Genomic DNA, 57,671 nt, shown 5'->3' with positions numbered 1-57,671 from the left:
TGATTTTTCTTTCACTCAAAGTTACGATAAGCATCGATATCTTAGGTGGGAGCATCTCACCTTTTTAAAAATCAGCCCTAAAAAAAATAAAGGATACAAATGGTTTTTAAAGAATATTTTTATTTTACGAGAATTATTAACCTTATTTATTGGGAATCCAATTTTTGAAAGAATAATATATCTATTCATTGAAACAAAAAATTCTTCAGGAGAGATAAAAAAAGAACCAATCCAGCTATTTTTTACAGAATATCATGACACTACATCGAAAAAAGTAAACACTAACAATATTATATTTAATTTACCCTCGATATATGACAATTTAGCTACTATATTGAACAAGTGGTATACTCTCTATGACTCATTCGAATCTGTTTTAAATTTACTCTTTGGGAATATTTTTAATAAAAATATATATCTTGAATATAGTTTTTTAACATTAATGCAAGCTCTCGAAGCTTATCATCGAAGTTTAGGAAATGGTCATTATATCGATCAAGATGATTATGATACATCTTGTGAATCCATTAAAAATGCAATCCCAACTGATCTTCCTGATGATTTAAAACAGAGTCTTAAAAGTCGATTAAAATACGGAAATGAGTACTCACTGCGAAAACGAATTAAGAATTTATTTGAAAGTTTAAATCAAGAGACAAAAGATAAAATCCTTCCAAAGGCTAATATAATTAGAGATAAAATGGTGGATACTCGAAACTTTTTTACACATTATGATTCCGCTATGAAAAATAAAATAATCAGTGGGACTGATTTGGTTTATACAAATCAGTTATTAATGATACTACTTTCTTTGTTTTTGTTTAAAGAAATAGGATTATCAGAGGAGGTCATTCTTACCAATCTATCAAATAGCGATAGGTTTGGTCACATTATTCCAAATTTAAAAAAGATGGAATTTATCAATGAATAAAGTGGAAAAAAATTGATAAAGACACATGAAATTATTACACCACCATACAGATGGCTGTATCAAGAATAACTAATTGAAATTAAAAGAAATAATTGGTGGAGGCGGCGGGAGTTGAACCTGTGTTCCACCACGATAGTCAAGGGTCTTCAGTGGTCTGACCCACCAGCGACCCACACAGCAGTCTTTATTTTTGTTAAAGCACCCTCCCCTATTCTATGATAGTCTGATCTTCAATTCCAAAATATAATAGGATCTTGAATCTTGGAGAAAAGATTCTAATACAATATCTTGTATCATGAAAAATTATTAGCAAGAAAGCTTTACACGTTATAGTGCTTAGCCCGTGATTTCGGTTGAACCCCCAACAATGGATCATCCAGTCCTGCCCATTTCAAAAATCTTGACAGTCAACGTTTATACCATAAAGCATGCTATGATAATAAGAAATTGCAAACTATGCAAGATTCGTTACAGTCCCCACCCATGGGTGAATGCCGATCAACATTAATATTTTTACCAGCCGGATTTTTCTAAAAAAAATCAGTTGATAAAAAATCGATATCATAAAGTTTTACATATCGAATATTTTTTTAACTTAATCTCGCTGCCTAGTAAAAAATTGTGTGATTAAAGGATAGGCTTTTCATACGACCTTAAAACAATTGTACATATTCCCACCGTGTTAATATTATTAAAATTCAATAAAATTTATTCATGTGATTTTTTAAAAACTTGTCCTCCTGCTCTCTCCAGTTTTGTCCCTTAAATTTCCTGTCATAAAACCCGCCCAGTCTTTCTAACAATTTTTCCCATGGATTTTTTTTATTATCCAGAGATTCAAATACATCGGCAATAAGAACGTCAATATCAATCATTTTTTCTTTGGGTGCAAAATAGACTGCTCCGGAATTGATTGATTTCTCAAGACTCTCTTCTGTTAATGCATTCGCCGTGAGCATAAATGCAGGAATTCCCTGGTTATTTGCGATCTTAAGTAACTCAAATCCATTTACTCCCATAATATCCAGAACCGTCATGTCATAATGCTGGTTTTCCAGCATATGTTTACCTTCATCATAAGATGATGCCGTGTCTATTTTACATGAACTCAATAGTTCAATTAATGAATCGATCACATCGGGTTCATCATCAACGATGAGAATTTTTTTCCCCTCAAGTAACTTTCTGGTGTCCATCTCATCTCTCCTTCAAACTATGAAATTGTCTTTTGCAGTTGCCCTTTTTTGTCCCTCTTGACCCGTGTCGTTTCACGAGTAAGAGCCGTTCCTGAAGTGTTTTTGACTTTATTTTTTTCCATACGGTCTTTCCCCATAAACATCAATTTATTAAATTCGGTAAAAAGGTCACAGTTTCAGGGAAGGCGATCATTACCGCCGTACCGACAATTAAAGCCAGGAGGAATGGAAAAGACCCCTTGAAGATAGTTACGAGGGGGACATCTTTGGCGATCCCTTTTGTAATATAGACAGCGGTACCTACAGGAGGTGTGATAATGCCCATATGGGTAACCAATACAATAATGATACCAAACCAGATAGGATCATATCCTAAATTGACGACAATGGGATAAAAAATAGGGATGGTGAGCATGATCAAAGCCATCGAATCGATAAAGCATCCGCCCAGAAGATAGATAAAACAAATCAGGCCGATGATAATCCAGGGCGGCAAGTCGAGCGTGCCGACTGCAGTGGCCAGTTCAAGGGGAATTCTTGTCAACGCAAGAAAATGACCAAAAATAGTGGCGCCGGCAATAAGCATGATGACCATACAAGATATTTTAAGCGTGCCGTATATTGCATTTTTAAAATCCTCCCAGGAGAGCTTACGTCTGATCATGACAATCATAAGGATGGCAAAGGCCCCGACTGCACCTGATTTTGTCGGTGTAAACAAACCGGTGATCAGCCCCCCCATGACAAACAGAAATACGGCAAGGGTTTCCCAGAGTTTCCCCAATGAAAGAATCATCTCTTTGACAGTAAACTTTTCACCTTTGGGCCCCTGCTCTGGTTTGAATATACAATAAATTCTGATGGCCACCATAAATAAAAAGGTCATAAAGATGGCAGGAAGAACACCTGCAATAAACAACGCTCCAATGGACTGTTCCGTCAAAATACCGTATATGATAAGTACCACACTGGGTGGCATCAATGCCCCAAGACCACCTCCGGAAGCTATGCAACCCGTAGAAAGTTCGGAGCCGTATTTATACCGTTCCATCTCCGGGAGACCAATGGTTCCCATAGTAGCAGTTGTGGCCGTAGCAGATCCGCAAACCGCACCAAATGCTGCACACGCCATTACGGTGGCCATGGCAAGCCCCCCTCGGACTCTTCCTACAAGCTTGTAAGCTACATCATACAGCGAACTGCTTAAACCCGAGTAAAAAGCGATATATCCCATGAATACGAATAAGGGTATCAGGGTCAAACCATAAGATGAGAAAACACTGAAAATATCAGTTGAAAGAAGTCGCATTCCAACCTGCAGGTTGGTCAGGTAAGAATACCCGATAAAACCAACTATGGCCATAACATAAGCCACCGCCATACGGGAAAAAAGCATGGCAATCAGAAAAAAAATACCGATGATGCCAACGATAGTGTATTCACTCATTTGGGATCGTTCCTTTTAATAGAGTTAGCAGCTCAATAAATATAACCAGCGCCAGGGTTCCGCATGCAAAAGATACGCCGTATATGAGATAAAAAGTGGGAAACTGAAGGGTTGCGGAGACTTGCCCGGCCTCACCGACTTCGTCTGCATATAGCCAGCATTGCCAGGTAACAAGACAGAAAAAGGCAAACGAGAAAAAAGCGACTGCGCAATCATTTATTCTCTTGATTCGCGGCGGCAACATCATGTGGAGAAGATCCACTCCCACATGCCCTTTTTCTATCTCTGTGGAAGGCAGGGCAAATGCCAGCAGTAGAAATGCACCCATGCCGGTTAATTCTTCAGATCCGAGAAGGGGATGTCCAAAAAAGCTGCCCACTACATCTGCACACGTTAAAAGCATCATACCGATCAGACATATACCGCCCGCGTTCTTGAGAATATCAGACAGCCATTTTGCAATTTTCATATTTTATCTCCAGAGAACAGATTCAATATTTTTGTTGATTTTTTTTAAGCATATTTTTGATTTATATTTACAGCCGCAGAGTCATAAAGTGACATGACAATTCAATCCTGGGAAAAAAAGTGCTGTGTCAGTAAAATGTACAGTCACCTTAAAACTCTGCGCCGAAATTATATTATGATGGTTTAAAATACATGGGGTTAAAAGCCTTAAGCACTCCTGTTATTTTTTTTCCATGTAATTGCTTTCAAACTTTCCTTTTTCATTGTCTGCCAACCGTTTTTCTACATATTTAAGGACTTCTTCTCCAGGCAGGCCTTTTTCATTATTTAGATCGATATAATCCTGTAGCACGGGTTCGCATGCTTTCTTCCATCTTTTTGCTTCTTTGGGGTCGATACCAATCATGGAATTTCCCGCTTGAAGCAGAAAATTGATCCCTTCAAAGGCACCGGCTTCCCAAGTCTTTCCATGTTTAAAAATCCATTCTCCATTGATTCCTTCAATTATTTTTTGATCCTTTTCAGGCAATGCATTCCATTTGTCTTTGTTCATAACTACGAAAAATCCTAAAGAATACGCTGTAGGGTAACAGGCGATGACATAATCCGTAACTTCCGCCATCTTCCATCCCTTATTTGATTCCAGGGGATACAATCCAGCCTGAACAACCCCTTTTTGGAGAGATTGATACAATTCATTCATGGGAAAAGCAGTTGGAGTTCCGCCTAACGCCTGAACCATACTGGCCGTTGGACCGTGGGAACGGATCTTAAGCCCTTTTAAATCTTCCATTTTATGGACGGGTTTGTCTTTGGTGTGTATGAATCCGGGCCCATGGGCATGAAGATAAAGTACCTTTACTTCATCTAATTCTTTTGGTGCAAACTTTTCATATACTTCATTAATAATTGCCGTTGCGATCTGACCATTTGGGTACCCCAGAGGTAGATTGATGAAGTCCATCATAGGAAACCGGCCCCGGGTATACTGTAGGACCGAACATCCCAGATCCGACAGGCCTGATTTTACACCCTGATAATTCTGTGCGGCCTTGGTCAGGGTTTGTCCGGAATAATGTGTAATCTTTACCCGCCCGTTTGTCCTTTTACCAACCTCTTTGCACCATGCTGCTTCAAGTTTACTCTGTGCGTGGGTAGGAGGCATAAATCCACTATAGGTCAGATTAATCGTATCTCCTGAAAAGGCAACAGTGGGCAATATAAAACTACATATCACCAGTCCTATGAAAACTATTATTAAACTCGATTTAATTCCTGACATCCTGCAAAGACATTTTTTTTTCATTTTCTACTCCTTTTATGGTTGAATAAAAATTCAGGATAACGGCATGTGTCCATTATCCACCCCAAGCGCTGAACATACTCATAAATTATATTTTCAGGTTTCACGTATCAATCTTTTGGCCTTTCCTTCAAATCGTGGCAGCCCGCCTGCTTTAACGACTTCAACAGTCGGTGTAAACGTAACCCTGTACTTGAAATCCTCGATGAACTTCTCGACCGAATCTTGCATATCTTTCTGGGACACTTGAGCCGATAACGGTTCCACACGGATTTTTATGCGTTTTTTGCTATCCTTTTTGGGGACAATAATCTGGTACTCATTTGAGAAATTGTCCACTTCTCGAAGGAGATTCTCTATGGCAGAAGGGAATACATTCACACCACCAAATTGAAACATATCGTCGGATCTTCCCAGGATGCCGCCGTCCAGTCTTAAAAAACTTCGACCACATTCACAGAGTTCCCGGTTAAACTTCACCAGGTCCTTTATGCGGTAACGGATAAGGGGCATGGTTTCAGTGCACAGATTGCTGAGAACCAGTTCCCCCACTTCGCCATCTTTCACAGGTTCAAGGGTATCCAGATCCAGACATTCCGCATAAAACATATTTTCATTAACGTGGGTTCCCTTTTGGGCAGCACATTCAAAACCAAAATTGGTGATCTCACTGGAGCCTATATCGTCGTAGCATTTGGCGCCATAGGTATCTTCGATGGCTTTTTTAGTGGACGCTATATTGGCTCCCGGTTCTCCGGCAGCCACGACGACTGCCACCTGGGAGTCGGCCAAAGAAATCCCCATGTTTTTTGCGACTTCACCAAGGTGCAGAAGATAGGTGGGAGTGCCACAGATCACAGTGGCGTCCCACTCGAAAATATTTTTCACCCGGTCCTTTGATGACTGGGCACCGCCCGGAACAATCATTACGCCAGCTTGTTCAAGTGCGGCCTGGAATCCCCACCAGGCAATATAGAGCCCATAGCCAAAAGGCACATAGAGAATGTCTGACCTTTTGATACCGTAGGCATTCATGAAATACATGAATTGTTCATAATAATGTTTTGTCCAGTCCTTTTTGTTCAGCATTACTTTAAGCGGTGTACCTGTTGTCCCTGTCGTTTGAAAGACCCTTACACCATCCTCCGGGGGGACACAGATCATTTCACCCCATGGCGGGTTTCTTTTTTGGCTTTCTAATAATTCTTCTTTAACCGTAAACGGAACCTTGGAGATATCTGACAGCGTTTTAATATCGGAAGGTTTTATTCCTGTCTGGTCATATTTTTTTTTGTACATGGGGCTTCGATCATAAACATAGGCCATGCGTTTCCTGAACCGTTCAAGTTGCAGCGATTCTCTTTCCCTGCGAGGCATCGTTTCCAGTTCTTTGTTCCAATACATTACCTGTTCCATGTTAGACTCCCTTCTATGATTTTTGCGGAAATATCTATTTTATTTTCTCCAAACCCTTTAAAATTTTTTCCGGTGTAAACGGTGTTGAAAAAAGTCTTACACCTACGGCGTTGTAAATGGCATTGGCAATTGCTGCAAGGATGGCTGATACATAGCCTTCACCAACCTCCTTGGTTCGGTAAGGTTTCCCGACCTGGTACCTTTCCGTAATCACGTCGATGTGTTCTGAGTCTGCAATGTTACAGATAGAGGGCATCCGGTAATCCAGCCAGCTCGGATTCAAGGTGCGACCTTTTTCCATCATTATTTCTTCCATGAATGCGTGACCTAGGGCCATGGATACCTGACCGTCAATTTGCCCTTCCACCTGAAGGGGGTTGATGGGAAATCCACAGTCATGAGCGGTCACGGCCTTCAGCAGACGGACGTTCCCGGTTTCAGTATCCACCTCCACTTCGGCTGTCTGGGCGTCAAAGGCATAGTTTTCAGTCCATCTTCCCTTTGTTGTTGCAAGGCTCGGATGGAAAGGTTCGTCTCTCATAGTACGCCAATGCCCATTTCCAATGACAGAATCCCCTCTGTGTTTCTGAATGCTTAAGGCCACAAGTTCTTCATATGATAATGAACGTTCCGGCTGGCCGGATATATAGACGCGTTTGTTCTGGAATATCAAATTTTCAATGTCGGCATTGAGTTCTTCGGCAGCAATTGTCATGAGTTTTCGGCGGACATCGCCTGCCGCTTCACGGGCTGCATTACCTGTTACATAGGCATTCCCGCTGATCCACACCCCAATATCCACGGGTGTGGTTTCAGTATCGGCCGCAAACACTTGAACCTCTTCTATGGGAATTTTAAGTTCTTCTGCAACAATCTGGCACAGTATGGTTTCAGATCCCTGTCCGATATCCAGGGAACCCGTCAGCAGGGATACGCTTCCGTCGTCGTTCATTTTTACAATGACTGATGAACTATTGGGGTAAATCAATGATCCCCCAAAGTAGGCACTGACCCCAATGCCAATGCCTTTCCGGTACCGTCCTTGTTTTTCAGTTCGGCTGATCCCGAATTTTGCTGTAAAGTCCGTGTGTTTGGCAATATCCAGAACGCAATCCTTGAGACCGCAATTATGCACATTATCTCCATTGGGAAGCATTTCACCTGAAACCCGTGCATTTTTCAGACGAATGTCAATGGGGCTGATGCCCAGCTCAGCCGCAATCATGTCCAGTTGAGATTCCACTGCAAATCGCATCTGGGGTGCGCCATGCCCCCTTTGTGGAGATCGAATCGGATTGTTGGTATAAACCGAGTATCCTTTATATTTCATGTTGGGGATTCGATAGGGGGCCATTGCAAACCCCCACACCAGAAAGATGACTACCACGCCGCTACCGCGATAGCCCCCGGAATTATTGATAGTTTTGAACTCCTGCGCCACGATAGTACCGTCTTTTTTAACGCCGGTTTTTACCGTGACAATCATGGGTTGACCGTGACGATAAGCAGTGAATATTTCTTCACGGGTTGCAATGATTTCCACGGGTCTGGACGTTTTCATGGAGAGAAGTGCTGCACAGAATTCATGGGTGTATAGATCTATCTTCCCTCCAAAGGCACCCCCGACATAGGCTTTTTTCACCCTTACCGATGACTGTGGAAGTCCCAGGGTTTTGGCAAGCTTTGCCCGTTTGATGAACGGCCCCTGTGAAGATGTCCACACATTCAATTTTCCGTCTGCCTCAAAACTGGCTACAGTGGCGTGGGGCTCAAGGAATCCGTGGGTCCGAAGATGGCTTTCAAACCGGTCCTCCCTCACATAGTCAGCTTCTTGAAACCCTGCTTCCACATCACCCCAGCCCGAAGCAGTTTTACCTCCGATATTAACCAGGTCCTCCTTTACTTTGGGATGGGAGGGATGGATTTCCGGTGCCCCCGGTATCATGGCTTCTTCAGGATCAAAGACCGCAGGCAGGGATTCATATGTCACTTTTATAAGACTCAAAGCTTTATCTGCAGCATATACATCGGTAGCTGCCACTGCAGCAACTTCTTCACCAATAAATCGAACCTTGTCCATTGCCAGGGGATATTGATCCGCTGGATAACGAGGTGTTTCAACAAAGCCATGTTTAATGCCCAAAGTATCTTTACCAGTGATCACAGCTTTGACACCCGGTACCTCCAAGGCAAGACTGATGTCGATGTCCAGTATCCGTGCATGGGCATGAGGGCTTCTGAGTATCCTTCCAACCAGCTGTCCCTTTAGTTGTATATCAACTGTGTAGATCGCTTTGCCTGTGACCTTGTCCGGACCATCCTTTCTTAATATTCGTTTTCCGACATAATCCAACTCACTCATTTTCGTGCTCCTTTAGGTGTTGTCCCTATTCAGCTTTGCAGCATGATGCACAAACTCCATGATTTTATTGTATCCCGTACAACGGCATAGATGCCCCCCCAGGCTCTCCATGATATCTTCCTTGCTGGGATCAGGATTTCTTTTTAAAAGATCGGTAGAGGCCAGCACCATACCAGGTGTACAAAATCCGCATTGTACTGCCCCTTTTTCAAGAAAGGCTTCTTGGACCGGTGTCAAATCACCGTTAATAGATTGTCCCTCAATGGTTTCGATTTTTTTATTTTCGCATTCAACTGCCAGCATCAGGCAGGCTAATATCGGTTCTCCTTCCAGCAGTACGGTGCAGGAGCCGCATTCACCCGTACCGCATCCTTCTTTAGTCCCCGTTAACCCCAAATTATTGCGTAATACGTCCAACAATGTTTCCTGACACTCAACTGCCAGCTCATAAGTTTCCTCGTTAACTGTAAGTCCAATGATTTTTTTTCTTTGTGTTGTTGTCATACTTACCTCCCTCTGTTACTTTGATCAGCGAGTCCTTCTACAGCATCATTGAGGGCCTGCTTTGATTGAATTTTCAAGCACTCGGTTAGATATTTTTTTGAATACCCATGGTGGGGTATTATTTTTAAAGAACTAGCAGCTTTTTGTGAAACTTTATTTATGTTCTCTTTGGACAAGCTTTTTCCTGCCAGCCAGTCTTCTGCTTCCAGTGCCCTCTGAGGCCCCTCAGAAACTGCTCCCACTGCAATTCTCGCCTTTTTACAGGTCTTGAGGTCCTTTTCTGTTTCTAAAAAAACCCCGACATTCACAATTGCAAATTCAATGGTCTTTCTTACGGTGAATTTTGCAAATCCATTCCCGGACGGGCTTTGAGTTTTCGGTACAATAATCTTTGTGATAATTTGATCCGGTTTTAGCGATAAAGGTTTGAGGGAGTCGTTGGTATAAATTTCCTCGATTTTTATTTGTTGTTCACCATCTAAGCCTGCAACTATCACACTTGCATTGAGACAAAAAAGTGTCGGCGCAATATCCGACATAAAGGTGGCCCAGCACTTTTTCCCTTTAGGGGCGAAATAGCATTCTTTGCCTCCGCGCTTCAAACAAGGCTCTGTAAATTGAAACGTATGAGTTTGGTTCAGGTAAAGGCATCGAGTTTCCTGGCAAATGTTTCCACCAAGAGTTCCCATGTTTCTGATTTCACGAGTGGCAACTTTTTGAGCCGCCAGAGCTAATAAAGGAGCCTTTTCCAAAATTTCAGGTGAGAGCGTTATGGCGGTCAAAGATATATTTGCATCTATGATCAATTTGCGTTCTTCGTCAATTTGAGGAGGGAACGACGGCAAACCTTTCAGACTTATAAGGACCCCTGGAGAACAAAGTTTATATTTCATTCTTGGAAAAAGATCTGTACCACCTGACAAAAGCTTGGTCTGTTCACCGGAACCCAGAAGGCTCACTGCTTCTTCTATTGATCTGGGGCTTTCAAGGGTAAATTTTGGTAAATACATAATAATTCCTCTATTTACAGGATAGGTTATTCAGAAACTAACTGAAGGAAATGCAAAAGATATGCCAACAACCTGTCTATCATAACCCTCTAAAAAAACAGGTTTTTTTGAGGACGGCAGTGTGCCAAAATAGCGACAGGTGTCTCTTTTTCGGAAACACCACCGCCTCTTTTTAGGTTACTAATTTTTAAATGATTGGCTGCCGAGACCAGTTTGAGTTACAAGTCTTTGAAGAGAAGTGCGGCGCATGCCCATGGCTTTTGCTGCGTTTGTGATATTGCCTTTATGGAAAATAAGGCACTGGGTCAGATATTGTTTCGTAAAATTTTTCACAACTTCCCGCTTAATTTCCTGATAGCTTGCTTTTTTTTTAAAGAGATCAGAATAATTAAAACGAACCGGGTCTTTCTCAGTCCGGGCCGGGAACAGGCCTTCTATGGACAAGGTTTTATTTTCCGCCAGAACAATGGCCCGCTGCATGGCATTTTCCAGTTCCCTGATGTTGCCCGGCCAGTCATGGGAAACAATAATTTCCAGAACTTCATCTGGAAGAAAAAGCGGATTAAGATTGAGCTTTGCCGTATACCATTTCAGAAAATGCCTTGCCAGTAGAGAGATATCCTCTCGCCTTTCTCTTAAAGCCGGCAAGGACAATGTAATGACATTTAAGCGATAGAACAGATCTTCTCTGAACTCACCCTTTGAAACCATTTCTTCCAAATTGCGATTTGTAGCGACAATGATACGGGTATCAACCTTAGTGGCCTCTGTGGAACCTAATTTTACAAAAGCCTGATCCTGAACAGCCCTTAATAATTTTCCCTGCAAATTCAAAGGAACTTCACCAATTTCATCCAGAAACAATGTGCCTTTGTTGGCTTTTTTAAAATATCCGTCCCGGGCGGTATGTGCACCGGTATAAGCACCTTTAACGTGACCGAAAAGTTCACTTTCTAATATATTATCGGATAATGCTGCACAGTCGGCCACAACAAAGGGTTGTTTTTTCCGTTTACTCTTAGCATGAATAGCATTTGCAACAAACCCCTTTCCTGTTCCGCTTTCGCCCTGGATCAGGATATTAGAGTCTACAGGTGAAACTTTTTCAATGATCCTCATGACCTTATTCATGGCTGGAGAATTTCCAATGACCATTTGTTTTTCATTGGTCTTTGTCAGTTGACTCTTGAGTTCTATGACCTCTTGCTGCAAAGATTTTATTTCAACAATTTTATCGATTATGTTCAACAATTCATCTTTGTCAAAGGGTTTGGTAAGATAATCAAAAGCACCGTATTTCATTGCTTTTATGGCAGTTTCCACTGTGGCATAACCTGTCATGATTATGATTTCTATGGATTGCATTTGCGTCTTGATTTTTTTCAAAAGCTGTATGCCGTCCATACCGGGCATCCGGATATCCACGAGCAATAGATCGAAACCTGTTCTTTCATTTTGCAGCAGTTTCAAAGCGGTTGAACTGTTGTCGGCACCAACAACAGCATATCCCTGCCTGGATAAAAGCCGGATACAACGTTTGCGAATGGAATCTTCATCATCTACAATTAAAACTTTGAAATTTTCAGTCATGAATGTCCTCCGATTTATCACCCGATAAACTGGGAAGTAAAACGTGAAAAATAGCACCAGTTTTCCCTTTCACATCTTCGAAGATCAGCTTACCTCTCTGTTCTTCAACAATCCGCCTGCTAACCGCAAGTCCAAGTCCGGTTCCTTTGCCCCCCTCCTTGGTTGTAAAAAAAGAATCAAAAATCATGCCAATGTGATCACTGGAAATTCCAGGCCCGGTATCTGCAAAAGAGATTCGGATCCATGGATGTTGTTCTCCGATATCCAGTACTTCGGTAGTAATAATTATTTGTCCTCCCGCTGGCATGGCATCACAGGCGTTTTTAACGAGATTGATTATTACCTGTTGAAGGCTGTTTGAGTTTCCCCATACCAGAGGTAAATTTTCATAATAATTTTTGATGAAATTTATATTTTCAATTTCTGCCTGACGCTGGACAAAGATAAGGGAGGTTTCAATAAGTTTATTAAAGTTTAAGGGTTCACGTCCCTCCGGCTTGCGACGTGAAAAATCAAGTAATTTTCTTGTTATGCTTCGGCAGCGGCGGGCATCGCTTTCAATCCCTAAAAGTTCCTCTCTGGCCATTGTAAGATCCAGTTCTTCGTTTTCAATATCCTCTAAAAGCATTTGGACAGATATGACCAGTCCCCCAAGTGGGTTATTTATTTCATGCGCTACTTCACTGGCCAGAGTTCCTATTAAAGACATTTTTTCAGACTGAAACAACTCTTCTTTTAATTTCTGAATTTCAGAGATATCCGTTACTGCATTTACAATGCCCGACACCCGTCTTCCTTTTAGAGGTGAACTCCCGACAAAAAAAGGAATTTTTTTACCGGATTTGGAAATAAAGCTGGTTTCAAAAGTAGCTTTTACTTTGGAATCTGTCGGCGAATCGATTAAATTTTGAAATATTGGTCGGTCTTCAATTGTTACAATTTTTGTATAGTGTTTTCCTACCAAGTCATCGGGTTCATACCCTAAAACATTGGCCAATTGTTTATTTACAAACTCAATATTGCCTTCAAAGTTTATTATTTGAATCCCGTCGTTCAGGGATTCAATAAGATTCTCGTTAAACTCTTTCAAACGCGCCATTTTGTCATCAATCCGCTGTTTTTCCTTTTCTCTGGTCAGGTCCCTTGCCACACCGACCATGGCGACGGGCCTGTCCTGGTCATCCCTCAGGGGAACATTCCTCACATGGGCGGGAAAGTGTCTGCCGGATTTTGTCTTAAGGGTGATTTCATCGTTAAAAATTTTTCCTTCCCGAATGAGGTGGAGGACGTTCGGGTTTTTCCCCCCCAGTATGGCGATGTGCTGGTTGAGCACTTCCTGAGACTTAAATTCAAACATCTGTTCCGAGTATTTATTGAAATAGACCAGGTATCCGTCCAAATCCGTTATCACGATGGACTCTATGATGTTTTCCAGGACATTTTCGATAAATTCCTTGGTTGTCTTTTTCATGCCCAAAATGAGTTGGTTCCAGTTGAGATCGTCTCTTTCAGGAATTATTGATTTGTTGAAATTCTGATCGGAAAAGTTCATTGATATGTCTTTGTTCAAACGGTTATCGCTCGTCATGTTTAATCCTGTCTTTAAGAATCAGCCCTGAATTATAATAAATAATTATAAACTAATTAAAATTCAATTAAATGCCGTTAATTTTACTTTGTATAAAACAGATCGCAGTAAAATAGCAAGGGCATGTATAGTCCCAGTGTTAAAGCAACGGGGAATGTCCTTAAAAAGTGTTGACTATTTTTACCAGCAGTAATGATAATTCATATCCAGTCGGTGAGCTTATGTATTCATAAGGCTTGGTTCTTGAAATTTTCGACCACCCCAACATATGGTACATGAGATTTTCCCTGAATAAAATTTTCAATCCAAATATATAAGCCTTGGACATTGCTGTAGAATAAAATTTATAATCTAACTCCGCAGACCAACACATAATGGCCCTGAAGCACGCATTTAAAAACATAAAGATTGTCTGAAAAAGTGATTATTTACAGGTAATTTGAAAGGTGCTGCCTGACCCACATCTGACCCACCGAGGTGGGTAATTTATGATTTTGTAACTATTTGATTTTAAACTAAAATTTGATGTAATTTTTTTGAAGAAATGCGTTAAATCTGAAAAATTTGTGTAAGTTATTGATTTTATTAATAAAAATTGGTGGAGGCGGCGGGAGTTGAACCCGCGTCCGAAAACGATCACCCCAGGCTTCTACATACTTATCTCAAAATTTAAATTTTGCTGTAACGTCTCCTTTGAGATGGATACAAAACAGTATAGCCTGAAAAGTTTAACCTTTAAGGTTCAGACACCCTTAAAAGGCGGTCTTGCAAAGTCGACGCCCTGACCTGAAATCTGCAAGAAGGATATCAGCAGGACGGAAGCTGCTCTACGCAGCTACAGCGTAATTATAATCATCTGCGATTATGTTTATGTATTGCCAAGTTTACGAGCTGACAAAAGACTCGGTATGCTACCATAGACTTCAAAATCTCCGTCGAAGCCATTTCGCCCCCAAATTGTAAAAGATCAAGTATTTTTAATATAAGCTGAAAAGCTTAAAAAGTCAATAAAAACAAGCTAATCTATATATTTGATTTAAGGTTATCAAAAACAGGCTGCTTTTACATCACTTTTAAATCTCATTGACAAATTAGGCAATATTTGAAATAAAATTAGGATTTAAACCATAGTCAGATTGAGGGGGTAAGTCTTGACCGGGATAACTGAAATTCTTGTTTTAGTGCTGCTGATTGCCGGTGTCTTGATTTTGCCAAGACTGTTTAAGGGGGAACCTGTAAAAAAGGGGGCTTCTTCAAAAAAGCTAAAGCAACTTCCTGCAAAAATCCGATTCGGTATCGTACTTACCCTTGTTTATCCTATGGTCGTAGCCCTTTATCTAAAGCCATGGAATGAAAATTTTATTTCTTATATTTCCTATGGAATCATACCTGTCTTTCTTGTCTGGGCTGTTGTCTGGATCATATCCGGAAGAAAAAAATAAAGCCCTGCGATTTTATATTACTTTTTAATTTTAATTTATTTTAGTAATATATTATATTAAAATTCATTATTTTACTTGACGCATTTTATTTTATGATTAATTTTGTTTCAAATGCAAGCGAAGAAATGAAAACACAACAACCTAAACAGGAGAATTAATCATGAAACTTGTAAGATACAACCCAATTAATGAACTGGCTTTCCGGGGAAATTCATTTAATGACTTTTATTCCTTTTTTAACACAAAACCAAAAACCGATGAATCCTGGTATCCCGCTGTAGACATCCTGAACGAGAAAGACACTGTGATTCTCAACATTGAACTGCCGGGTGTCAAAAAAGAGGACATTTCTGTGAATATTGAAGACAGGGTTCTGACCATAAAGGGTGAAAGAAACTTTGAGAATGAAGAAAAAAAGAACAGCTATTTCAGAAAAGAAAGATCATACGGAAGCTTTAAACGGGCATTTACCCTTTCCGACGATGTTCTAATCGATGATGTGGATGCAGATTTTCGGGATGGCATCCTTAAACTAACCCTGAAAAAAGACAACACCAAAGAAGAGGTCAAACAAATCACCATTAATTAATTTAAGGCGACCTCAAATCATCTTTGCCAAATGGGGGCTGTTCAACCGGCTCCCATTTTTTTATTTTAAGATTCTTTCCAGCAAGCTTTGAGTAATGCGCCTGCATCAGTGTTTCAGGCGATGCCGGAGCCGGGTATACCGCCTGGATGATTTATCCGTATTGATAGCCATGGCAAGGGCTTTTTTTGTCCCCACGAGAACAACAAGTTTCTTACCCCGGGTCACTGCCGTGTAAATCAAATTTCTTTGCAAAAGGATATAGTGTTGAATCACAACGGGTATTATCACGACAGGATATTCTGAGCCTTGAGATTTATGGACAGAAACTGCATAAGCATGAACAATTTCATCAAGGGAGAAAAAATCATACTCAACTTCCCTTCCGTCAAAATTGAGCAGCACTTTTTGATCGATAAAATTAATATCAACAATCCTGCCGATATCCCCATTATAGACATGCTTGTCATAATTATTCCTGATCTGCATCACCTTGTCTGAAACTTTAAATTTCCTGTCCCCCCTTTGGACTGTCACCTTGTTCAGGTTCAGGATTTTCTGTAGTTCATGGTTCAGGTTGCCGGCCCCGACAATACCTCTGTGCATTGGGGTTAATACCTGGATATCATCTACCGGGTGGCAGCCAAATTTATCTGGTATTCTATTTTTCACCAGATCAATAATGGTACTTAAGACATCTTCCGGCTCTTCTTTCTGGACAAAATAAAAATTGCTTTTCTTATTATCATTTGCCAGTACCGGAAACATCCCCTTATTGATCCTGTGGGCATTGACAACAATCAGGCTCTTTTTTGCCTGCCTGAATATGGTATCAAGCGTAACAACACCAAAAGCACTGGACACAATCAAATCATTCAATACATTTCCAGGGCCCACCGACGGCAATTGATTGACATCTCCAACAAAAATAAGGGTGGCTTTGGGAGGAACGGCCTTTAGGAGATGATGCATTAAGACTGTATCAATCATGGATGCTTCATCAATGATCAGCGCATCACATTTTAATAGGTTTTTATTGTTCTTTTTAAAGCCCGACTCCTTCATGGAATAATCGAGCAGCCTGTGAATGGTCTGAGCCCGTTCCCAAGTGGCTTCGCTCATCTTTTTGGCGGCTCTTCCCGTAGGTGCGGCAAGTAAAATTTTTGCGCCTGCTTTTTTTAAAATCTTGATAATGGCATTAATAATGGTTGTTTTACCGGTACCAGGCCCGCCCGTAATAATTAAGACCTTTTCCTCCAAAGATTTTTTAACAGCCTCCTCCTGGTTCTTGGCAAGGGTTATCTTAATCTGGCCCTTAATCCATTCAATGGCTTTTTTTGAATCAATCTTTCTAACACTTTTGGAAGAATTTTTAAGTCGTTCGAAATTTTTAGCAATTTCTGTCTCACAAACATGAAATTTTTTTAAAAAGACAAGTTTTTTATTTTCATTGATATCTTCAATAACAATCCGGTCGGCTAAAAAAGAATCTGCGATAGCCTGTAAAACGATATCCCTGTCTACTTCCAGCATATGTTGAACTTTCAGGCAAAGCTCGTCATAGGGATAACAAACATGACCATCATCGGAAAGCTGATGCAGCACATATTCAAGCCCTGCTTCAATGCGTTGGGGGGCATGCTTTTCCATACCAAGCTTTTCAGCAATACTGTCTGCAATGATAAACCCGATACCAAAAATATCCCTGGCAAGCCTGTAAGGATTTTCTTTCACAATATGAATGGAATCCTGGCCGTAAGTTTTAAAAATTTTGGCTGCATAAGCAGTGCTGACTCCATGGGACTGCAAAAAGAACATTACGGTTCTGACCTCCTTTTGCTCATCCCAGGCCTGCCGAATCATTTCAATTCTTTTTTTACCGATGCCCTCTACTTCAGAAAGCTTGTCAATACTCTTTTCAATAATATCCAGTGATTTTATACCGAACCGCTTTACAATCCGTTTGGCCATAACAGGACCGATCCCTTTAATCAGGCCTGACCCCAGGTATTTTTGAATGCCGACCTGGGTGGCGGGAACAAGGGTCTTATATTGCTGGATCTGAAACTGATTGCCAAACTTGGCATGGGTGATCCATTTCCCCGTAAGTTCGACAAACTCACCAGGGATTGGATTCACCATATTCCCTACAATAGTTACAAGGTTCCTTTCACCTTTCACCTTGAGCTTGCATATGCAAAATGCACTTTCTTCACTTGAAAAAGTGATGCGTTCAATATGTCCTTTTAGTTGTACCATTTTAAGTTTTATTCCTGAAAATTTTTCAATGGCTTTCTAATGTTTTATAAAAATAAAAACGCATTCCAAGACTTTTAAGGCAAGCTCCGGAATGCGCTTTATTCAAAATTGTGGGGACAAATTTAAAAATCTGTCCCCGATTTCTATATTCAGTGCCTAATGATGAGAATCTCCACTATCATTAATGGTATCATAGGCTGCCTTTAAAATACAAAATGTCATACCGGCACCCAGGATGGAAACGGCATACCAGAATCCACCGAAGAAGACGACGTGGGCCATGTCCCATGCCCACTCAAAACTAAATGGAAACATAATCTTTCTCCTTTAAATCACAGGGTTTATTCTGCTTCTGCTACCGGTTCTATCGTATTGAGTTCCTGTTCCTGAGGGAATACAGGGAGGTAACGATAAGCAACCGCAATCAAAATAATTCCATAGGCAACAGGAAGAATTGTTGTAGCAATTTCCTGCCAGCTTGGAAAGTAAAGTGCCCAGGTATCAAAACTCATTACCGGAACCGCCATAATCTGAAGTACCATGACCCACCTGTTCAGACAGACACCAATTACACCGAGGATAATGGCAATTAGACGCAGTCTCGGATTTTCCCGGGTGGACTTCATGATGAGAATAGCACCCGGAACTACACCGCATAATACAATTTCAGTAATCAAAATCCAGTAACCGTAAAATCCGTTGTTACTGTAAAAATGGCTTAAGGTAAATCCAAGACTTGGAGCAGTTACTAGTGCCCAATAAATAGTGTCTATAATCTTGGCAATGATGTAGGTGACAATCATCCATCCAGATATTTTAGCTAATAAATGAACCACATTATCTTTGACCAGTTTTTTGCCGGTAACCGTTTCAGTAATTTTTGTCACCAAAAGGGTAAAACAAGGACCAAATGCTGCTGCAGACCATGTAAACAGAAAGAAAGTCCAGGGCCAGATCAACAATCCTTCCCTGACAGCAAAAGGACGACCATACAGAACACCGGCAACACCACCAAGAGATCCCTGATGGAAAAAGGAAAGGAAGGCACCGGTTGCAGCAAATACTGCCATGACACCATGCATATTATGGGCAAGGTGATGAAAAAACGGCACTTTGTTGGCCTGTCTGTTTTCCAGAATATTCGGGATAAACTCAATGGTCAATACGGCAAAATATGCGGACAGACAAAAGGCTACCTCTGTCAACATTGAATGGACATTGGCGTGCCAGAAAATGAACCAGCCTCTGAGGGGCTGCCCAATATCAATGGCAAGAATTAACAATGCCGAACTATAACAGATAAAACCGATGATCACGGCAAAATTGATAATATTTTTCAGTTCATCAATCTTAAAAATATATCTTAGCAGACCTGTAAAAAATGCTCCGCCACCAACAGCAATGACTGCAAGGTCAGCCCAGATCCAGAGGGCAAACCCGTAGTAATCATTCATATTGGTCTGGTTCAGGCCTTTAAACCAGCAAAGGAACATGGCAAAAACGCCCCAGAGAACTACGGCACTAACGATAGCAATTCCAATGGCAAACTTTGGAAATGAGCAACGTTTTGCACCTTCAGGTATTAATGCAGAATCCATATTTATTCACTCCTAAATAAGATTTTGGATTACTTAATCATTGGATAAAGTAGCCCCATGATAATTCTTAATTTTATCCCACTCACCATCCAGATAATTATCACCTGCTTTTCTTACCCATTCCCGTTCGGAAAGATAATAGATTTTCGGATTGGTGCCAAGTCTTTCAAGCAGCCTGAAAACCTTAGGATTTCTTGATTTTCCGACTACATGTTTGTTTCTCGGATCCGGGTGTGGATCAGGTTTAACAATCTGGTGTACTTGATGGGCGGGATTATTAAGATCTCCGAATACAATAGCGCCTGCAGGACAAGCTGTGGTGCAGGCGGTCTGATATTCATGTTCTTCAATATCATCTCGCCCTTCATAGTATGCTATATCCCTTGCAGCCTGGTATCTGTGGTAACAAAAACTGCATTTTTCTACAACCCCTCTCATCCTTGGTGATACATCAGGGCTCAGGTAGTTTTCCATGCCTTCGGGCCATTTAGGATCCCACCAGTTAAAATACCTTGCATGATAAGGACATGCCCCCATGCAATATCGACATCCAAAACAGCGCGTATAAATCTGGCTGACAATCCCTGTATCATAGCCATAATCGGTCGCAACAGCAGGGCAGACGGAAACACATGGTGAATGACCATGATCCCCTTTTCCTCCGCAATGCTGACACGGTCTTGGCATATATACAATTTGCGTATCAGGAAAGGATTTACCATTGGTTAATTTATAAACACTCATCCAGGTGATGCTATCCTTTTTATTGGATTCATCCTCCTTAAACGGAACATTATTCTCAGACATGCACGAAACCATGCAGGAACCGCATCCGGTGCATTTGTCCAGGTCAATAACCATCCCGAATTTATGTGCTTTATTATTATTTTGTTTCATTAAGAACCTCTTTAGCAATTTATCCTTGAATTTTAGGCCTTGGAAATTTTTACTTTAATTCCAAAGGCAGCATCCAGTCCTGAACCGGATTCAATTACCGGGCCTATTAAGTCATTCACATTTATACCCTTGTTTGACACATACTTATTATCAAAGGTATGACCAAGACCTTCAACCATTCCAATTATGCCTGGCATCATGCCTTCGTTCAGGTTTATCATAACCCTGGCTGTGCCCATTGGGGTAGTCAGGGTTGCATACCCGCGATCTTTTAGACCCTTGGCTGTTAAAGGATTAATCTCTACAACAATATCACTGCCCTTTAAGACTTTATCTGAAACAGTCTTAATTGCAAAAGGAGATGCGGCAATTCCTGCGTTGATCAATCTCATGTTATCAATTGGAATCAGTGTGAGTTCGTAATCGCCCTGGGCCTGAATCGTTGCGGGGTTATCCGCAAGAAAAGAGACGTTAACTGCTACAGATCCGGAAGGAGCACCTTCGGATATAATCGCATATCCATCTTCTGATAACGAGTCCCAGATTCCTCCCGCCACACTTTCAAGACATTCGTCATAGGTTTCCCATTCAAAATTTTGGGCGATACTTCCTTCCAGTGCTTTTGCAATAAGAATGACAGCATCTCCCGCATGCTTCGTGTCAAATACAGGGTCAATGACAGGTTTTGTAAGTCCTACAACACTCTTAGCAAGCCCGGCACAGGATGGGACATCTTCAAGCCGTTCCAGAAATGTATGGCTTGGCAGAATAATATCCGCTTCTTTAGCCGTTTCATCAAGAAATGATGAAAAACTTACGACAAAAGGAATTTTCCCGATTGCCTGTTTAACACTTTTGGAATCATGCAGAGAATAACAAGGATTTGCATTGTAAACAAAAAGGGCTTCAACAACAGGTTTTGAAGACTCGTTTACCTTTTCAATAAGCTGGTTCACATAGCGCCCAGCTTTGTTTTTTGAAAACCCTGCATCAGCTATGCTGTCCATTGATTCATCCGGGAACTCAAGATACTCACTTTGGGGTTGAACAAACGCCCCACCCTCTTTATTGATATTATCAACCAGACAATTCAATGTGTGAACCGCTGCAAGCTCTTTTAAGCTTTGAGCGCCGTCGCCTCTGCCTTTGCCAAAGACAGCAACAGGCATTTTTGCTTTGGCAAACAGGGTGGCAATCTTTTCAATATCTGATGCTTTCACACCGGTAATTTCAGCAGTTTTTGAAGGTGCGTAATCCTTTTGAATCATAATGGCAAGTTTATTAAACCCACCTCTAAAATTAGCTGTAGCCCCGCCGTTAAACAAATTGTTTTTCAAGATAACCGCGCAAATACCCAAAGCCAGATCTGCTTCGGTTCCAGGTTTTATTGGAATCCATTTATCTGCATTGGCAGCGGTATTAGACAAACGCGATTCAATTTGATAAAGCTTTGCGTGTCTGGCTCTTCTTGATGCATTTGCTTTAAAGCAGTTTACAGGTGATCCCCAACCTTCGATGATCCCTGCGCCAAAGCTTAGAACAAAATCTGAGTTCTCAAGATCAAACCCGATGGTCATTCCCTCACCATGCAGTGCTTCTGCTGTCACTTCAAGATAAGATTCAAGGCTTGGCATGGTATAAAAATTGGGTGATCCAAATGTTTTTAACAGTCGTTGAAATAACCCTGAAACCGATCCTTGCTCCTTATCTGCAATGCAGGCAAGTTTTTCAGGCGAACCGCTTTTGCGGATATCAACCAGTTTCCCGGCAACGAGCGCAATAGCATCATCCCAGGATATTTTCTCAAATTTATCACCATTTTTTTTCAATGGTGTTTTTACCCTTGCAGGGTCATATAAATACTGGAGACCGGCAATTCCGTGGAGACAGGCGCCTCCATCATTTACAGGGTGCTCGGCCAGTCCTTCAATTTTAACCGGTCTGTCATCTATCTTCCTGATGCTTAACCCACAGCTTCCAGGACAAAGGCTGCAGACCGAATTTTCATAGGTTACTTCTCCGTCAATGGGGACAGGAGTCCATGGCCAGTTCTGGGTCCAGATGGAAGAATCATCTGTCAGTTTTATCCCAACAGGGGAAACTGCAACACCAGCAACTGCGCCAAGTCCCAATCCCAAGAAGCTTCTTCTGTCAACTTTCATAAATAATTCCTCTATAAAGTTTTTGAATTCTTGTGTTTTAGGTTTCTTATTTGTGGCACTGGAAACAATAACCCTTGTGGCCTGTTTCCTCTTTGTGACACTCTGCGCAGTCATCCATCTTCATACGATCCCAGGAATTTTTCTTAATCCCAAAAATGTTTTTACCCCAGATATCACGACTGTAACCTGTAATCCTGTTCTCTTCGTAGGGTTTTAAAGAAGTGGATTCTCCGATATGACCATGACATGTTACACAATCCATACCAGCAGTCTGGGTGTGTGCAGCATGGGAGAAAAAGACACAATCCGGTTGTCTTGAATAGACATACCAGGGGACTTCTTTTTCTTCTAATACATACTCTTCTACAAACACGGCTTCATCTTCTGTCTCACCCAAAGCTTCTTCGGAATGACAGTCCAGACATGTATCAAGCTTGGGTATTCCGGTAAAACTACCGTCCTCCCGGAAAGAATGGCATGAATCGCAATCACCTGCTTCATCGACATGAAGCGCGTGATCAAAGTTAAAAGGCTGCTCTTTTTTTGAATAGAGCAATTTGGGAAACAGCAGCGTACCGGATAAGAAGCATACAACAAATGCAACAATAAAAAAAATGACACCGAGCCCTAAACCCTTGTCATCTTTTGTATCACCGGTTGTGCCTTCCCCTGCACTCTCCGTGGAACCATTTTCAGTTTTGTTTTCTATTTCGCTCATGAAAACTCCATCAATTTAAAATGTTGATGATACTTTAACCATTTTGTCCAGGGAGAAACCTATATAGGTTATAACCTGAACTATTTCCTTTGCAGACAGTAATCTTAAACCGTCTTGCAATAACGTCCATAATTAGCGTTAATCTATATTAATATCTTGTTTTCTTGTCAAGACAAATTAAGATAATACATAATGATGGCCGGTTATGGTTAACCGTAACTGTGAAGTCCGCTGAGCACATAGTTTACCCCGAAATAAGTAAACATGACAGCAATAAAACCGATAATGGATACCCAGGCAAGGTTCCTTCCATGCCAGCCCTTCATCATTCTTAAATGCATGAAAATGGCATAAACAAACCATGTAATGAGAGACCAGGTTTCTTTAGGGTCCCAGCTCCAGTACTTGCCCCAGGCCGAATTGGCCCAGACCGCGCCGGTAATAATGCCAATGGTGAGGAAAAGGAATCCGAAAACCACCATCTGATAAGTCAATTCATCGATGAGTTCTTCTGAAGGCAGCTTTGCAAATATAGATGTGGCGTCAGGATCTTTTGGCTTTACAAAATATATGATACTGAACCCGAATGCCAGGGCAAAGCCGGAATACCCTAAAAAACAGGTGATGACATGGGCAATGAGCCAATTGCTTTTCAGTGCAGGGATTAAAGGACTTATTTTACTGCTGATATCAGGAGAAAGGGAAGCATATGCAATGGCAAGAAAGATCAAAGGGGATGCAAACACGCCTATAATGCTTTCTTTGTATTTGAGTTCAACAAAAATATAAAGGATGGCAACCGTCCAGGAAAAAAATACCAAAGATTCATACATATTGGCAAAGGGTGCGTGCCCGTACCCCATCTGGTAGGATTCAATCCATCTTAAAATGATGCCAAGGGTATTATCTAAAAATCCTATGACAAGAACAATAAACCCTGCTTTTGCAAGGACCTGCTTTTTAAAGGTAAACGATCCGATATAAAAAACCGAAGCCAGTGCATAAATAAACGTTGCCGAAGATAATGCTAAAGAACTGTTCATAAGAATCATTTATCCTTTAATTTTGTTACAATTTTTTGAATTTTAAGTTTCATTCCCTGGCTGTTTCGGTTGGCTCTTCCTGAAATACTGATTTCTGAATTATTGGTTTTATTTTTTTTAATTTCAATAAAATAGGACTGGTGAGACATAAAAAAGGTGACCCAGCATCCGATGATCATTAAGATAAATCCTGAATAAACATACCATATCCCGGGATCTTTGGTGATCTGAAGACCGGTATAATGTTTTCGTTCAAATTCTTTGACCACAAAGGCAAATGTTCCCTTTCTCATTTTATCAAAGGTTGGAAATTTTATTGGAAGAGCAATTTGAAAACTGTTGCCATCCTTTTGGGTAATCCTTCCAACAAACGCCTCCCCAAGGTCATTACCCCTGAAATCAAAATGCGGCAAAAAACCTTCAAGCTTAAATAAGCCCTGATTTTCCGGTAATTGAATTTCTTGTCCTATTTTAATGGTTTTTGTTGTTACATCCTTATCAGGCTGCATGATAATATCAAGAACAACACTGTCCGGCCTGGCTGTACCGTAGGAGGACTGAAAAATATTGATCCCTTTGTATCTGAGCGGATGATTGACACGAATATCTTTGGTAAAACTTTCTTTACCATTCTCAATAATCGTAAGATTTGATCTGAATTCTTCAGGTGCGCCGGTATCATAAAATTTCACATCAAAATCATTACATTTTATGGAAAAACCAATGTTTACCGGTATTCTTTTTTTGTAAATAAAAGCAACATCCGATGTTTCACCCTCATCCAGCTGCAGGGTGGCCTTAAAACCGAAAACAGCGCCGATCAATGCACCGATTATAAGCAAAATAATACTGGAATGGATCACATATACGCCAATTCTTGTCCATCTTCCTTTTTCCGCATACATGACTGTGCCTGATTCAGTTTCCTCTTTTATTACCGCCCCAACAGTTTTGGATAAAAAGGTTTCATATTCACTGGATAAAGATTCGGAAGTTTTATCGACTGTAAATGTTTCAAGATTTTTTAATTTTCTGAACCTTTCAGGGTTAAACTTAAGCTGCTTTGGGAAAATAATTTTCCAGGTAACAGAAAGACGCTCAATTGAACATACAACTATATTAATGCATAGAATGACGATTAATAATAAGAACCACCAGGCATGGTACATATCATCAATATTGAACACCTTGATCAAATTATAAAAAGCTTCACCATAAAGCCTTACGTAGTCTTGCTGGGTTCCATTCTGGAGAATAACAGTGCCGATGATTGAAGTGGTCGCAAGAAGCACAAGTGTATAAACCGTCAGCTTTACAGAACAGAAAAATTGCCAGATTTTTTCAGGAATTGTTTGATTTTTTTTCAAAACATCATCTTTCTTTTTTATTTATTTATTTTTCCTGACAGGATAAGGAGCCATTGAGGTTTTTAATTTCAATCTAATGGTTCAAATGTTTGTCAGATTTAATCGACTCTAATTGCCTTTTCCAAGCACATGGGTAAACCTGAGTTTCTTTTGACAGACAGGTTTATGGCCTTTTTAATAATATCTATGTTCCCAATAATAATTATTTTTGTTTTTGCCCTTGTCACTCCCGTATACAACAACTGGCGTGTAATGACAGGAGAAAGTTTATCAGGAACTATAATTAAAACCGTTTTAAACTCAGACCCCTGGCTTTTGTGGATCGTTATTGCAAACGCAGCATCATGCCCGGGAAGATCTGAAGCACGATATTGTTTTACAGTGTTATCCAGAGTCTTAAAAAAAACATTAACTTTTCCATTTTTTTCAAAAGCAATGCCGGTATCTCCATTAAATAAACCTTTTTTATAATCATTGGTATTCACCATGATTATCTTTTTAAAAAGTTTTTCCTGTATATCAAAATTATTGTTTGACCGCAAAATATTTTCACATACATGATTAACTTGTAATGTTCCGTATTCTCCGGAATTATGAGCACATAATATTTTAAAATCATCCAGTTCATTTAATGCGGCTTCAACCGTGCCTGAAGTGACAAATGGTTTATACCCCTCTAAAATATACTTATTAACAGCGCTGGCAACCGGAACGTTAGCCTTAAGGCTTTCAAACACGACATCCGGATACCGGCCAGATGTCAATAACTCCTCAAGACCTTGCGCATCATTCCCGGTAATTGCTTTTGACAAATTTTCAATTCCGGTTTTTCCTTTTGATCTAAAATTATATTCAAGAAGAAATATATTAGGGGATAATCCTTTCACACTGCAGATATCACTAAATACCGATCCTGCCTGTATGGATGACAATTGTTGCTTATCTCCTAAAATAATCACTTTTGCTTCCATTGGAACGGCTTCCAAAAGCCGGGTAAATAATAAAACATCAATCATCGAAGCTTCATCAATAATGATCACATCAATTTGTAACGGGTTATTTTTATTATAATAGAATCCGATACTGTTATTTAACGGCTTTAAAATAGAATGGATGGTACTCCCCGTCTCCATTTTAGAGGCAGCCTTTCCTGTCGGTGCCACACAAATAATTTTCGGCTCAGGCAATCCGTGCTTTGTTGCATATGCAATAAACATTTTTTTTATAACTATCGTGATATATGTTTTTCCGGTCCCGGGCCCGCCTGAAATAATCGTAAAATGATTGAATAATGCATTTCTCACTCCGTTTTTTTGACGCATGACATGGTTGTCGATCTTGGTGAAATATGCTTCAAGCATCTCATCAATCGCTGCTTCATCCATCTCCAAAGGTTTTAACGAAACCCTTTGGGCGATATGTTTGGTCAATCGGTTTTGAAAATCATAATGTTTTGAAAAATAAAGCTTGTGATCGGAATCCAAAACCAGAGGGGTTTGGATATTGTCTGAAATCATTAAAGAATTTTGCAATGCCTTTATCCAGGTATCTAAATCAGGAAATTTAATCCGATCATCACGAATTTCTGATACAGACCTGACTATTCCGGACATTCCTTTGAGATCAAGACAAATATGGCCTTCAAACAATGCTTTTGAAACAAGTGCGCAGGATACCAAAACAATGGGTTCCTTTTCATCAAAGGCTTTGGCCATTGATCTGGCAAAAAAATAATCCAGATTTGAAAAAAAATGTTGCTCAAATAAGTTGTCAAGATTAAATTCGGTATATTGACTCATACTCTATTTAATTTTTCTGTTTTGGTTTTTCTATATATTTCTTAATCCTTAAGTACGGAATATAGAAAGCATCTAAGGTAAGTATGTGATTTATCATCCAATCTCTTAATTCCATTATCACATCATCGGTTAAATTTTCTATGTCTCCCAAGATCTCGCGTCGCAAACCGATAAAACTTTTAATAAATTGACGGTGGGCCCTTGCATGGATATCAAAATCAGGATATCCATTTTTTTTCAAGTATTTTTCTTCTGTGCTGAAATACAATTTACTGTGTTCGTTTATCTCGGCAATCTTATTCATACACGTTTTGGTCTCTGTTTCCGATTTCTCGATGTCAATCAATTGGTTGAACAACTCAAACATTTTTTTCTGGTGGGCATCTATTTCTTCAATATCGACACTATATTTGGGGTCCCATTCCATTTTCTCAATAGTATTCATTTTTATCTCCTTTTATTTTTTCTTTCTAATAAAATTGTTCCCAGGACAGCTATGGAAATAATAATGGCAACAGCAATAGTAAATTCAAATCCATTTTTGCCAAACTTTGGATAAATCACAAAGGGAACAACATATAAATACAAAACAATATGAAAAACACCTATTCCGATAATGCGAAGGATTAGTTTTTTTTTCATTCAATTTTCTCAAGTAATTTTATGTGGATATTATCAAATCCTCCGTTTGACATTATTAAAACAAGATCTTCCGGTCTTAATTTCGATACCAGAAAACCGATAACCGCATCACAGTTTTTAAAATAATATGCATCAATTCCCTTTTTTTCAATGTCAGCCACAAGTTGTCTGGTGGAAAATTTATCTTTTGGGGGTATATTTTTTTTGATTCCGGGCTCACAGATACACACCATGTCCGCATCCAGAAAAGAATCAGGATATGTGTCCTGAAAAATATTTCTCATGCTTGTGTTGGTTCTGGGCTCAAAAACAGCGATTACCCTGCCATCTTTATAAAAGGGTTTTACCGCTTTAATCGTCTCTCTGACCGCTGTCGGATGATGGGCAAAATCATCCATTACAGTGATCCCATTTTTTATACCACGAATCTCCTGTCGTTTTTTTATACCGGAAAAAGTTTTTAAAGCAGTATATACATATTTGTCGCTAATGCCTATTCTATTGGCCGCAGCAATGCAGGCAAGGCAATTATAAAGGTTATGCCGACCTTGCAGATCTGTTTCAATTGAAACTGCTTTATTGGGACCTTGAACATCAAAAAAAGTTTTTGAATTTTGCTGCATGTGGTTTGAAAATGACCATTGGGCCTGTTCGCCATATGTCTCAATAGATGCAACACAAGAGGCAAGAATCTCTTTTAAATTGTCATTATCATTAAAAGCTATGATATGACCGCCTTTTTCTATTTTCTTCACAAAAGTTGAAAAAATAGTCTTGATATGATCAATACCGGTGAAAATATCTGCATGATCAAATTCAATCCCCGTCATGATGGTAATTTCAGGGTCATAATGCATAAACTTCGGTCCTTTATCAAAAAAGGCCGTATCATATTCATCCCCTTCAATCACCATATATTCGCCGTTTCCTATTCTGAAACTTGAATTAAAATCCTTTAAAATACCACCGATCATAAAAGACGGGTTCATCCCTGCCGTATACAGGATATGGGCCATGATGGAAGAGGTGGTTGTTTTCCCATGGGTTCCTGTAACCAGGATAATCTTCTTGTCTTTTGCAATAAATTTATTCACTGCCTGGGGCATTGATAAATATGGAATACCCCTTTGCAATACTGCCTTGGCTTCAACATTCAGCTTTGTTACAGCATTGCCGATAATCACAAGATCAGGTTCATGATCTAAATTTGAAGGATCATATCCTGCAAAGAGCCTGATCCCCTTTTCATTCAAAAAATCACTCATGGGCGGATAGATATTCCGATCAGAACCGGATACTGTATACCCCATCTCCTTAAGAATGCAGGCAAGAGTTCCCATCCCGGTCCCGCAGGAAGCAATTAAATGTATCGTTTTTATCATTATACTTTAAAGAGCGGCCATTGCTTGTCTTGCAGCTATAATTGTCTGGTCAATATCATCATTTGAATGTGCCAGAGAAACAAAGCAGGCTTCAAATTGTGAAGGGGCAAGGTAAACACCTTTTTCAAGCATAATCCTATAAAATTTTGCAAACCGGTCCAGATCACACTTTTTAGCATCATCAAAATTATAAACATCTTCGCTTGTAAAAAAGAATCCCGCCATGGACCCTATATGATTTGTTTGAAAACTGATTCCTGCATCATCTGCGGCAGACTGCAACCCATTCATAAGCTTTTCAGTCTTATTATCAAGTGCTTCATACACATCATTTTTTTGAAGCTCTGTCAGCGTTGCAATCCCTGCTGCCATTGCCAATGGATTGCCGGAAAGGGTCCCTGCCTGATACACACTTCCAACAGGTGCGATATGATCCATAATTTCTTTTCGCCCACCATAAGCACCTACAGGCAAACCACCGCCAATCACCTTTCCAAAGCAGGATAGATCCGGTGTGATACCAAACAATCCCTGGGCAGATCCTTTTGCCACCCTGAATCCTGTCATAACTTCATCAAATATCAAGACTGCCTCAAACTTTGAAGTATATTCCCGCAATATTTCAAGAAAACCGTCCACAGGAGGTACCATGCCCATATTACCGGCAACAGGTTCAAGAATAACTCCGGCAACCCTATCACCTTTTTCTTCCATAAATTTTACAAATCCCTCGATATCATTGAATTTTAAGGATATTGTATTTGAGATAACAGACTCGGGCACACCGGGGCTCCCTGGGATACCCAGGGTTGCAACTCCAGACCCTGCCGCAACAAGAAGCGTATCAGCATGTCCATGATAACAGCCGTCAAACTTTATAATAATGTCTCTGCCGGTATATCCGCGGGCAAGACGAATCGCAGTCATGGTTGCTTCAGTACCGGAGTTTACCATTCTTATTTTTTCCACGGACGGCACCATATCAATAACAAGCCGGGCAAGATCTGTTTCAAGTTCAGTTGGTGCCCCGAAACTGGTACCGGTTTCAAGAACCTTTTTCAAGGCTTCAATAACACTCGGGGGTCTGTGACCCAGGATTAAAGGCCCCCAGGAAAGCACGTAATCAATATATTCGTTTCCATCAACATCATAAATCCTGGCCTTATTTCCCTTTTCTATGAATACCGGCTGTCCTCCCACAGAACCACAGGCTCTTACCGGGGAATTTACACCTCCGGGAATTAAATTCCGGGCTTCTCTAAAAAGATTTTCTGATTTTGATCTAGACATATTTTATTCCTTACATTATTAAAAAATCATTATTTCAGTATATATAAATTTTGAATATATCAGACCTGTAATTAAAGGGTCAACCGCTTTTTGACAAGGCTCAAAATTCAAAAATCTATTGACTTTTTTAAGATCGACTGTTAGATTCACTGCGTTAATTTATGGGCCGTTAGCTCAACTGGTAGAGCAACTGACTCTTAATCAGTAGGTCCCGGGTTCGACTCCCTGACGGCCCACCATTAAAATCAAGGCTGGTAAGCGTTTTCGCTTTTCGGCCTTTTTTTATAATTCTCCAGAAACCTCCATGAATTGATCAAAATTGCACCGAGTTTATTTAAAATGGAATTAAATGATTTCTTTATGGTACTTTATCAAATGGAATGTGGATGAACGGCTTATGATGCCATCCTTGGTCCATAATGTAATCCTAATTTATACTTTAATGATGTTCCCGTATCCCATATATAGCGCTTCAATAGAAAAAAGCAGGGCCATTGCTGAACCCTGCCTTAATAAAAAATCGCTTCAAAAAATGTAGCCAATCGAATAGAATCATATTGATGTTACACCTTCACAAATTCGATCATTAGAGGGCATGTTTTTAATCATCTTGAAATTGGCATTTGGGTTTAATCCCTTATACATGGTTTCTGTAAATGCGGAATGACCGCTTGGGCATAATCTCCATTCACTTGGCATGTCCAGAGCTATATAAGCATCCTGCCAGGACATTTAGTATACTCTGATTGAATCATATTTTCCGTTACCTTCTCACTAATTTCCATCCCGTGGATACTCGATGCCATTGCTCCCGACTGCCGAAGAGCTTCAATATTCACGGTTTCACCGAATAGCGGCTTCAATTGTTCGGCTGCTTGTTGCCCTAATATAGCCCATGCTTTATCACTTGCCTTTTTGACCTTTTCAAGATCTACACCTTCTTCCATAAGATTTTTAACCAACAAGGTGTAACCAACAAGGTGTATGAATAAATCAACACCTTTAGTCTCTGATTTGCCAATTCTTCCACGGGTAATGCTTGTTCCATTTTTATCCCCCTCTTTTTTAACCTTATTTTGATTGATTAAGTTAAGCGTCATTGGGACCGTAGCCCCCATTATCCCCCTGATAAAGCGCTAAATATCCTATCAGGAGTGAGATAGGCACAATTTTAGAAGTATCTCCATTTCATTTTCCCTGCACATTTCAATTCTATCATTTTGTCAAAAGTTCTTCTGTTGTAATAACAAATACACCCGGTCTCTCAAAAAATAACAGTATTTGATCTTCGATACTTCACAGATATTCCAATTGAACAGTCAGGAATCATTGGATAAGTTTGCTTGCGACTACATCATTCATGTTCCAAGTCTGTTAAGAAGAGAAAAATTAGATTAAATTGATAACCACAAGATGGGAAGTAGGAATTTTGTATTATAGTGCAACTCTAACAAGATCAGAATGGATATTACATTGGCGCAATTATTAATCCATAGTAACCTTGTAGTGAATTAAATGAATGTTGTCAATAATAGAAGTAACTGCCATTTTTTCTATACATGAAATCTACCTTCAAATTCAATGCCAAAAAGGAATGTGCCCTGATGAAAAATCTTTTAAAAAGAAACGGTCAGGGTCAAAGAGCCGATGATTTGGTCCTGTTTTTGTTCGGCAAACTGTTTGGTCCGGTAAACATGCCGGTAGGTAAATTTATATCGGTCAAAATTCAGGGCCAGCCCGGCTGAAAGATCACCTACAAGTTTTTCTTTTTCAACACCGGGACTGTCTTTAAATGTATTGCCGTCAAGAAAAATATCATGACCGATAACTTCAAGCTGTGACCCTGCAAACAGGTGGATACCAAAAGATCGCCTGCCTGTTGTGGAACGGTTGAGTGCAGGTGTACTGACCCCGGCTCCGGCCCGGATAGTATCAGACCCGAAATCCTCGGGCAGATGATATCCAAATCGGATTTCACCGCCGGTATTACCGGAGATCCGGACATTGCCCATGGTGATACCAGCATGACCGATGAGATCATAATCAAAGGTATTAAACACCTGGTCCCTGTAGATACGCCATTTGCGCTGCCAGGAAAACCGAACAGCCGGCTCATTGTGCAGCTGGTTGTCCCATCCTTTGGCTGTGGGAATATCCCGCATATCATGAACAGTATTCTGGGAAAATTCAGCATAAGCATCAGGTCCGACAATTCCCACAACAATTTCAAGCGTGTCAAGAATTGAATCGGTTTTGCTGTGCAAGGCAAGTCCTCCAAAAAGAAAACCGGCATATGGACGGTCATTGCTTTGTAAAGTGGTTGCCTGGATATCAGAAGGGGTGTAAATATGCTGGCCGAGCAAAATACCGACATTGTGGATACTGTTGGGTGTTTGAGAAAATGGGATGGCCCGGATCACCGGGAGAGTCCAGTCCGGCAGACGCACATCATCTTTATATTGTTTCAGATCATTGGAAAGCCAGGTGAGTTGAACCGCGTTGGTATAGTATTTATCTGTGTTACCGAAAAGATCGTTTTCAAAAAAAATCTGAAGGGTTTGCAGTTGTGAGGGGAGTTTAGACTGTGCACTCGTCGAAAAAGGGAAAACTATGATAAACAGGCTAACAAAAATGAATCGAACAAGTATATTTTTAAAAAACAAATTAAACCTCCAACGAATACAAAAAATACTTGAAACTAAATCAAAACAGATCTGTTTTAAAATTAACCCTTAAGGTATGTCAAGCATATAAACACATATCTGGACTGATTGGTTCCCTTCCCTTCTCCTGCTTTTTTTAAATTAATAAGGTTAGAAGATCTTCTAAATTTTGGAAATCTTCTAACCTTATTTCGAAAAATTTCTAAAATTTGTTCGTCATAGTGCATGTTAAAAAATCACTGTTCATAACAACCAATTGTTTTCAAAGACAAATCGCGTTCTCCCTGCCCCTGGCATGGTTTCTGCTTAAACAAGATGTTTTAACGATAATTTAAGCTGCGGTCGGAGGTTAAACCCAAAGCTTATAGAAAATAAAAAAGGATAAACACAATGACTCTTCAAACTAAACTCTCCAAAGGGGATCTTGTCGTATTAGTTGAAATGAACACCCCCAAGGGAGTTGATATATCAGATCTTGTAACAAATGCAAGACATCTTAAATCACGAATAGATGCTGTTGTGATTCCAGACATGGATAATGGTGTCATGCACATGAGTGCTCTTGCCGGTGGTGCGATCATGCGGCAGCAGGGGATGGAGCCGATGATTCACATTTATGGCCGTGACCGCAACAGGATGGCCCTTCAGGGGGATATGCTGGCAGCCCATGTCCTTGGAATTCATAACCTTCTGGTTGTTCAGGGTGAAAATATCGCCCATGGTGACCATCAGAATGCAAAACCGGTTGATGATCTCAATGAGCTGGACCTGCTGGTCATGGTTCATTCTCTTCTGAAAGGAACGGATCTTGCCGGCTTTGAGCTAAAAGGAAAGCCCGAATTTTTCACAGGGTACCAGGTTCAGCCCATCCAGGATGATGATCATCTTGAAGAAGAGATTAAAACTACAAAAGCAAAAGTAGATGCAGGTGCACAATATATAATGGTTCCGCCTGTTTTTGATATTGACTACTATATTCAAATCTTAAATAAATTCAAGTCTTTGAATGTACCGGTGATTGCCACGGTTTTCATGTTGAAAAATGTGGGTATGGCCCGTTACATCTCCATTAATGACCCTGGTTCAAAACTGCCTGAGTCATTGATCACCCGGATTCGGAAAGCAAAGGATCGTGAAACCGAATGTATCCGTATTGCCGGAGAAATGATCAAAGAACTCAAAAGCCAGGTTGCGGGTATAAAAATTTCTGCTTCGGGTTGGGAAGACCGTTTGCCGGCAATCCTGGACTGTGCAGGGCTCTAACGTAAATCAATCCATTTTTGTTATCTGTGTAAACAAAGATTACAGGTGATGGATACCCACAAAAAAAACAGGTTACAAATGCAAAAACTTAAAAATATTCAACATGACAAATCAAACGACAGGAGCGTGCTTGTTATCGGTGGCGGTGTCGGAGGAATTCGTGCGGCGTTGGATTTAGCTGAATCCCGCCGGAATGTCATACTTATCGATAAATCATATTCCATTGGCGGATTAATGACCCAGCTGGATAGAACTTTTCCAACCAATAATTGTGATTTATGTACAGTATCTCCCCATTTATCCGAAAACACAAGACAGATCCATCTGGATTTACAACCCATGACCCAGCTTGAGGAATTAACCGGTGAGGCAGGCAATTTTACGGCCACACTTGTTACTGAGCCAAGGTATATTGATATTAACAAATGTACGGCATGCGGGGAGTGCCACAAATATTTCCCTGAAGCGGTTCGATTTACCCCGGGGTTGGACCCCCGTGCCCCGACCTGCATGCGGTATCCCCAGGCAACCCCCTATGCCTTTTCCATTGATATGGAAAAAGTAACCGATATAAAGGCCCTTCAAAAAGCCTGCAAGGCCGATGCAATTATTCCCGATGACGTTCAGAAGAAGACCACGGTTGAAGCGGCTTCTGTTATATTGAGTGTCGGGGCTAAATTGTTTGATCCTGCTGTATTGGACAATTTTGGCGGAGGGCTATTTGATAATGTCGTGACAGGTCTGGAATATGAACGGATCATGTCAGCCTCCGGTCCTTTTCAAGGCGATCTTGTAAGGGTGTCGGATAAAAAACGGCCGAAAAAGGTGGCATGGATTCAGTGTGTGGGATCGAGGGGGATTAATAAAGCGGATGTGCCGTACTGCTCTGGAGTTTGCTGCATGTATGCACTAAAAGAAGCAATTGTAACAAAAGAACGCTTTGCCGAAAGCATTGAAACCACTATCTTTTATATGGATATGCGGACCTATGGTAAGGATTATGAACTCTACTATAACCGGGCAAAAAACGATTATGGTATCAGGATGATCCGCTGTCGTCCCCATTCCATTGTTGAAGACTATAAAACTAAAGATCTTTCTATTACCTATGCCGTGGAAGAAGAGGCTCTTACGAAAACCGAAGAGTTTGACATGGTTGTACTTTCAACAGGGTTCAGGGTTGGGCAAACTTCTATTGATCTTATGGCCCGGCTTGGTATCCAATTAAATCCCCACAATTTTGCTGAAACAGACCATTTTAACTCGGTAAAGACGTCAAGACCGGGTGTGTATGTCTGCGGTGTGATCGAAAGCCCGAAAGACATACCTGAAACAATGGTTCAGGCAAGTGCTGCTGCAAGCATGGCTGCAACTGATCTTCCTGCAATAACGGACATACCTGAGATTGAAAACGATTTTATGCCCGAACGGGATGTTTCCAAAGAAGAGCCGAGGATCGGTGTTTTTATCTGTGATTGCGGATTGGAGATCGGTGGTGTGGTCGATGTTGACAAGATGGTAGAGTTTGCCGAAACAAGAGCCCATGTTGTTGTGTCCCAGGCTGTCGGATACGGCTGTAGCAGTGATTCCATGAGTATGATTGAGGCATCCGTTAAAACCAATAATTTAAACCGGGTGGTGATTGGTGGATGTTCACCCAGAACCCATGAGACCAAGTTTCAGGATCTGATGCGCCGGACAGGATTAAATAAGTACCTGGTGGAGATAGTCAATTTAAGGGATCAGAATACCTGGGCCCATATGGGGCAGCCCAAAGAAGCATTGGACAAGGCGTATAAACTTCTTGGGATCGGCATAAACGGTGTCAGGAAAAGCCGTTCATTGACGGATCAGACTCTGCCCATGAATCAGAATGCTTTGGTCGTCGGCGGCGGTGTTACCGGAATGACGGCTGCACTTCAACTGGCCCGCCAGGGAATCAAAGTCTACCTTGTGGAACGCAATCCAGGCCTGGGAGGATTGGCAAAATCCATCAGAAAGACAATAGAAGGTGATGATGTAGGGCCATTCATGAATCAGTTGATTGATGATGTATCAGCCCATGAAAATGTTCAGGTGTTGACAAGGTCTATCATTGTTGATCATTCCGGAATACCGGGACGTTTTAAAACCGGTATCCAGACAGGTCCGAGAATGAACTATATGCAGCTTGATCACGGAGTGACCGTCCTTGCCACAGGAGCTTTGCCAAATCGTCCTGATGTGTATGGTCTGGGAACTCATGACAATATTATAGACCAGCTTGAACTGGACGCTGTCATTGAAGATAATCCTGAAAAGATAAAAGCTGTGAACAATGTGGTTATGATCCAGTGTGCCGGCTCAAGAGAACCTGATAACCCTAATTGTTCGAGAATCTGCTGCCAGGCAGCTATGAAGAATGCTTTGCGCATTAAGGCCATTAACCCTGATGCACAGATTTTTATTTTATACAGGGATATTCGTACCTATGGCTTTCAGGAAGATTATTACAGGGAAGCCCGGAATCTGGATGTAAAATTCATCAGGTTTTCGGCAGATAATAAGCCCGAGGTTAAAATTGAAAATGACCGGGTATCTGTTTTTGTGGATGATATTATCCTTGGCAGAAAGATTCAAATTGAGACGAATTGTCTTGCCTTGAGCACAGGGATGATTGCAGATGATGAAAACACGGAAGATCTGTCCATGATGTTTCATCTGCCAAGAACGCAGGATCACTATTTTCTTGAGGATCATGTAAAACTTCGACCCGTTGACATGTCTGTCAGAGGGATTTTTATAGCCGGCACAGTGCATTCACCTAAAACAATCCAGGAAAGCATTACCCAGGCCCATGCGGCAGCAGGACGGGCACAAACCCTGCTTGCCAAAAAAGAGATCAATCTGGGGGCTGCCGTTGCCAAGGTGGACGGATCTAAATGTGCTGCCTGTCTTATCTGTGTGCGTGCCTGTCCTTTCAGTATTCCGTTTATTAATGAGGACGGATATTCACAGATTGATCCGGCCAAATGCCAGGGATGCGGTGTCTGTGCTGCCGATTGTCCGGCAAAGGCCATTCAATTGCTTGCCTATGAGGATGATCAGATCATGGCCAAACTGGACGGCTTGTTTGGAGGAATAAACTAATGGAAAACTTTGAACCGGAAATTGTTGCATTCTGTTGTCATTATTGCGCATATACTGCTGCTGATATGGCAGGCAGCAAACGGATAGCCTATCCGCCAAATGTAAAAATTATCCGTGTACCCTGCACGGGAAAAGTAGATGCCATTCATATCATGAAGGCTTTTGAAAAAGGTGCGGATGGCGTTTATGTGGCCGGATGCCTTGAAGGGGACTGCCATTTTAAAAATGGAAATACCCGGGCAAAATACAGGGTAGAACAGGTCCAAAAATATCTTACGGATCTTGGCTGGGAAAAAGACCGGGTGGCAATGATCAATATGTCGGCAGGAATGGGTGAATTCTTTGCCAGTACCGCACTGGAATTTACCCAAAACATTAAACAACTGGGACCCAGTCCCATAAAACATTTTAACACAGATGGGCATCAGACGGCGGTAAGTTGACAAATTTAAATTTTCGGAGACAAGAATATGATAACAGCAGAGCAAAAACCTTTAAAAGAAATTATAGAATATATATCCCCCTATGACCGGATTCTTCTGGTGGGCTGCAATGAATGTGTGACCGTATGTGCGGCCGGAGGAAGAAAAGAGGTCGGACTTTTGGCCTCGGCTCTTAACCTGCATTCTTTAAAACAGGGCAGGACTATTGATATTAAGGAGATAACACTTGAAAGACAATGCGATCCCGAATATGTGGAAGAACTCGTGTCTGAAATTGACAGGGCCGATGCAATTCTTTCCATGGCCTGCGGATGCGGTGTACAGACCATTGCAGAAAGGTATAAAGAAAAACCCGTGTTCCCTGCCGTAAATACCAAATTTATGGGAGCGTCCCAATCCCAGGGGATCTGGGTTGAAAGATGCCAGGGGTGCGGAGACTGCCTGCTGGGCATTACCGGTGGTATCTGTCCTGTGGCAAGATGCTCCAAGCATCTTTTAAATGGTCCCTGCGGCGGAACATCCGACGGCAAGTGTGAAATTGCCCCGGATGTTGATTGTGCCTGGTGTTTGATCTGGGAAAGGTTAAAGGCCCTTGGAATGGAAAAAAGATATGAAGAAATTATGGAAGCAAAAGACTTTCGCCCGGCCGGCGGCGGCGGGCCCAGAAAAATAATCAGAGAGGATTTGTCATTATGAAGACACAAAGCAGACTGGAAAAAGTATTGGCATCGGGAGCCCTTGCGGTGACCTCTGAAGTCGGTCCTCCCCGCGGTGCAATTCCTGAAAAGGTAAAAGAAAAGGCAAGTCTTATAAAAGATCATGTTGATGCTATTAATGTAACAGACAATCAGACCGCCATGGTGAGAATGTCCAGCTGGGCAGCCGGTGTAATTATTAAACAGATGGGATTGGACCCCATTTTGCAGATGGTAACAAGGGACCGGAACCGCCTGGCCATGCAGAGCGACATTATCGGTGCCTATTCCATGGGTATTAACACCATGATGTGTCTGTCGGGGGATCATGTGAAATTCGGTGATCATCCCATGGCTAATGGTGTCTTTGACCTGGATTCCATTCAACTGGTTCAGGCGGTGAGAAAAATGAGAGATGAAGGCAAATTCCAGGGCGGTGCAGATATTAAATCCCCGCCAAAAATGTTTATCGGGGCTGCAGCCAATCCTTTTGCCGATCCTTTTGAACTCAGAGTCATGCGTCTTGCCAAAAAAATAAAAGCAGGTGCGGATTTTATCCAGACCCAGTGCATTTTCAATCTGGATAAATTTGAAAAATATATGGAAATGGTGTGTGACAGGGGTCTTGATGAACAGGTGCATCTCTTAGCAGGGATCACCCCAATGAAATCAGCCGGCATGGCAAGGTATATGAAAAACAAAGTGCCGGGTATGGATGTGCCCGATGATGTCATCAAACGCATGGAGGGAGTCTCAAAGGAAGAACAACCCGAAGAAGGCATAAAAATAGCCATTGAATCCATTGAAAGGTTAAAAAAAGTCAAAGGTGTACATGGATTTCACATTATGGCCATTGAATGGGAAGAAAAGGTTCCTCAAATTGTAGAAAAAGCAGGATTGTTCCCCAGACCTGTGGTATAGGAATAAAAAAGCAATAAAGACAATAAAAAGGAGTGAAAAAAATGAGTGAAAAAAAACTTATTTTGGTCGTGGATGATGATCCTGATCTGGTGGAAGCGGTTTCCATGAAATTGGAATCTCTGGAGTATAGAGTTGCCAGGGCTTATGACGGTGAAGAAGCCATGGAAAAAATAAAAGAGGAAAAACCCGCTCTTGTTATTCTTGATGTAATGATGCCAAGGAAAAATGGTTGGGAAGTCTGTGATGATATTAAAAACAATGATGATCTTAAAGATATTATTATCGTGCTTTTGACTGCTGTGGCGGATTCGGTAAAAACAACCAGCTATACTCATCATGATGGCAAAGCAACTCTGGCAGACGATTATATTCCCAAACCCATTGATCTGGACAAATTAATGGAAATCGTCGGAGACCATTGCCAATAGCATTGTGGAAAAATAATATGGCGGGAGTGTGTGTTTGCCCTCACCGCCATTTTTATTACACCATATTGTAAAATTTGCAGGGTTTCAGGGATGACGGAGCAAGTAAAAATAAACGGGATTCGTCTGAATAAAAATTATATTCAGATGACCCAGGTGGATATTGACAGACGGGATCAGCCCTGTGTGCCTCTCTATCAAATCCTGGCATCCGATAAGATTAATATGGTATTTATTGTCTTGAACACTATTGGCGATAGATCCTATATTTCAGGATCCATTGCTTCAAAACATCTTGGACAGCCGGCACGTCAGGACGGAAATCTGGATTATCACAGGAATGTCTGTATCATATCCATATATCCCCACCATTACAGGTTGCGGTCATTGGGTTTTCTCCTGTCGCTTATGGGAAGGCTGAAATTATCATTCCGGCACATGGTTTCTTCAAATGCAATGTTAACATTTGTTGTTGATCAAACCGATTGTGATGCTGTTATTGATATTTTTTCGAAGAATTTCGATCTGCCTGAATCCCATGTCCCGTTTGAGCAGGAACAGAATGAAGAATTTACTCAATTTTTGAAGAGAAAATATCCTGAAACCCGTGCAACCTATGTAGAAAAGAAAATAAAGACTTACGGGATCGCATTGGAGTCTGGCTTGAATCTTAGTTTTTATCTCTTTTCTTTTGACCGGCTGGCCACGTTCGGACAAGAGATTCAATCCATGGAAGATAAAGAAAATAAGTTTTTCCATACTTCTGCTTATATGGAAACGCCTGCGCAGATACACCTTTTTTTGTTAACGGGGAAAAAGCTGGGTATCCCTGCCCGTCAAACCTGTGCCGCTGAACTGATCAATTTTCACGGCCCACATTTCGGCGACAGGCACAGTATTATCAGCAGGGCATTGAATTGTCTTTCGGAAAAATCCATCCCTGTTTTGCAGACAGGCTGCACCGGGGCCAGTATTGGTATTGTTCTGCCCCAGGGTAAAGGTGAGGAGGCCAAACAGGCGTTGATGGATGTGTTTGAAATTCCATAATTAAACAAATGAATGATTCTAAGGTAAATGGTGTGAGAAAAGATTTGGACATGTCTGCGGATGAGATGTATTGGCGGATAAGGATATTTGATTCCCTGTCCTACCCAAGTGTCATTATTTCTCCTGATAAAACCCTGGTAGGCGCCAATAAGAAATTTTATGAAACCTTTAATCTTTCCTTTAAGGAAATTTTTGGGAAAAAATGTTATCATACGTTTTTATATAAAGATACGCCCTGTAAGTCTGACCAGTGTACCATTTCCAAAGTCATAAAAGATAAAAAGAGTCATCGTTTTACGGTAAAGCATCATTATCGATGGGAGGAGAGGGTGTTTTCCCCTGTTTTCGATGAAAACGGTGATGTGGCCTATGTGATTGGGAGTATGCGGGATATTACCCGGACCAAATCCCTTGAAAGCCAGTTGCATGGCGCGAAAGAATTTATCAGTCGGGTTATCTATTCATCTGCAAGTGCTATTGTTGCCGCAGACCGGCAGGGCAATATCAATTTAATGAATTCAGTGGCAAAAGAATTGTTTGGCGACTATAACGGCGGGGAAGGCAAGATAAAACATACAGAACAATTGTATCGACCGGGTAAGGCCAAAGAAATAATGCGAATGCTTCGGGATGAAAAAATCGGGGGCAAGGGAAAACTTTTGATTCCACGCATTAACATTGTCAATGCAAGTGGTGAAGAAATTGAAGTTGAGATGTCTGCTGCTATTATCTACGATGAAAAAGGCAATGAATCCGCCACAATGGCGATTTATAATGATTTAAAAGATAAGATCAGGGTTGAAACAGAGTTGAAGCTCACTCAGGAACAGCTTGCACAATCTGAAAAAATGGCGTCTATGGGTCAGTTGGCTGCCGGGGTTGCTCATGAAATCAATAATCCGCTGACAGGTGTTCTGTTTTATGCAAGCCTTCTTCTGGAGAGGGATGATATTGACAAGAGTATGCGTCAAGATCTTGGGTGTATTCTTGAAGATGCCAACCGGTGCAGGGAAATTGTTAAAAGCCTGTTGGTGTACAGCCGCAGTGCGGGAACACTAAAGGAAATTGTTCAACTCAATGAGATTCTCGAACAGAGCCTGACATTGATCAGGGATCAGAAGAAGTTTCGAAATATAGAAGTTAAAAAAAATCTGTCAGAGGACATGATGCTCATTAATGCAGATACCAATAAGCTCAACCAGGCGCTGATTAACCTGGTGATCAATGCTGCAGACGCCATGGACGGAACCGGCACAATCACCTTGACAACATATAAGAATAAAGTCCAGAAAAAGGTTTTTCTGGAAGTGAGAGATACCGGAAAAGGTATCCTCTATAAAGATTTATCTAAAATTTTTGATCCTTTTTTTACAACAAAGGAAGTGGGGAAAAGTACAGGTCTCGGTCTGAGTATTGTTTACGGTATTATAGAAGAACACGGAGCGAAAATTTCTGTTAAAAAAACAGGTTCGAAAGGAACAACTTTTATCGTTGAATTTCCAATGTATGTTGCCTCGGAAAAAATACCATTTTTGTGTAATTCATAACCCTTTAAAGATATGATAATTTAAACTGAGAATAGAATAATCATGAATAATAGTAAAGATTCAATAAAAGATAGTGTAAAGAATATTGTTTTCCAGCCACGGGTTCTGGTCGTGGATGATGAAGTGCGGATTCAGGAAGTCTGTCACAGGTTGTTGACTGAAGAAGGATGTGATGTTGAGGTGGCAGAAAACGGCATTAAAGGGTTGAAAATGATTGAAGAAAAACATTTTGATATCATTTTATTGGATTTAATGATGCCGGGGATGTCCGGGCTGGATGTCCTAACCGATGTAAAATCCCGCCACCCTGATACTGTGGTGATAGTAATTACCGGATATGCAACTCTTGAACACTCAATTGAAACAATGAAAAAGGGGGCTTTTGATTTTTTATCAAAACCTTTTTCACCCCAGCAATTAAGGGTTGTTATCAGCAAAGCCATTGAATTTATACATACGCTTCAGGATATTGCAACGGAAAAATCCCGAATGAGGGTCATGATTAATACCTTGAATAATGGTGTTTTAACAACAGATAATCAGAAACGGATTGCCCTGGCAAATCCGGCATTCTTAAAGATGATCGGCTGCAGGAAGAAATCTGTGATCGGTCATACTGTGTCTGAATTTATAAAGGATCCCAGGTTGCTGGATATGATAGATCAGGCTATTGAGCAGCCCGAGGATATATTTGCAGAAATTACCGATGAGATCACCATGCCCACTTCAACTAAAAAGGATGATATGATCATTGGTGTCAGGTGTATTCCGTTCCGGGACCGCCTGAAAAGAAATTTGGGGTCTATCACTGTTTTTAATGATATTACGGCCTTAAAAAAGATCGATCAGTTAAAATCGGATTTTGTCTCCATGGTTGCTCATGAAATTAAAAGTCCTTTAAACTCTATTCTCATGCAGTTAAATATCGTCCTGGACGGGTTGGCGGGTGAATTGACGGACAAACAAAAAGAGATACTGCAAAAAAGTTCTAATCGCGTCAAGTCATTAACCGCTCTTTCAACCGAACTTCTGGATATTTCCAAAATTGAATCTGGGTTAATTAACCAGGAGAGAGAAGAATTGGATCTGATTGAACTTATAAAAGATCAGGTTGTGTTGTACCGGGATCAAGCAAATTCCAAATCCATTCATTTGATAATAAAAAAGACCCGAAAAGAAATTCGAATGATGGGAAACCGGACAAACATAGAAGAAGTAATTTCTAATTTAATATCCAACGCGATCCGGTATAGCCCAGATGGCGGGAAGATAACCGTATTAGCCGATGAAAAGAGTGATTGTGCGAAAATCATGGTTTCTGATACCGGATTTGGAATCCCGCAAAAAGAGTTGGAACATATTTTTGACAAATTCTTTCGTGTGAAGAATGAAAAAACAAGACATATTAACGGAACAGGTCTTGGACTTGCCATAGTGAAAAATGTTGTTGAAGCTCACCACGGAACCATTGAAGTGGAAAGTGAAGTAGATAAAGGCACTTGCTTTTCTATCTATTTTCCAAAATCAAAATATAAAATTTAGCCATATTATTTCAGTGAATTTGTAAAATGTGGGGATGAGCCCGCAGGCCCGTTGCCCAAACACGGGTAACGGGCTGTTGGCATTCAGCAAATATTAAACCTGTTCCAGATACCTGGGACTCCAGCGTATTTTATCCACAAGAATGTTCAGTCGTTCGGGATCATTATTGTGCTTAAATTTTGAGAAAGCACAACCCTTTTGAGTAACACCGGCCTTAATGGCTTCTGCACCGACTTTTTTGGCAACTTCCAGGGAGACGTTTCTCAGTTGATCCAGAGGGGGAAACAGAATGCCGTCATTCAGCTCTTTTTCTTTGACAAATTCAGCAATTGCATGGGCTGCCGCAGAAAAGAAGGTTGGCAAAACTTCACTGGCGCCGGATGCCACAACACCAAGGCCGACACCCGGGAAGACAAAGGAATTGTTCATTTGACCTATTCTATAGGCCTTGCCGTTGTGCTGGACGGGATCAAAAGGAGAACCTGTCGCCACAAGAGCTTTTCCGTCGGTCCATTCATAGACATCTTTTGGCAGGGCTTCTGCTTTTGCAGTGGGATTGCTCAATGGCAGGATAACAGGTCTGTCCGTATTTTTACCCACGGCCTCAACAATTTCTTTTGTAAAACATCCGGGCTGCCCTGAGGTGCCGATCAATACGGTCACTTTTTCATTTTTAATCACGTTTAAAAGAGTGTTGTCTTCTGGGTTTTTCAGCCAGGAAAGTGTTTTCGGATCTTTTGCAAGTTTTGTTTTATACGGTTCAAGTTCTCTGTCAGTGGTGACAAGCCCTTTTGAATCAAGAGTAAATATTTTGGCTTCGGCATCTTTTCTATCCAGGCCCTGCTCAACAAGTTCTGTCTCGATCTGTTCTGCAATGCCGATACCGCCTGCACCGGCGCCATGGACCAGATAAACCTGATCGGTCATTTTTTCTTTTTTTACTTTCATGGCGGCAAGAATACCAGCCAGGGCCACAGCACCGGTTCCCTGGATATCATCATTAAAGGAAATCAATTCTTTGAGATATTTATCCCGGACGTTAAAAGCCGTCTGTTTTGAAAAGTCCTCCCACTGACACAGGGCATGGGGGAAATTCTTTTTAAAGGCTATTACAAATTTTTCGATGAAGTCATAATATTCTTCGCCCTTGATACGTTTGTGCCGCCAACCCAGATAGTCCGGGTCATTTAAGAGTTCTTCATTATCCGTCCCCACATCAAGGGATATGGGAAGGCAGTGCCAGGGAGCAAGTCCTGCGCCCTGGGTATAGAGCATCAGTTTTCCCAGGCAAATGGGGATACCGCCGGCACCCTGGTCACCAATACCTAGGATTCCCTGGTTATCCGTTACCACGGCAATTCCAATATCCTGATCCGTATAATGATGCAGAACGTGCTCTGCATAATCAATATTGCCTGGATAGAAATGGATACCGTTTGCTCCGCGAAACAATTTAGAGTATTGCTGACAGGCAAGACCCACGGTGGGGGTATAGATAATGGGTAGAAATTTTGTAACATCATTTGCAATAACAGCATGGGCGAGCACAACATTCCTGTCATAAAGACTTCTGATATAAATAAATTTTTCAATATCACTTTCTTTTTTCTCAATGATATCAAGACTTGATCTGACCTGGTCTTCGAGGGGCTTTACCCTTGGTGGCAGATAACCGCTGAGTTTAAGTTTGCGTCTTTCATCAATCGTAAAAGCGGTGCCTTTACTGATGTTGTTGAAACGAAGGACATCAAAACCCCTTAAGTTAATCTGGACTCCTGTGGTTTCTCCAAATTCGCCATACTTAAACTCGTAATGATTGATTTCCATAAACAAAAAAATTCCCTTAAATTATAATTTCAGTAAAATATATCTATAAAAAAACAACGAAACATATTATATCATAACTTTATAATAATAAAGGTAAAAGAAATGAATGATTAAACTTATAATAAAGGACACCCATGAAAACAACCCGATTGACAGTAACTGAAAGACCCGTAGAAACCATTGACTCAGACCTGCTTATATATTGTGTGGCAGAGGAAAAAAACAAACCGCCCTTATGTGATCATTTCATAAAGGACCCGGTGGAAAAGGCATTTGACCTGAAGGATTTTTCAGGTAAGGCAGAAGAACAACTCATGTTTTACCCATCTTCCGTTAGTGCGGAAGAAAACATCAAAGCTCGACGGATCCTGGTGATGGGGATGGGCAAAATAGAAAAGGAAAAGGATTTTTCAAAAACGGTTGACTTACTTAGAGAAATCGGGGGGAACATGGCAAAGGCGTGTAAAAAAACAAAGGCAAAAACAATAACGGTCTGTCTTCCCGCCATCCAAACCCTTGGTCCGGAAAAAACAGCGGAATGTTTTGCAGAAGGCATGCTTCTGGGGGATTATCGATTTTTAAAATACAAAGAAATCAGCAAAAAAAAAGGAGATTATGCCGGACTTAAGATGATTCGATTCTCCTGTACAAACTCGGTTAACTCCACTCGAAAAGGAGTAAAAAAAGGCGTTGTTGCTGCCCGTGCCGCATGTGAGGCAAGGGATATGGCCAACGAACCCGGTAACGGATGGACATCCAGAGAATTTGCCGACTATGCCAAAATCCTGGCCCAAACACACGGGTTGACATACACCTGCCTTGAAAAAAAGGACATGAAAAAACTGGGTATGGGCGGTATTCTGGCTGTCAATCAGGGTTCGGCCATTCCTCCCAGGATGGTAATTCTTGAATACAAGCCTGAAAAAAAATCTGATACCATCCTTCTTGTGGGAAAAGGCATTACATTTGATTCCGGCGGAATCAGTATAAAGCCTTCATCCGGCATGGAAGAGATGAAATATGACATGTGCGGCGGTGCAGCCGTATTGGCAACCATGCAGGCTGTAGGAGAGGAAAAACCATCTGTCGGTGTTGTGGCCGTCATTCCTGCCACAGATAATATGTCCGGCAGTTCTGCGGTCCGACCAGGGGATATCATCCGCCATTTCAATGGGGTCACTTCGGAAATTGTGAACACGGATGCCGAGGGCCGGATGATTCTGGCCGATGCCCTGGCTTATGGCATCAAGACCTTTACACCCGACTGCGTGGTAGATATTGCCACCTTGACCGGTGCCGTGGTCGTTGGTCTGGGTCATCACTATTCAGGACTGATAAGCAATAATGACAAGCTGACAGACCGGCTTATTTGCGCTGGGAAAGACGCCGGCGAACCCTTATGGCGACTGCCCCTGACAAAAGAATACAAAAAACAGATTGAATCAAAAGTGGCAGACATTAAAAATGTAGGGGGTAGATGGGGCGGTACCATTACGGCTGCGGCCTACCTGTCAAACTTTATAGATAAAACGCCCTGGGCTCACCTGGATATTGCCGGGACAGCATGGGATTTTACAGAAAAATCCTATATTCCCAAAGGACCTTCGGGTATCGGGGTCAGAACCTTTTTAAATCTGATCCGCGACTGGAAAAAAGGAGGGCTGGCATAATACGGCGGCTCCCGGGACCAGTCGCGGGGAAAAAGGTTCTATGCTTTGATCATTTGACGCAGTACATAGTGAAGGATTCCGCCGTTTTTAATATAATCGATTTCAATATCGGTGTTGAGCTTAACAATGACTTGAAAACTTTTTTCTTTGCCATTTTTCAAAGCTTTAACTATTAAAAAGCCATTGGGTTGGATCTGGTTTAAATTGCTGATTTCAAAGGTTTCATCCCCTTTGAGCCCCAATGTTTCAAAGGATTCTCCTTGTTTGAAAATCAGTGGCAAAACCCCCATGCCCACGAGATTGGACCTGTGTATCCTTTCAAATGATATGGCAATGACCGCCTTTATCCCCAAGAGACCGGTACCCTTTGCCGCCCAGTCTCTTGAAGATCCGGTTCCGTATTCTTTGCCACAGAAAACCACAAGATCTGTGTTTTCATTCAGATATTTTTGAGAAGCATGAAACACAAATCCAAGTTCATTTTCAGGAAATTTGAGGGTTACGCCGCCTGTATCGGAAACAAGCTTGTTTTTTATCCTGATATTGGCAAACGTCCCTCTCATCATCACTTCATGGTTCCCCCGGCGAGAGCCATAGGAATTGAATTCCCAGGGTTTTACACCATTTTCAACCAGGTATTTCCCTGCCGGGTAATCCACAGGAATGGCGCCCGCAGGAGAGATATGGTCTGTTGTGACGGAGTCTCCCAATACAAGAAGTGCTCTGGCATCTTTAATATCCTCAAGGACGGGCAGATCCAGGGAAAAGTCTTTGAAAAAGGGTGGCCTCCGGATGTAGGTTGAATCTTCATTAAATTTAAAGGTGGTGCTTTCTTTCACCTCAAGTTCCTGCCAGAGCTTATCTCCCTTAAAAATATTGGCATACTGGTCTTTGAAGAATCTCTCATGGACATAGGTTTCAACAAAATGATTTATTTCCTCAGCCTCGGGCCAGATGTCCTTCATAAAGACGGGCTCCCCCTTTTTTGAAATCCCAAGGGGTTCTGTTTTAAAATTAATATCAATTCTTCCGGCTATGGCATAGATCACCACAAGGATAGGCGACATTAAAAAATTTCCTTTGACGTCCTGGTGTATTCTTGCTTCAAAATTCCTATTGCCCGAAAGAACAGACATGACATCCATATCATTTGTTTTAATGGACTCTTCAATAAACGGATCAAGGGGACCGCTGTTCCCGATACAGGTCATGCATCCAAAACCGGTATTGTTAAAGCCAAGTTCCTGGAAATAATCCATCAGCCCGGAGCCTTTCAGGTAATCCAGGACCACCCTGGACCCGGGGGACAGGGAAGTTTTGACATACCAGGGAATGGACAGGCCATTTTCAACGGCTTTTTTGGCAGCAAGGCCGGCACCGATCATGGTGTAGGGGTTGGATGTGTTAGTACAGGATGTAATGGCTGCAATGACAATACTTCCGTTGGTGAGCGCCTGGGGTTTATTTTCGGGATTGATTTGCAGGTCTTTTCTGTTCCCAAGGTCAAAAATCCTCGTGGACCTTTCTTTTACGCCGGAAAGAGAAATCCTGTCCTGGGGTCTTGAAGGTCCTGCAACCGAAATTTCAATCAAAGAGAGATCCACGTCTATTTTTTTGGAAAATTTTATGTCATTATCGTGGAAATTGAAGAGTCCACAGGCCTTACAATATGCTTCAACAAGGGCAGCTGTTTCCGGTCGATTCGTTTTTTTAAGGTATTCCAGGGTATGCTCATCAACTGGAAAAAAACCGGCTGTGGCACCATATTCCGGCGACATGTTGGAAATAGTGGCTCTGTCGGTCAAAGTAAGGTTCTTTAACCCAACTCCCGTGTATTCAACAATTTTTTCAACTACATTTTCTTTGCGAAGTATATTTGTCACATAGAGGGCAATATCAGTTGAGGTAATCTGCTTTTGCGGTTTGCCGATAAAATTGACACCGATAATTTCCGGAAGATTCATATAATATGGCTGGCCCAGCATGACGGCTTCTGCTTCAATACCGCCTACGCCCCAACCAAGAACGCCCAGGGCATTGATCATGGTAGTGTGGGAATCAGTGCCCACGAGGGTGTCAGGAAAAGCTACAAGACCTTCTTGGGTCTGTTTTGTTGAAACAACCGTGGCAAGATATTCAAGGTTAATCTGGTGACAAATCCCTGATTCAGGTGGAACGACCCTGAAATTGTCAAAGCTTTTCTGGGCCCATTTTAAGAGCTGATATCTTTCTTTGTTTCGCTCATACTCTTTTTGGGCATTTAAAAAGAACGAATTTTTTTCCTTGAAATGGTCCACCTGGATGGAATGGTCAATGACCAGGTCAACAGGGACCAGGGGATTAATTTGCATAGGGTCTTTTCCTGCCTCATTGACGGCATCCCTCATGGCGGCAAAGTCAACAACTGCAGGAACTCCTGTGAAATCCTGCATGAGAACCCTTGCAGGATAGAATGCAATTAACTCGGAAGTTTGAGTACCGGTTTCATAGAATTTTGCAGCAGTGACGACGTCTGACCATTGGATGGTTTTTGAGTCCATATTTCTTGCCAGATTTTCTATCAGGACACGGGCTGCAAAGGGGATAGGTTTGATTTTTGCCAGTTCCATTTCTTCAAGTAATTTGATATTATGAACGATAAACTCTTGGCTTCCCAGGGCAAGTTTTTGTTTTAAACTATAATTGGTCATTTGTTTATTCCTAAGAATTTTTATTTTTGAAAATTTTTAACTGATTCAATAAAGTATTATTAAATTCAGAATAGATCAAGACACAATCAGTATTTGGCTAAAAATAGATCCAGCCGTGGAAGATAATCCTGTAAATTCCTGATAATAGTTTAAAGAGTTGCGAATTAAGATTGAAATTTTCAAATCTTTATGGAAGTATTAGACTTTTATTAGTAAAAATTATTGTGTGAATATAGCAGATTCATGAAAAAAAGGGAGACCCGAATGAAAACAATTGATGAAACCCGATTAAGAGATATTGTCGGGGAACGCAATATCAAAACAGACCCTTCAGACCTCTATGTATACGGATCAGATTCTTCTGTGCATCATGCCATGCCCTGGGCTATTGTCAAACCGGAAACCACCTCACAGGTCCAGGAAATCATGCGATACGCAAACGAGGAAATTATCCCGGTTATTGCCCGGGGTGGCGGCTCAGGAATGTGTGGCCAGGCAGTCCCGATCCAGGGAGGGATCATCCTTGATATGAAGGGAATGAACAAAATTCTCGAAATCAACCTTGAGGATGTGTATTGCCGGGTTGAGCCGGGTGTTGTTGATGATGACCTCAATCTTGCCTTAAAACAATATGGGGTATTTTATCCCGCGACACCAGCTTCTTCCAGGATTGCCACCATAGGCGGTGAAATTGCCAATAATGCCAGCGGGGTGAGGTCTGTAAAATATGGTGCAACAAGAGATGCTGTTCTTGGGATGAAGCTTGTTCTGCCAAATGGCGATCTGGTCACACTGGGCTCCCATACAAGGGTTGAAGCCTCGGGCTATCAGCTTCACAAACTCATCGTCGGGTCTGAAGGCACGCTTGGGATTGTGGTTGAAGCCACCTTAAGCTTTGTTCCGATCCCGGAATTCAGATGCATGGGGGTTGCCAATTTTGATGCCCTTAAAGATGCCGGTGAAGCCATTGGGTCTATTATGGCATCGGGTGCGATTCCTTCCATGCTGGAACTGGTAGACGATGTTGCCATTAAAGCTGTAAATAAAACCATGGATCTTGGTCTTAAAGAGGTTGCAGCGGCATTGATTTTTGAAGCAGACGGCATGGTAAAAGAAGCTGTTGATTATGAAATCGACAAAATAAAGAAAATATGTGAGAAGCATAATGGCACGGATATTCATGCCAGCTATGATCCAAAGGAACGTGCAAAAATTTTCATGGGTCGAAAAAAACTCTTTCCAGCACTCTCAAAATATGACGACAATCTTGCCAGTACATCCCTTGCCGATGACATGGCCGTTCCTTACTCAAAAATGGCGGAACTGGCAGGGAAAGTCCATGAAATAGCAGACGAAAATAATATTGTCATGACGGCCTACGGCCATTGCGGTTCAGGGTGTATGCACACCAAAATCTTAATGGATACAAAAAGAAAAGACCAATGGGATTCTGCCAAAAAGGCCATAACCCAGGTGTATGACTATGTCCGGTCTGTTAATGGGACCACCAGTGCAGAGCATGGTATCGGAATTTCCAAGGCTGAATCATTCAAAATTGAGAAATCAGATTCATTAAGTCTTCTGGCCGGTATCAAAAAAGCATTTGATCCCAATAATATTCTGAATCCTGGTAAACTTGCGCAGGCCCCGGAAAACTGGGTGACTGCGACCAACTTGAGATATTCTGTGAACAGCTAAATTAAAAGGTTAATTCCATGGAAAATAAAAGAAAAGAATTTAAGAATCTTGAAAAATGGCAAGACACCCTGGCGAATTGCATCAGATGCGGATACTGTTTTGAACATTGCCCGATGTTCAAGCATACAGGCTGGGAATCTGATGCACCCAGGGGAAAAATAATCACGGCTTTCGGACTGTTGACAGGTGAGGTGGAACCTTCAGAATCAGCAGCAGATAAAATGTTCTCATGCTTTTACTGCAAACGATGTGAAGCTGCCTGCTCTTCAGGGGTTCCCTTAACTGAAATTTTCACTGATGCCAGAAAAGACCTCGTTGAGATGGGACTGAAAGGCCCTGGGACAACCTCTATAACAGAACTATACTGTGCCCGCTGCCTCCTTTGTGTGGGGGCCTGCCCCCATGAAGCCAGATTTTATGATGGAAAAGGAATTGCCACTGATCCAGCCAAATGCCAGGCCTGCGGTATCTGCCTTGAAGTCTGTCCGGCAGGCGCAGCTAAAATTGAAAATGATTTTGGAACCGGCAGAGATGATCTTATTGAGAGGGCCTCAATTTTTTTAGAGACCCATGAATCTGCTAAGGCCATTATTTTTGCCTGTAACTGGTCATATTATCCCGGCCTTCAGGCTTCAGTACTGCCTGAATCCGAAACAAAGGAAAAGGCTTATGAAATTCTTGTGAACATGTGTGGCGGACGTCTTGAGGCACATCTGTTGATGGCTCCTTTTCTTCACAATGCCTGGGGTGTTATGGCAGCTGTCTGCCCTGACGACGAATGCGAGCACAACGGTAATCTTCGGGCTAAAAAGATAGTTGAAAATCTTCACAATACATTCAAAAGCATTGATATTGACCCTGAAAGGATTCAGCTCGTTCAGATTCCGGCCGGGGACAAGACATTATTCCAGGCTGAAATTGATACCTTTGTGGATAAACTCAATAAATTGGGCCCGATACGCTAAAGGAGTCTTTTTATGAAGATTGATGTTCCCTATGGAAAAGACGGTTCCATGTCAGCTGAGATTAATGATGATGTCAAGATCAGTTTTCTTGAAGCAAATGACGTTCAAATCGGTGATGAAGATGAAAATATAAAAGTCGCTATCAATAATCCCATCAACAGCAAAAGCTTTAAGGAGTTTTTAAGGGATACAAAAAAAGTGCTTGTCATTGTCAACGATGCCACAAGACCTACTCCCACTCAAAAAATTCTTGAATTTATTTTTGATGACTTAAAACAGACTGATTTCAACTTTATTATTGCCACCGGTGCCCACAGGGGCCCATCCCAGGAAGAATATCTTCAGATTTTCGGTTCCTATTATGAGGAAATTAAAGATCGGATTATTGTTCATGATGCCAGGGTTGAAGAAGACATGGTTTTCTTAGGTCAGTCTACCAATGGTACGCAGATGTATGTCAACAAGGCCGGGGTTGAGGCAGATAAAATTATTATTATTTCTTCTGTGGAACCCCACTATTTTGCCGGGTATACCGGGGGAAGAAAATCTTTTTTGCCGGGTATTGCAGGGTATACAACCATAGAACAGAACCATAAGCTTGCCCTTGTCCCTGAAGCAAAGGCCTTAGCCCTTGACGGCAACCCGGTTCACGAAGATATGATTGATGCCATTAAAACCGTGAAACAGGAAATTTTTTCCATCATGACGGTCCTGGACAAGCACCATAAGGTCTACGCCACTTGCTGCGGCCATATCAATGATTCGTTTCATGCCGCCATAGACTTGGCTAATGAGGTGTTTGCAGCCCCTTTGGAAGAAAAGGCCGACATTGTTGTATCAGTGGTGAAATTCCCACAGGATATTGATTTATACCAGGCCCAGAAAGGCATTGATAATGCAAAGTTGGCCCTGAAAGAAAATGGAATCATGATCCTTGTGGCTAAATGCAGGTGTGGTATCGGCGGCAAGGCGTTTGCCGATCTTTTGGGTTCCAGCGACACGCCCGAAGCTGCACTTGAAACCATTGAAAAAGGATATGTTTTAGGGTATCACAAAGCGGCTAAAATGGCAGAAATCGGACTTTGGGCCCAAATGTGGGGAGTGACAGATGTAAAACCGGAGGTCATTTCAAAATTGTTCATTAAGCCTTTCAGCCATCTTCAGACTGCCATTGACCTTGCTCTTAAAGAAAAGGGCAGAAACGCAAGTGTGTTGTTTCTGATGGATGGCGGGCTTACTGTTCCTTTGATAAAATAGGGTAATAAGACAGGACCGGATTTTTTTGCATAATCACTTTGGGCAGCCATGCTAACGGGTACTTATGTTAGTTATAGGATTATTTTTTCTTCAACCCCTTAAGGATTATTTTAAATGCCGTTTTTAACGTAGATTTGACAAAATCCTTTTGACTATTTAAAACTCTTTTGGAATCAACCCATAGGACAACACCAGCATAGGAGGACCATAGGATATCCGCAAGAACCACGGGATGTTCTTCAATAAAAATACCCTGGTCAATCCCTTCTTTTATAACATCAACCATGGCCCCATGAGCCATGGTTGAGTGTGTTTTGATCTGCTGTAAGAATTCATCTGAAAGATTCTTAAGCGTTTCTCCGGATTGAAGGTGAAACAGATTGATTAAAATATTTGAATCGTACTCATACATATCGATAAACACATCACAAAATCTTTTGATTTTTTCTTCCGCTGAAATATCCTGGCCTACAACTTTTTGAATCTCATCTGCCAGGTGTTTCAATATTTCAATGGAAAGGGATGTATGTAATTCTTCTTTGCCCTTAAAATACAAGTAAAGAGTCCCGGGACTCAGTTCTGCTTCCATCGCAATCTCTTCAATTGTAGCAGTGTTAAACCCCTTATTGGAAAAAACTTTTCGTGCAGCATTGATAATCCCTATTTTCCTTTGCTCTTTTTCTCTTTGTTTGCGTTCATATATACCCATACGTTCCTCATTATTTTTTGAATACGATTCATAAACTGATAGCGATTAATAAATACAAGAAAAAAAGGGAAATCGCAAGGAAAAAATTGAAAAAATACAACCTGCTTAATTTTGTGATTTAATATTCCATTTTATCATAGACAAAAATCATTCATTTTTAAAAAAAATTAAAAATTCTTAATGATTTAAAGGGTGTTTTTATGTTAATATACCGCAAAATAAATTAATAATTAATGGAGACACCTATAATGCCAAAAACAACTTATTGGGCTGACAATTATGTCCAGAAACTAACCAGTGCAAAACAAGCATTGCAACATATACACCCCGGCCAAAGGGTGTTTATCGGCTCTTCATGCGGAGAGCCCCAACATCTCGTCAAAAAATTAGCAGAGGCCTCTGTCCGGTTTACGGATCTTGAAATTGTCAGATTATTGTGTATTGAAAGCGGCCCTTTGACATTGGTTGCCAACCAGTCTCATTCCCAGCAGTTTAATATCCGGTCCTTCTATCTGGGATCGGCATCCCCGAAAAAAATTAGTCAAGACCAAAGATTTAATACTCCCATTAACCTTTCCCAGATTCCCCATTTGTTCAAATCAAGAATGATGCCCATAAATGCCGCCCTGATCCAGGCTTCTCCGCCCGACGATTTCGGATGGATGAGTTTAGGGGTATCTGTGGATATCACACTTGCTGCCTGTGAATCTGCAGATATTGTGATTTGCCAGACTAACCCGAATATGCCAAGGGTCTTGGGCAGAAGCTTTATCCATGTCAATGATGTGGATTATATTGTTGAACACGAGGAAGATCTTCTAACCATACAACCCCTTCCTGAACTTGAAACTGCCAATATTATCGCCAAACATATATCCCGGCTGATTGATGACGGATCTACCCTGCAAACAAACCTGGGTGTAACAAATGAAGCCACAATGCTTTGCCTGTCTGAAAAAAATGATCTTGGTGTCCATTCTCAATATTTATCAGACGGGTTGATGCGACTTTTTTCCATGGGGGTTATCACCAATAAAAAAAAGGGATTTAATAACGGAAAACTTGTAGCCGGAAGTGCGGTCGGATCACATTTTCTCTATGAATTTATTGACGACAACCCTTCCATTGAATTTCATCCATCAGATTATATCAATAACCCTTCCATTATTGCCAGGCACAACGCCATGGTCACTTTAAACACTGCCATGGCCATAGATCTGACAGGACAGGTTGCAGCAGATGCCCTCCCCTACAATAATTATACCGGTATCAACGGACTTCTTGATTTTACCAGGGGAGCTGCCATGTCAAAAGGCGGTAAATCCATACTGATGATGACCTCTACATCCGATCATGGCACGAAAAGCCGAATCATCCCCAATTTGTCTGGTATTGCCGTGGTTGTGCCGAGAGGGGATGTTCAATTTGTTGCAACAGAATATGGTGTGGTTAATCTTTTCGGGAAAACCCTTAATGAAAGGGCCATGGCATTGATCAGTATCGCTCACCCGGATTTCAGGGATGAACTCTTTTCAAAAGCAAAGGAGTTGAATTTAATTGATATAAACAGAAAATTCAAGCAGGCAATTAAAGGAGTTTATCCTTTAAAATATGAAGAAACTGTCGCTATCAATGGAATTGCTGTCATGTTCAGACCTGCCAAACCCATTGATGAAAGAAGCATCCAGGAACACTATTATACCATGAATCGGGGGGATATTGTCTCAAGATTTTTCCATGAAAAAAAGAGTTTTGTCCATGATCAGATCGATACGACTTTTGAAATTGACTATATCAACGATCTAACTATTGTTGCCACCATTGGAGAACTGGGGTTTGAAAAAATCATTGCTGTTGGTGAATATTTTCGAAACTCCATAATCAATATGGCTGAAATTGCATTTTCCGTATCCAATGAATACCAGGGTATGGGAATCGCAGAAATCCTTCAAAGGAAGCTGGCAAGGGCTGCTATAGACAACGAAATTAAAGGACTTGTGGCATATACCTCTTCTGAAAACAAGGGGATGATAAAGCTGTTTCACAAGCTGCCTTATGCGGTCAAATCGGAAAAAGAAGATGACATGATTATTCTAACCTGCCTGTTCTCTAAACTCAAATAGGATGGGGTCAGGCTTGCGTTGTTGTCGTTATTGGGCTCAATAACGACAACAACGCAA

General features: G+C 41.3%; 45 protein-coding genes, 1 tRNA gene and 1 other RNA gene (1 of these 47 running past the window's edge). 18 read left to right on the top strand and 29 right to left on the bottom strand.

The window, feature by feature from the left end:
- Positions 1-931: the 3' portion of a HEPN domain-containing protein gene (locus QAI40_RS03885; RefSeq protein WP_299978149.1), read on the top strand. Its footprint begins 494 nt before the window's first position; only the last 931 of its 1,425 coding nucleotides appear in the window; its start codon lies off the left edge, out of view; its stop codon occupies positions 929-931.
- Positions 932-1,629: 698 nt separating this feature from the next.
- Here QAI40_RS03885 and QAI40_RS03880 read toward each other — a convergent pair.
- From QAI40_RS03880 to ssrA, 11 genes are all read right to left on the bottom strand, one after another.
- The gene (locus tag QAI40_RS03880) at positions 1,630-2,127 is read right to left on the bottom strand and encodes a response regulator (RefSeq protein WP_299978023.1); all 498 of its coding nucleotides are present in this window, start codon (positions 2,125-2,127) and stop codon (positions 1,630-1,632) included.
- Positions 2,128-2,269: 142 nt separating this feature from the next.
- On the bottom strand, positions 2,270-3,574 hold the full coding sequence (locus tag QAI40_RS03875) for a TRAP transporter large permease (protein WP_299978026.1): 1,305 nt from the start codon (positions 3,572-3,574) through the stop codon (positions 2,270-2,272).
- The gene (locus QAI40_RS03870; RefSeq protein ID WP_299978029.1) at positions 3,567-4,043 is read right to left on the bottom strand and encodes a TRAP transporter small permease; all 477 of its coding nucleotides are present in this window, start codon (positions 4,041-4,043) and stop codon (positions 3,567-3,569) included. Before QAI40_RS03870 ends, QAI40_RS03875 begins: the two co-directional genes overlap by 8 nt.
- Positions 4,044-4,262: 219 nt before the next feature.
- Positions 4,263-5,348, bottom strand: coding sequence for a TRAP transporter substrate-binding protein (locus QAI40_RS03865; protein ID WP_299978032.1), 1,086 nt, complete (start codon positions 5,346-5,348; stop codon positions 4,263-4,265).
- A gap of 93 nt (positions 5,349-5,441) precedes the next feature.
- Entirely contained in the window at positions 5,442-6,761 is a 1,320-nt protein-coding gene (locus tag QAI40_RS03860) for a phenylacetate--CoA ligase family protein (RefSeq protein ID WP_299978035.1), read from the bottom strand.
- 34 nt (positions 6,762-6,795) lie between these two features.
- Entirely contained in the window at positions 6,796-9,123 is a 2,328-nt protein-coding gene (locus QAI40_RS03855) for a xanthine dehydrogenase family protein molybdopterin-binding subunit (protein ID WP_299978038.1), read from the bottom strand.
- 12 nt (positions 9,124-9,135) lie between these two features.
- Entirely contained in the window at positions 9,136-9,627 is a 492-nt protein-coding gene (locus tag QAI40_RS03850) for a (2Fe-2S)-binding protein (RefSeq protein WP_299978041.1), read from the bottom strand.
- A gap of 2 nt (positions 9,628-9,629) precedes the next feature.
- Positions 9,630-10,637: an FAD binding domain-containing protein gene (locus QAI40_RS03845; RefSeq protein ID WP_299978044.1), complete on the bottom strand. Its 1,008-nt coding sequence runs from the start codon at positions 10,635-10,637 to the stop codon at positions 9,630-9,632.
- Between the two features lie 180 nt (positions 10,638-10,817).
- A complete protein-coding gene (locus QAI40_RS03840; RefSeq protein ID WP_299978047.1) occupies positions 10,818-12,227 on the bottom strand; it encodes a sigma-54-dependent transcriptional regulator in 1,410 nt (469 codons plus the stop codon).
- Positions 12,220-13,815, bottom strand: a complete 1,596-nt coding sequence (locus QAI40_RS03835; RefSeq protein ID WP_299978050.1) for a PAS domain-containing protein — start codon at positions 13,813-13,815, stop codon at positions 12,220-12,222. Before QAI40_RS03835 ends, QAI40_RS03840 begins: the two co-directional genes overlap by 8 nt.
- Before the next feature lie 596 nt (positions 13,816-14,411).
- Positions 14,412-14,769: a transfer-messenger RNA gene (gene ssrA / locus QAI40_RS03830) on the bottom strand.
- A gap of 197 nt (positions 14,770-14,966) precedes the next feature.
- Between ssrA and QAI40_RS03825 the strand changes: the two genes are divergently transcribed.
- Both QAI40_RS03825 and QAI40_RS03820 read left to right on the top strand, forming a co-directional pair.
- Complete coding sequence (locus QAI40_RS03825) at positions 14,967-15,257, top strand: hypothetical protein (protein ID WP_299978052.1); 291 nt, start codon at positions 14,967-14,969, stop codon at positions 15,255-15,257.
- Positions 15,258-15,417: 160 nt separating this feature from the next.
- Complete coding sequence (locus tag QAI40_RS03820) at positions 15,418-15,846, top strand: Hsp20/alpha crystallin family protein (RefSeq protein WP_299978054.1); 429 nt, start codon at positions 15,418-15,420, stop codon at positions 15,844-15,846.
- Between the two features lie 105 nt (positions 15,847-15,951).
- Here QAI40_RS03820 and recD2 read toward each other — a convergent pair whose 3' ends face one another.
- From recD2 to hemL, 13 genes are all read right to left on the bottom strand, one after another.
- Complete coding sequence (gene recD2 / locus QAI40_RS03815; RefSeq protein ID WP_299978056.1) at positions 15,952-18,102, bottom strand: SF1B family DNA helicase RecD2; 2,151 nt, start codon at positions 18,100-18,102, stop codon at positions 15,952-15,954.
- A 156-nt stretch (positions 18,103-18,258) separates the two neighbouring features.
- The gene (locus QAI40_RS03810; protein WP_299978058.1) at positions 18,259-18,417 is read right to left on the bottom strand and encodes a hypothetical protein; all 159 of its coding nucleotides are present in this window, start codon (positions 18,415-18,417) and stop codon (positions 18,259-18,261) included.
- 26 nt (positions 18,418-18,443) lie between these two features.
- On the bottom strand, positions 18,444-19,700 hold the full coding sequence (qrcD, locus tag QAI40_RS03805; protein ID WP_299978060.1) for a menaquinone reductase integral membrane subunit QrcD: 1,257 nt from the start codon (positions 19,698-19,700) through the stop codon (positions 18,444-18,446).
- A gap of 33 nt (positions 19,701-19,733) precedes the next feature.
- The gene (gene qrcC / locus QAI40_RS03800; protein WP_299978062.1) at positions 19,734-20,597 is read right to left on the bottom strand and encodes a menaquinone reductase iron-sulfur cluster-binding subunit QrcC; all 864 of its coding nucleotides are present in this window, start codon (positions 20,595-20,597) and stop codon (positions 19,734-19,736) included.
- Positions 20,598-20,629: 32 nt separating this feature from the next.
- Positions 20,630-22,759 (bottom strand): menaquinone reductase molybdopterin-binding-like subunit QrcB, encoded by a 2,130-nt coding sequence (qrcB, locus tag QAI40_RS03795; protein ID WP_299978065.1) that lies wholly within the window; start codon positions 22,757-22,759, stop codon positions 20,630-20,632.
- 46 nt (positions 22,760-22,805) lie between these two features.
- Positions 22,806-23,477: a menaquinone reductase multiheme cytochrome c subunit QrcA gene (gene qrcA, locus QAI40_RS03790; RefSeq protein ID WP_299978068.1), complete on the bottom strand. Its 672-nt coding sequence runs from the start codon at positions 23,475-23,477 to the stop codon at positions 22,806-22,808.
- 209 nt (positions 23,478-23,686) lie between these two features.
- Positions 23,687-24,520 carry a c-type cytochrome biogenesis protein CcsB gene (gene ccsB / locus QAI40_RS03785; RefSeq protein ID WP_299978071.1) on the bottom strand — a complete coding sequence of 278 codons (834 nt, stop codon included), beginning with the start codon at positions 24,518-24,520 and terminating at the stop codon, positions 23,687-23,689.
- A gap of 5 nt (positions 24,521-24,525) precedes the next feature.
- Entirely contained in the window at positions 24,526-25,887 is a 1,362-nt protein-coding gene (gene resB / locus QAI40_RS03780) for a cytochrome c biogenesis protein ResB (protein WP_299978073.1), read from the bottom strand.
- 98 nt (positions 25,888-25,985) lie between these two features.
- The gene (locus tag QAI40_RS03775) at positions 25,986-27,686 is read right to left on the bottom strand and encodes an AAA family ATPase (protein ID WP_299978076.1); all 1,701 of its coding nucleotides are present in this window, start codon (positions 27,684-27,686) and stop codon (positions 25,986-25,988) included.
- A 7-nt stretch (positions 27,687-27,693) separates the two neighbouring features.
- On the bottom strand, positions 27,694-28,131 hold the full coding sequence (locus QAI40_RS03770) for a bacteriohemerythrin (protein WP_299978079.1): 438 nt from the start codon (positions 28,129-28,131) through the stop codon (positions 27,694-27,696).
- Positions 28,132-28,133: 2 nt separating this feature from the next.
- A complete protein-coding gene (locus tag QAI40_RS03765; RefSeq protein ID WP_299978082.1) occupies positions 28,134-28,328 on the bottom strand; it encodes a hypothetical protein in 195 nt (64 codons plus the stop codon).
- Entirely contained in the window at positions 28,325-29,710 is a 1,386-nt protein-coding gene (mpl, locus tag QAI40_RS03760) for a UDP-N-acetylmuramate:L-alanyl-gamma-D-glutamyl-meso-diaminopimelate ligase (RefSeq protein WP_299978085.1), read from the bottom strand. The genes QAI40_RS03765 and mpl overlap by 4 nt, the downstream gene beginning before the upstream one ends.
- A 6-nt stretch (positions 29,711-29,716) precedes the next feature.
- Positions 29,717-31,000 (bottom strand): glutamate-1-semialdehyde 2,1-aminomutase, encoded by a 1,284-nt coding sequence (hemL, locus tag QAI40_RS03755; protein ID WP_299978088.1) that lies wholly within the window; start codon positions 30,998-31,000, stop codon positions 29,717-29,719.
- Between the two features lie 163 nt (positions 31,001-31,163).
- Here hemL and QAI40_RS03750 point away from each other — a divergent pair.
- Positions 31,164-31,239: transfer RNA gene (locus tag QAI40_RS03750), tRNA-Lys, on the top strand.
- Between the two features lie 468 nt (positions 31,240-31,707).
- Here the strand turns inward: QAI40_RS03750 and QAI40_RS03745 are convergent.
- Positions 31,708-32,100 carry a hypothetical protein gene (locus tag QAI40_RS03745; RefSeq protein WP_304511455.1) on the bottom strand — a complete coding sequence of 131 codons (393 nt, stop codon included), beginning with the start codon at positions 32,098-32,100 and terminating at the stop codon, positions 31,708-31,710.
- Between the two features lie 516 nt (positions 32,101-32,616).
- Positions 32,617-33,663 carry a lipid A deacylase LpxR family protein gene (locus QAI40_RS03740; protein ID WP_299978094.1) on the bottom strand — a complete coding sequence of 349 codons (1,047 nt, stop codon included), beginning with the start codon at positions 33,661-33,663 and terminating at the stop codon, positions 32,617-32,619.
- Positions 33,664-34,053: 390 nt separating this feature from the next.
- Between QAI40_RS03740 and QAI40_RS03735 the strand changes: the two genes are divergently transcribed.
- From QAI40_RS03735 to QAI40_RS03695, 9 genes are all read left to right on the top strand, one after another.
- The gene (locus QAI40_RS03735; RefSeq protein ID WP_299978097.1) at positions 34,054-34,926 is read left to right on the top strand and encodes a methylenetetrahydrofolate reductase; all 873 of its coding nucleotides are present in this window, start codon (positions 34,054-34,056) and stop codon (positions 34,924-34,926) included.
- A 78-nt stretch (positions 34,927-35,004) separates the two neighbouring features.
- The gene (locus tag QAI40_RS03730; RefSeq protein ID WP_299978100.1) at positions 35,005-38,055 is read left to right on the top strand and encodes an FAD-dependent oxidoreductase; all 3,051 of its coding nucleotides are present in this window, start codon (positions 35,005-35,007) and stop codon (positions 38,053-38,055) included.
- Positions 38,055-38,498, top strand: a complete 444-nt coding sequence (locus tag QAI40_RS03725; RefSeq protein ID WP_299978103.1) for a hydrogenase iron-sulfur subunit — start codon at positions 38,055-38,057, stop codon at positions 38,496-38,498. Before QAI40_RS03730 ends, QAI40_RS03725 begins: the two co-directional genes overlap by 1 nt.
- Positions 38,499-38,525: 27 nt before the next feature.
- A complete protein-coding gene (locus QAI40_RS03720; protein ID WP_299978107.1) occupies positions 38,526-39,194 on the top strand; it encodes a methylenetetrahydrofolate reductase C-terminal domain-containing protein in 669 nt (222 codons plus the stop codon).
- Positions 39,191-40,114, top strand: coding sequence for a methylenetetrahydrofolate reductase (locus QAI40_RS03715; protein WP_299978110.1), 924 nt, complete (start codon positions 39,191-39,193; stop codon positions 40,112-40,114). The genes QAI40_RS03720 and QAI40_RS03715 overlap by 4 nt, the downstream gene beginning before the upstream one ends.
- A gap of 41 nt (positions 40,115-40,155) precedes the next feature.
- Positions 40,156-40,542 carry a response regulator gene (locus tag QAI40_RS03710; protein WP_299978114.1) on the top strand — a complete coding sequence of 129 codons (387 nt, stop codon included), beginning with the start codon at positions 40,156-40,158 and terminating at the stop codon, positions 40,540-40,542.
- A gap of 90 nt (positions 40,543-40,632) precedes the next feature.
- A complete protein-coding gene (locus QAI40_RS03705; protein WP_299978117.1) occupies positions 40,633-41,586 on the top strand; it encodes a hypothetical protein in 954 nt (317 codons plus the stop codon).
- Between the two features lie 32 nt (positions 41,587-41,618).
- Entirely contained in the window at positions 41,619-43,133 is a 1,515-nt protein-coding gene (locus QAI40_RS03700; RefSeq protein WP_299978121.1) for a PAS domain-containing sensor histidine kinase, read from the top strand.
- Between the two features lie 42 nt (positions 43,134-43,175).
- The gene (locus tag QAI40_RS03695; protein WP_299978124.1) at positions 43,176-44,675 is read left to right on the top strand and encodes an ATP-binding response regulator; all 1,500 of its coding nucleotides are present in this window, start codon (positions 43,176-43,178) and stop codon (positions 44,673-44,675) included.
- A 93-nt stretch (positions 44,676-44,768) separates the two neighbouring features.
- On the opposite strand, the gene QAI40_RS03690 is transcribed toward QAI40_RS03695, so the two are convergent.
- Positions 44,769-46,502: an NAD-dependent malic enzyme gene (locus QAI40_RS03690; protein ID WP_299978126.1), complete on the bottom strand. Its 1,734-nt coding sequence runs from the start codon at positions 46,500-46,502 to the stop codon at positions 44,769-44,771.
- A 134-nt stretch (positions 46,503-46,636) separates the two neighbouring features.
- Between QAI40_RS03690 and QAI40_RS03685 the strand changes: the two genes are divergently transcribed.
- Complete coding sequence (locus QAI40_RS03685; RefSeq protein ID WP_299978129.1) at positions 46,637-48,172, top strand: leucyl aminopeptidase; 1,536 nt, start codon at positions 46,637-46,639, stop codon at positions 48,170-48,172.
- A 38-nt stretch (positions 48,173-48,210) separates the two neighbouring features.
- On the opposite strand, the gene acnA is transcribed toward QAI40_RS03685, so the two are convergent.
- Complete coding sequence (gene acnA, locus QAI40_RS03680) at positions 48,211-50,862, bottom strand: aconitate hydratase AcnA (RefSeq protein ID WP_299978132.1); 2,652 nt, start codon at positions 50,860-50,862, stop codon at positions 48,211-48,213.
- A gap of 264 nt (positions 50,863-51,126) precedes the next feature.
- Here acnA and QAI40_RS03675 point away from each other — a divergent pair, with 264 nt between their 5' ends.
- From QAI40_RS03675 to larA, 3 genes are read left to right on the top strand one after another with little or no spacing between them, the layout of a single operon-like run.
- A complete protein-coding gene (locus QAI40_RS03675; RefSeq protein WP_299978134.1) occupies positions 51,127-52,560 on the top strand; it encodes an FAD-binding oxidoreductase in 1,434 nt (477 codons plus the stop codon).
- Positions 52,561-52,577: 17 nt separating this feature from the next.
- Entirely contained in the window at positions 52,578-53,525 is a 948-nt protein-coding gene (locus QAI40_RS03670) for a hydrogenase iron-sulfur subunit (protein ID WP_299978138.1), read from the top strand.
- A gap of 12 nt (positions 53,526-53,537) precedes the next feature.
- The gene (larA, locus tag QAI40_RS03665; protein WP_299978140.1) at positions 53,538-54,782 is read left to right on the top strand and encodes a nickel-dependent lactate racemase; all 1,245 of its coding nucleotides are present in this window, start codon (positions 53,538-53,540) and stop codon (positions 54,780-54,782) included.
- Positions 54,783-54,861: 79 nt separating this feature from the next.
- Here larA and QAI40_RS03660 read toward each other — a convergent pair whose 3' ends face one another.
- Entirely contained in the window at positions 54,862-55,491 is a 630-nt protein-coding gene (locus QAI40_RS03660) for a TetR/AcrR family transcriptional regulator (protein WP_299978143.1), read from the bottom strand.
- 248 nt (positions 55,492-55,739) lie between these two features.
- Here QAI40_RS03660 and QAI40_RS03655 point away from each other — a divergent pair, with 248 nt between their 5' ends.
- Positions 55,740-57,614: a GNAT family N-acetyltransferase gene (locus tag QAI40_RS03655; protein WP_299978146.1), complete on the top strand. Its 1,875-nt coding sequence runs from the start codon at positions 55,740-55,742 to the stop codon at positions 57,612-57,614.
- Positions 57,615-57,671: the final 57 nt, after the last annotated feature.

Origin of the sequence: Desulfobacula sp. (genome assembly GCF_030611305.1) — a bacterium.
Classification (GTDB): Bacteria; Desulfobacterota; Desulfobacteria; order Desulfobacterales; family Desulfobacteraceae; genus Desulfobacula.
The sequence above is the reverse complement of the archived record's forward strand: the minus strand, read 5'-3'. Positions and strand labels throughout refer to the sequence as shown.

Bases quoted from the DNA above. Each gene is read 5' to 3' on its own strand.
- QAI40_RS03880 (WP_299978023.1), bottom strand. From the start codon at position 2,127: ATGGACACCAGAAAGTTACTTGAGGGGAAAAAAATTCTCATCGTTGAT.
- QAI40_RS03875 (WP_299978026.1), bottom strand. From the start codon at position 3,574: ATGAGTGAATACACTATCGTTGGCATCATCGGTATTTTTTTTCTGATT.
- QAI40_RS03870 (WP_299978029.1), bottom strand. From the start codon at position 4,043: ATGAAAATTGCAAAATGGCTGTCTGATATTCTCAAGAACGCGGGCGGT.
- QAI40_RS03865 (WP_299978032.1), bottom strand. From the start codon at position 5,348: ATGAAAAAAAAATGTCTTTGCAGGATGTCAGGAATTAAATCGAGTTTA.
- QAI40_RS03860 (WP_299978035.1), bottom strand. From the start codon at position 6,761: ATGGAACAGGTAATGTATTGGAACAAAGAACTGGAAACGATGCCTCGC.
- QAI40_RS03855 (WP_299978038.1), bottom strand. From the start codon at position 9,123: ATGAGTGAGTTGGATTATGTCGGAAAACGAATATTAAGAAAGGATGGT.
- QAI40_RS03850 (WP_299978041.1), bottom strand. From the start codon at position 9,627: ATGACAACAACACAAAGAAAAAAAATCATTGGACTTACAGTTAACGAG.
- QAI40_RS03845 (WP_299978044.1), bottom strand. From the start codon at position 10,637: ATGTATTTACCAAAATTTACCCTTGAAAGCCCCAGATCAATAGAAGAA.
- QAI40_RS03840 (WP_299978047.1), bottom strand. From the start codon at position 12,227: ATGACTGAAAATTTCAAAGTTTTAATTGTAGATGATGAAGATTCCATT.
- QAI40_RS03835 (WP_299978050.1), bottom strand. From the start codon at position 13,815: ATGACGAGCGATAACCGTTTGAACAAAGACATATCAATGAACTTTTCC.
- QAI40_RS03820 (WP_299978054.1), top strand. From the start codon at position 15,418: ATGAAACTTGTAAGATACAACCCAATTAATGAACTGGCTTTCCGGGGA.
- recD2 (WP_299978056.1), bottom strand. From the start codon at position 18,102: ATGGTACAACTAAAAGGACATATTGAACGCATCACTTTTTCAAGTGAA.
- QAI40_RS03810 (WP_299978058.1), bottom strand. From the start codon at position 18,417: ATGTTTCCATTTAGTTTTGAGTGGGCATGGGACATGGCCCACGTCGTC.
- qrcD (WP_299978060.1), bottom strand. From the start codon at position 19,700: ATGGATTCTGCATTAATACCTGAAGGTGCAAAACGTTGCTCATTTCCA.
- qrcC (WP_299978062.1), bottom strand. From the start codon at position 20,597: ATGAAACAAAATAATAATAAAGCACATAAATTCGGGATGGTTATTGAC.
- qrcB (WP_299978065.1), bottom strand. From the start codon at position 22,759: ATGAAAGTTGACAGAAGAAGCTTCTTGGGATTGGGACTTGGCGCAGTT.
- qrcA (WP_299978068.1), bottom strand. From the start codon at position 23,477: ATGAGCGAAATAGAAAACAAAACTGAAAATGGTTCCACGGAGAGTGCA.
- ccsB (WP_299978071.1), bottom strand. From the start codon at position 24,520: ATGAACAGTTCTTTAGCATTATCTTCGGCAACGTTTATTTATGCACTG.
- QAI40_RS03775 (WP_299978076.1), bottom strand. From the start codon at position 27,686: ATGAGTCAATATACCGAATTTAATCTTGACAACTTATTTGAGCAACAT.
- QAI40_RS03770 (WP_299978079.1), bottom strand. From the start codon at position 28,131: ATGAATACTATTGAGAAAATGGAATGGGACCCCAAATATAGTGTCGAT.
- QAI40_RS03765 (WP_299978082.1), bottom strand. From the start codon at position 28,328: ATGAAAAAAAAACTAATCCTTCGCATTATCGGAATAGGTGTTTTTCAT.
- mpl (WP_299978085.1), bottom strand. From the start codon at position 29,710: ATGATAAAAACGATACATTTAATTGCTTCCTGCGGGACCGGGATGGGA.
- hemL (WP_299978088.1), bottom strand. From the start codon at position 31,000: ATGTCTAGATCAAAATCAGAAAATCTTTTTAGAGAAGCCCGGAATTTA.
- QAI40_RS03745 (WP_304511455.1), bottom strand. From the start codon at position 32,100: ATGACGCTTAACTTAATCAATCAAAATAAGGTTAAAAAAGAGGGGGAT.
- QAI40_RS03735 (WP_299978097.1), top strand. From the start codon at position 34,054: ATGACTCTTCAAACTAAACTCTCCAAAGGGGATCTTGTCGTATTAGTT.
- QAI40_RS03730 (WP_299978100.1), top strand. From the start codon at position 35,005: ATGCAAAAACTTAAAAATATTCAACATGACAAATCAAACGACAGGAGC.
- QAI40_RS03725 (WP_299978103.1), top strand. From the start codon at position 38,055: ATGGAAAACTTTGAACCGGAAATTGTTGCATTCTGTTGTCATTATTGC.
- QAI40_RS03720 (WP_299978107.1), top strand. From the start codon at position 38,526: ATGATAACAGCAGAGCAAAAACCTTTAAAAGAAATTATAGAATATATA.
- QAI40_RS03715 (WP_299978110.1), top strand. From the start codon at position 39,191: ATGAAGACACAAAGCAGACTGGAAAAAGTATTGGCATCGGGAGCCCTT.
- QAI40_RS03710 (WP_299978114.1), top strand. From the start codon at position 40,156: ATGAGTGAAAAAAAACTTATTTTGGTCGTGGATGATGATCCTGATCTG.
- QAI40_RS03705 (WP_299978117.1), top strand. From the start codon at position 40,633: ATGACGGAGCAAGTAAAAATAAACGGGATTCGTCTGAATAAAAATTAT.
- QAI40_RS03695 (WP_299978124.1), top strand. From the start codon at position 43,176: ATGAATAATAGTAAAGATTCAATAAAAGATAGTGTAAAGAATATTGTT.
- QAI40_RS03690 (WP_299978126.1), bottom strand. From the start codon at position 46,502: ATGGAAATCAATCATTACGAGTTTAAGTATGGCGAATTTGGAGAAACC.
- QAI40_RS03685 (WP_299978129.1), top strand. From the start codon at position 46,637: ATGAAAACAACCCGATTGACAGTAACTGAAAGACCCGTAGAAACCATT.
- acnA (WP_299978132.1), bottom strand. From the start codon at position 50,862: ATGACCAATTATAGTTTAAAACAAAAACTTGCCCTGGGAAGCCAAGAG.
- QAI40_RS03675 (WP_299978134.1), top strand. From the start codon at position 51,127: ATGAAAACAATTGATGAAACCCGATTAAGAGATATTGTCGGGGAACGC.
- QAI40_RS03670 (WP_299978138.1), top strand. From the start codon at position 52,578: ATGGAAAATAAAAGAAAAGAATTTAAGAATCTTGAAAAATGGCAAGAC.
- larA (WP_299978140.1), top strand. From the start codon at position 53,538: ATGAAGATTGATGTTCCCTATGGAAAAGACGGTTCCATGTCAGCTGAG.
- QAI40_RS03660 (WP_299978143.1), bottom strand. From the start codon at position 55,491: ATGGGTATATATGAACGCAAACAAAGAGAAAAAGAGCAAAGGAAAATA.
- QAI40_RS03655 (WP_299978146.1), top strand. From the start codon at position 55,740: ATGCCAAAAACAACTTATTGGGCTGACAATTATGTCCAGAAACTAACC.